At 70.3% G+C, this 56,780-nt stretch carries 55 protein-coding genes (2 of these 55 running past the window's edge); 19 read left to right on the top strand and 36 right to left on the bottom strand.

Annotation, left to right across the window (positions count from 1 at the left end; genetic code table 11):
- The 4 genes from IEX47_RS12675 to IEX47_RS12660 form a co-directional block, all read left to right on the top strand.
- Positions 1-94: the 3' portion of an ABC transporter ATP-binding protein gene (locus IEX47_RS12675; RefSeq protein WP_229662846.1), read on the top strand. It extends 761 nt beyond the left edge of the window; the window shows 94 of its 855 coding nt (coding positions 762-855); its start codon lies beyond the left edge, outside the window; the stop codon is at positions 92-94.
- Positions 91-876, top strand: a complete 786-nt coding sequence (locus tag IEX47_RS12670; protein WP_188784367.1) for an ABC transporter permease — start codon at positions 91-93, stop codon at positions 874-876. The genes IEX47_RS12675 and IEX47_RS12670 overlap by 4 nt, the downstream gene beginning before the upstream one ends.
- Before the next feature lie 2 nt (positions 877-878).
- Complete coding sequence (locus IEX47_RS12665) at positions 879-1,742, top strand: COX15/CtaA family protein (RefSeq protein ID WP_229662845.1); 864 nt, start codon at positions 879-881, stop codon at positions 1,740-1,742.
- Between the two features lie 87 nt (positions 1,743-1,829).
- Positions 1,830-3,140, top strand: a complete 1,311-nt coding sequence (locus IEX47_RS12660; RefSeq protein WP_188784366.1) for an adenylate/guanylate cyclase domain-containing protein — start codon at positions 1,830-1,832, stop codon at positions 3,138-3,140.
- A gap of 68 nt (positions 3,141-3,208) precedes the next feature.
- Here the strand turns inward: IEX47_RS12660 and IEX47_RS12655 are convergent, their stop codons facing one another.
- Positions 3,209-4,171 (bottom strand): heme o synthase, encoded by a 963-nt coding sequence (locus IEX47_RS12655; RefSeq protein ID WP_373289221.1) that lies wholly within the window; start codon positions 4,169-4,171, stop codon positions 3,209-3,211.
- Between the two features lie 195 nt (positions 4,172-4,366).
- Here IEX47_RS12655 and tkt point away from each other — a divergent pair, with 195 nt between their 5' ends.
- The 5 genes from tkt (at position 4,367) to IEX47_RS12630 (ending at position 10,641) form a co-directional block, all read left to right on the top strand.
- The gene (tkt, locus tag IEX47_RS12650) at positions 4,367-6,412 is read left to right on the top strand and encodes a transketolase (RefSeq protein WP_229662859.1); all 2,046 of its coding nucleotides are present in this window, start codon (positions 4,367-4,369) and stop codon (positions 6,410-6,412) included.
- Between the two features lie 50 nt (positions 6,413-6,462).
- Positions 6,463-7,563, top strand: a complete 1,101-nt coding sequence (tal, locus tag IEX47_RS12645; protein WP_188784364.1) for a transaldolase — start codon at positions 6,463-6,465, stop codon at positions 7,561-7,563.
- Positions 7,560-9,230 carry a glucose-6-phosphate isomerase gene (gene pgi, locus IEX47_RS12640; RefSeq protein ID WP_188784363.1) on the top strand — a complete coding sequence of 557 codons (1,671 nt, stop codon included), beginning with the start codon at positions 7,560-7,562 and terminating at the stop codon, positions 9,228-9,230. The genes tal and pgi overlap by 4 nt, the downstream gene beginning before the upstream one ends.
- Complete coding sequence (gene pgl, locus IEX47_RS12635; protein ID WP_188784362.1) at positions 9,230-9,949, top strand: 6-phosphogluconolactonase; 720 nt, start codon at positions 9,230-9,232, stop codon at positions 9,947-9,949. The genes pgi and pgl overlap by 1 nt, the downstream gene beginning before the upstream one ends.
- A 167-nt stretch (positions 9,950-10,116) precedes the next feature.
- Entirely contained in the window at positions 10,117-10,641 is a 525-nt protein-coding gene (locus tag IEX47_RS12630) for a P-loop nucleotide/nucleoside kinase family protein (RefSeq protein WP_188784361.1), read from the top strand.
- Between the two features lie 253 nt (positions 10,642-10,894).
- Here IEX47_RS12630 and IEX47_RS12625 read toward each other — a convergent pair whose 3' ends face one another.
- From IEX47_RS12625 to uvrA, 13 genes are all read right to left on the bottom strand, one after another.
- On the bottom strand, positions 10,895-11,254 hold the full coding sequence (locus IEX47_RS12625; RefSeq protein ID WP_107699812.1) for an RNA polymerase-binding protein RbpA: 360 nt from the start codon (positions 11,252-11,254) through the stop codon (positions 10,895-10,897).
- A gap of 29 nt (positions 11,255-11,283) precedes the next feature.
- Entirely contained in the window at positions 11,284-11,520 is a 237-nt protein-coding gene (gene secG / locus IEX47_RS12620) for a preprotein translocase subunit SecG (RefSeq protein WP_188784360.1), read from the bottom strand.
- Positions 11,521-11,565: 45 nt separating this feature from the next.
- Entirely contained in the window at positions 11,566-12,363 is a 798-nt protein-coding gene (gene tpiA, locus IEX47_RS12615; protein WP_188784359.1) for a triose-phosphate isomerase, read from the bottom strand.
- 3 nt (positions 12,364-12,366) lie between these two features.
- A complete protein-coding gene (locus tag IEX47_RS12610) occupies positions 12,367-13,566 on the bottom strand; it encodes a phosphoglycerate kinase (RefSeq protein WP_188784358.1) in 1,200 nt (399 codons plus the stop codon).
- A 3-nt stretch (positions 13,567-13,569) separates the two neighbouring features.
- Positions 13,570-14,589, bottom strand: a complete 1,020-nt coding sequence (gene gap / locus IEX47_RS12605; protein WP_188784357.1) for a type I glyceraldehyde-3-phosphate dehydrogenase — start codon at positions 14,587-14,589, stop codon at positions 13,570-13,572.
- A 141-nt stretch (positions 14,590-14,730) separates the two neighbouring features.
- A complete protein-coding gene (gene whiA / locus IEX47_RS12600; RefSeq protein WP_188784356.1) occupies positions 14,731-15,717 on the bottom strand; it encodes a DNA-binding protein WhiA in 987 nt (328 codons plus the stop codon).
- On the bottom strand, positions 15,708-16,700 hold the full coding sequence (locus IEX47_RS12595) for a gluconeogenesis factor YvcK family protein (RefSeq protein ID WP_188784355.1): 993 nt from the start codon (positions 16,698-16,700) through the stop codon (positions 15,708-15,710). Before IEX47_RS12595 ends, whiA begins: the two co-directional genes overlap by 10 nt.
- Positions 16,697-17,581: an RNase adapter RapZ gene (gene rapZ / locus IEX47_RS12590; protein ID WP_188784354.1), complete on the bottom strand. Its 885-nt coding sequence runs from the start codon at positions 17,579-17,581 to the stop codon at positions 16,697-16,699. Before rapZ ends, IEX47_RS12595 begins: the two co-directional genes overlap by 4 nt.
- A 28-nt stretch (positions 17,582-17,609) precedes the next feature.
- Positions 17,610-18,020, bottom strand: a complete 411-nt coding sequence (locus tag IEX47_RS12585; RefSeq protein ID WP_188784353.1) for a hypothetical protein — start codon at positions 18,018-18,020, stop codon at positions 17,610-17,612.
- 1 nt (position 18,021) lies between these two features.
- Positions 18,022-19,986 (bottom strand): excinuclease ABC subunit UvrC, encoded by a 1,965-nt coding sequence (gene uvrC / locus IEX47_RS12580; RefSeq protein WP_188784352.1) that lies wholly within the window; start codon positions 19,984-19,986, stop codon positions 18,022-18,024.
- A gap of 243 nt (positions 19,987-20,229) precedes the next feature.
- The gene (locus tag IEX47_RS12575; RefSeq protein ID WP_188784351.1) at positions 20,230-20,589 is read right to left on the bottom strand and encodes a cupin domain-containing protein; all 360 of its coding nucleotides are present in this window, start codon (positions 20,587-20,589) and stop codon (positions 20,230-20,232) included.
- A gap of 87 nt (positions 20,590-20,676) precedes the next feature.
- Positions 20,677-21,111 carry a Rieske (2Fe-2S) protein gene (locus IEX47_RS12570; protein ID WP_188784350.1) on the bottom strand — a complete coding sequence of 145 codons (435 nt, stop codon included), beginning with the start codon at positions 21,109-21,111 and terminating at the stop codon, positions 20,677-20,679.
- 70 nt (positions 21,112-21,181) lie between these two features.
- On the bottom strand, positions 21,182-24,022 hold the full coding sequence (gene uvrA / locus IEX47_RS12565; RefSeq protein WP_188784349.1) for an excinuclease ABC subunit UvrA: 2,841 nt from the start codon (positions 24,020-24,022) through the stop codon (positions 21,182-21,184).
- Positions 24,023-24,097: 75 nt separating this feature from the next.
- Between uvrA and IEX47_RS12560 the strand changes: the two genes are divergently transcribed.
- The 3 genes from IEX47_RS12560 (at position 24,098) to IEX47_RS12550 (ending at position 26,542) form a co-directional block, all read left to right on the top strand.
- Positions 24,098-24,808, top strand: a complete 711-nt coding sequence (locus tag IEX47_RS12560) for a maleylpyruvate isomerase family mycothiol-dependent enzyme (RefSeq protein ID WP_188784348.1) — start codon at positions 24,098-24,100, stop codon at positions 24,806-24,808.
- Positions 24,799-25,473 (top strand): MBL fold metallo-hydrolase, encoded by a 675-nt coding sequence (locus IEX47_RS12555; protein ID WP_229662844.1) that lies wholly within the window; start codon positions 24,799-24,801, stop codon positions 25,471-25,473. Before IEX47_RS12560 ends, IEX47_RS12555 begins: the two co-directional genes overlap by 10 nt.
- A 70-nt stretch (positions 25,474-25,543) precedes the next feature.
- The gene (locus IEX47_RS12550; RefSeq protein WP_229662843.1) at positions 25,544-26,542 is read left to right on the top strand and encodes an AurF N-oxygenase family protein; all 999 of its coding nucleotides are present in this window, start codon (positions 25,544-25,546) and stop codon (positions 26,540-26,542) included.
- A gap of 16 nt (positions 26,543-26,558) precedes the next feature.
- On the opposite strand, the gene IEX47_RS12545 is transcribed toward IEX47_RS12550, so the two are convergent.
- From IEX47_RS12545 to IEX47_RS12520, 6 genes are all read right to left on the bottom strand, one after another.
- Entirely contained in the window at positions 26,559-27,131 is a 573-nt protein-coding gene (locus IEX47_RS12545) for a TMEM165/GDT1 family protein (RefSeq protein ID WP_188784347.1), read from the bottom strand.
- Positions 27,132-27,363: 232 nt separating this feature from the next.
- Positions 27,364-28,350, bottom strand: a complete 987-nt coding sequence (locus tag IEX47_RS12540; RefSeq protein WP_188784346.1) for an AurF N-oxygenase family protein — start codon at positions 28,348-28,350, stop codon at positions 27,364-27,366.
- Between the two features lie 97 nt (positions 28,351-28,447).
- A complete protein-coding gene (locus tag IEX47_RS12535) occupies positions 28,448-29,695 on the bottom strand; it encodes an NADH:flavin oxidoreductase/NADH oxidase family protein (protein ID WP_229662842.1) in 1,248 nt (415 codons plus the stop codon).
- 79 nt (positions 29,696-29,774) lie between these two features.
- On the bottom strand, positions 29,775-30,575 hold the full coding sequence (locus IEX47_RS12530; protein WP_188784345.1) for an FAD-binding oxidoreductase: 801 nt from the start codon (positions 30,573-30,575) through the stop codon (positions 29,775-29,777).
- Positions 30,576-30,623: 48 nt separating this feature from the next.
- Positions 30,624-32,093, bottom strand: a complete 1,470-nt coding sequence (locus tag IEX47_RS12525) for an LVIVD repeat-containing protein (protein WP_188784344.1) — start codon at positions 32,091-32,093, stop codon at positions 30,624-30,626.
- A 30-nt stretch (positions 32,094-32,123) separates the two neighbouring features.
- Positions 32,124-34,463 carry an ATP-binding cassette domain-containing protein gene (locus IEX47_RS12520; protein ID WP_188784343.1) on the bottom strand — a complete coding sequence of 780 codons (2,340 nt, stop codon included), beginning with the start codon at positions 34,461-34,463 and terminating at the stop codon, positions 32,124-32,126.
- Between the two features lie 42 nt (positions 34,464-34,505).
- Between IEX47_RS12520 and IEX47_RS12515 the strand changes: the two genes are divergently transcribed.
- Positions 34,506-35,582: an HpcH/HpaI aldolase/citrate lyase family protein gene (locus IEX47_RS12515; RefSeq protein WP_107699831.1), complete on the top strand. Its 1,077-nt coding sequence runs from the start codon at positions 34,506-34,508 to the stop codon at positions 35,580-35,582.
- Positions 35,582-36,448 carry an HpcH/HpaI aldolase/citrate lyase family protein gene (locus IEX47_RS12510; protein WP_188784342.1) on the top strand — a complete coding sequence of 289 codons (867 nt, stop codon included), beginning with the start codon at positions 35,582-35,584 and terminating at the stop codon, positions 36,446-36,448. The genes IEX47_RS12515 and IEX47_RS12510 overlap by 1 nt, the downstream gene beginning before the upstream one ends.
- 51 nt (positions 36,449-36,499) lie before the next feature.
- Here IEX47_RS12510 and IEX47_RS12505 read toward each other — a convergent pair whose 3' ends face one another.
- Positions 36,500-36,946 (bottom strand): TetR/AcrR family transcriptional regulator, encoded by a 447-nt coding sequence (locus IEX47_RS12505; protein ID WP_229662857.1) that lies wholly within the window; start codon positions 36,944-36,946, stop codon positions 36,500-36,502.
- Positions 36,947-36,948: 2 nt separating this feature from the next.
- Entirely contained in the window at positions 36,949-37,479 is a 531-nt protein-coding gene (locus IEX47_RS12500) for a flavin reductase family protein (RefSeq protein ID WP_188784340.1), read from the bottom strand.
- A 34-nt stretch (positions 37,480-37,513) separates the two neighbouring features.
- Between IEX47_RS12500 and IEX47_RS12495 the strand changes: the two genes are divergently transcribed.
- From IEX47_RS12495 to IEX47_RS12485, 3 genes are all read left to right on the top strand, one after another.
- Entirely contained in the window at positions 37,514-38,155 is a 642-nt protein-coding gene (locus tag IEX47_RS12495; protein WP_229662841.1) for a class I SAM-dependent methyltransferase, read from the top strand.
- A 92-nt stretch (positions 38,156-38,247) separates the two neighbouring features.
- Positions 38,248-38,991, top strand: coding sequence for a hypothetical protein (locus IEX47_RS12490; RefSeq protein WP_188784339.1), 744 nt, complete (start codon positions 38,248-38,250; stop codon positions 38,989-38,991).
- Positions 38,988-39,797, top strand: coding sequence for a hypothetical protein (locus tag IEX47_RS12485; RefSeq protein WP_188784338.1), 810 nt, complete (start codon positions 38,988-38,990; stop codon positions 39,795-39,797). Before IEX47_RS12490 ends, IEX47_RS12485 begins: the two co-directional genes overlap by 4 nt.
- Here the strand turns inward: IEX47_RS12485 and IEX47_RS12480 are convergent.
- The 5 genes from IEX47_RS12480 to uvrB form a co-directional block, all read right to left on the bottom strand.
- The gene (locus tag IEX47_RS12480) at positions 39,781-40,881 is read right to left on the bottom strand and encodes a prenyltransferase/squalene oxidase repeat-containing protein (protein WP_188784337.1); all 1,101 of its coding nucleotides are present in this window, start codon (positions 40,879-40,881) and stop codon (positions 39,781-39,783) included. The two genes, IEX47_RS12485 and IEX47_RS12480, sit on opposite strands and share 17 nt — an antisense overlap.
- Positions 40,878-41,639 carry a class I SAM-dependent methyltransferase gene (locus IEX47_RS12475; protein WP_188784336.1) on the bottom strand — a complete coding sequence of 254 codons (762 nt, stop codon included), beginning with the start codon at positions 41,637-41,639 and terminating at the stop codon, positions 40,878-40,880. Before IEX47_RS12475 ends, IEX47_RS12480 begins: the two co-directional genes overlap by 4 nt.
- A complete protein-coding gene (locus IEX47_RS12470; RefSeq protein ID WP_188784335.1) occupies positions 41,633-42,880 on the bottom strand; it encodes a glycosyltransferase family 4 protein in 1,248 nt (415 codons plus the stop codon). Before IEX47_RS12470 ends, IEX47_RS12475 begins: the two co-directional genes overlap by 7 nt.
- Before the next feature lie 121 nt (positions 42,881-43,001).
- On the bottom strand, positions 43,002-43,988 hold the full coding sequence (locus IEX47_RS12465; protein ID WP_188784334.1) for an NAD(P)/FAD-dependent oxidoreductase: 987 nt from the start codon (positions 43,986-43,988) through the stop codon (positions 43,002-43,004).
- Positions 43,985-46,081 (bottom strand): excinuclease ABC subunit UvrB, encoded by a 2,097-nt coding sequence (uvrB, locus tag IEX47_RS12460; RefSeq protein ID WP_229662840.1) that lies wholly within the window; start codon positions 46,079-46,081, stop codon positions 43,985-43,987. The genes IEX47_RS12465 and uvrB overlap by 4 nt, the downstream gene beginning before the upstream one ends.
- A gap of 43 nt (positions 46,082-46,124) precedes the next feature.
- Between uvrB and IEX47_RS12455 the strand changes: the two genes are divergently transcribed.
- Positions 46,125-47,381, top strand: a complete 1,257-nt coding sequence (locus IEX47_RS12455; RefSeq protein WP_188784333.1) for a phospholipase D-like domain-containing protein — start codon at positions 46,125-46,127, stop codon at positions 47,379-47,381.
- A gap of 215 nt (positions 47,382-47,596) precedes the next feature.
- Here the strand turns inward: IEX47_RS12455 and IEX47_RS12450 are convergent, their stop codons facing one another.
- The 9 genes from IEX47_RS12450 to IEX47_RS12410 all read right to left on the bottom strand — a co-directional run bounded on the left by IEX47_RS12450 (position 47,597) and on the right by IEX47_RS12410 (position 56,681).
- Positions 47,597-48,682, bottom strand: a complete 1,086-nt coding sequence (locus IEX47_RS12450; protein ID WP_188784332.1) for an MlaD family protein — start codon at positions 48,680-48,682, stop codon at positions 47,597-47,599.
- 7 nt (positions 48,683-48,689) lie between these two features.
- Positions 48,690-49,775 (bottom strand): MCE family protein, encoded by a 1,086-nt coding sequence (locus tag IEX47_RS12445; RefSeq protein ID WP_188784331.1) that lies wholly within the window; start codon positions 49,773-49,775, stop codon positions 48,690-48,692.
- Entirely contained in the window at positions 49,772-50,848 is a 1,077-nt protein-coding gene (locus IEX47_RS12440; RefSeq protein WP_188784330.1) for an MCE family protein, read from the bottom strand. Before IEX47_RS12440 ends, IEX47_RS12445 begins: the two co-directional genes overlap by 4 nt.
- On the bottom strand, positions 50,842-51,816 hold the full coding sequence (locus tag IEX47_RS12435; RefSeq protein ID WP_188784329.1) for an MCE family protein: 975 nt from the start codon (positions 51,814-51,816) through the stop codon (positions 50,842-50,844). The genes IEX47_RS12440 and IEX47_RS12435 overlap by 7 nt, the downstream gene beginning before the upstream one ends.
- On the bottom strand, positions 51,813-52,835 hold the full coding sequence (locus IEX47_RS12430) for an MCE family protein (protein ID WP_188784328.1): 1,023 nt from the start codon (positions 52,833-52,835) through the stop codon (positions 51,813-51,815). The genes IEX47_RS12435 and IEX47_RS12430 overlap by 4 nt, the downstream gene beginning before the upstream one ends.
- A gap of 1 nt (position 52,836) precedes the next feature.
- On the bottom strand, positions 52,837-53,904 hold the full coding sequence (locus IEX47_RS12425; protein ID WP_188784327.1) for an MCE family protein: 1,068 nt from the start codon (positions 53,902-53,904) through the stop codon (positions 52,837-52,839).
- Positions 53,905-53,916: 12 nt separating this feature from the next.
- Positions 53,917-54,738, bottom strand: a complete 822-nt coding sequence (locus IEX47_RS12420) for an ABC transporter permease (protein ID WP_229662839.1) — start codon at positions 54,736-54,738, stop codon at positions 53,917-53,919.
- Positions 54,739-54,746: 8 nt separating this feature from the next.
- A complete protein-coding gene (locus IEX47_RS12415) occupies positions 54,747-55,562 on the bottom strand; it encodes an MlaE family ABC transporter permease (RefSeq protein ID WP_188784326.1) in 816 nt (271 codons plus the stop codon).
- A gap of 180 nt (positions 55,563-55,742) precedes the next feature.
- Positions 55,743-56,681 (bottom strand): DNA-3-methyladenine glycosylase family protein, encoded by a 939-nt coding sequence (locus IEX47_RS12410; protein WP_188784325.1) that lies wholly within the window; start codon positions 56,679-56,681, stop codon positions 55,743-55,745.
- A 60-nt stretch (positions 56,682-56,741) separates the two neighbouring features.
- On the opposite strand from IEX47_RS12410, the gene IEX47_RS12405 reads away from it, so the two are divergent.
- On the top strand, positions 56,742-56,780 hold the beginning of the coding sequence (locus tag IEX47_RS12405; protein WP_188784324.1) for a TetR/AcrR family transcriptional regulator. Its footprint extends 639 nt past the window's final position; only the first 39 of its 678 coding nucleotides appear in the window; it begins with the start codon at positions 56,742-56,744; the stop codon falls past the right edge of the window.

The following is a 56,780-nucleotide window of genomic DNA, read 5'->3' as shown; positions in this document are numbered from 1 at the left end:
CGCCCACGGAGTCGACGTCCAGTCGATCAGCTTCGGCTCGCGCACGCTCGAGGACGTCTTCCTCCACCTGACCGGACGGGAGCTGGAGTCATGAGCACGGTCACCCCGGGGACCTTCACCCCAGCACCCGGCGCCGCGCCGCTCGCGCAGCAGGTCCGCGCGCAGGCCGCCATGGAGACGAAGCTGCTGCTCCGCAACGGCGAGCAGCTGCTCATCGCCCTGGTCATCCCCGTGCTGGCGCTCGTCGGCGGAGTCGTCGGCGCCGAGCGGCTCGGCCTGACGTTCGACCACCGCGTCGTCGACGTCCTCACCCCCGGCGTGCTCGCGCTGGGCGTGCTGTCGACGTCGTTCACGTCGCTGGCCATCGCGACCGGCTTCGAGCGCCGCTACGGGCTGATCAAGCGCCTCGGTGCCTCACCGCTCCCCCGCTTCGGCCTCCTGCTCGGCAAGGTGATCGCGCTCTTCGGCGTGATGGCCCTGCAGGCCATCGTCATCTCGGCGGTCGGCTTCGCGCTCGGCTGGCGCCCCCACGGCGGCCTCGTGGGCGTGGTCGTCGCCGTGGCCGGCGCCTTCCTCGGCACGCTCGCCTTCGCCTCCCTCGGCCTCTTCATGGCCGGCACCCTGCGCGCCGAGGCAACGCTCGCTGCCGCCAACCTGATCTACCTGCTGCTGATGATGGGAGGCGGCGTCGTCCTCCCCCACAGCTCGTACGGCGGGGGCGGCGGCGTCCTGCGCCTGCTGCCGTCCGGTGCGCTCGGCGACGTCATGCGCTCCGGCCTGATCGACGGCCAGTGCGATGCGCTGGGCATGTTCGTGCTCGTGTTCTGGGCGATCGCGGGCTCCCTGCTCGCGGGCCGATTCTTCAAGTGGGAGTGACCGTGTCCGCCCTCCTCGCCTGGTGCCGCGCGCACCTCACGGCGCTCGCGATCGCCAACCTGGTCGCCAACATCGTGATCGTCGTGACCGGTGGCGCCGTGCGCCTGACCGCGTCCGGCCTCGGCTGCCCGACCTGGCCCAACTGCACCAAGGGCCGCCTCGTCTATCACGAGGACCTCGGCCTCCACGGGGCGATCGAGTTCGGCAACCGGATGCTCACCTACGTGCTCGTGGCGATCGCGGTCGCCTGCGTGGTGGCCGCGTGGCGCCGGCCCGGCGTCGTACGCCGGCTGGCGCTGGCGATCGCGATCGGGATCCCCATGCAGGGTGTCGTCGGTGGCATCACCGTCCTCACCGACCTGAACCCCTGGATCGTCGCGATCCACCTGCTGCTCTCGATGGGCATGATCGGCCTCTGCGTCTGGCTCGTCGACGAGGTGGCCGGCCCCACGCGACCCGCTGCCGGTGCGCCGACGCGCGCCCTCGCCTGGGCGGTCCTCGCCGTCGGAGCGGTCGTGCTCTGGCTCGGCACCGTCGTGACCGGCTCCGGCCCCCACGCCGGAGACGAGAAGGCGCCGCGCAACGGCCTGGACCCCGCGACCGCGTCGCACGTCCACGGCTTCGCCGTCTGGGCGCTCGTGCTGCTCACCCTGGCACTGATGGTCCTCGCGGCCCGCCGCAACGAGCGGACCCTGGCCTTCTTCGCCTCCGTGCTGCTCGGCATCGAGCTCGCCCAGGGCGTGCTCGGCTACGTCCAGTACTACACGGACCTGCCGGGGCTCCTGGTCGGCCTCCACATGCTCGGCGCAGCCCTCGTCGCCGCGGGCCTGGCCCGCGTCGTGCTCACCACGCGCGCCCGCGCCTGACGCCCCCGGCGAGAGGCGCTTCCTGAATGTCCGTTTTCGCACGACACTGAGGTGACGGCCACGCCGGCCGCAGTCAGGGGTCGTGCCATGACGATCGAGCAGTTCCAGTACGCCGCCATCGCGCTCGCCGCGGTCGCCGCCGGAATGGCGGTCATGATGTCCATCGGCATCGAGCGGACCCGTTCCAACGTGCTCGCCGGTCTCTTCGCGGGCTTGGTGGGCCTGGCCGTCGGCACCATGCCGACGTACACGGACAAGGTCGACCCGACGCACCCGCAGCTGCTGGCACGGCTGCAGGGGCTGACCGAGTCCGCCGCGGTGGCCCTGGCGGGCTGCTACATGCTGAGCCTGCTCGCGTCGTCCGAGCTCCGGGGACGCCGGGCCTCCATCGTGCGCGCCAGCGCGTGGGCGGCGGTGGCGCTGGGAGGCGTGCACGCCGCCATGTCACTCGCCTGGCCCGCGCAGCGGCTCAACGACTACGAGCTCTCCCTGGCGGAGCCGGGCGCCCTGTCCACGCCGGGCTTCTGGCTCTTCGCCGGCTTCTGGCTGGTCGCCCTCGTCCCGTACGCCGCCGGCTGGGGCGGCCTGGCGCTCGGCGGCCTCGATGCCGCCGAGGAGCGGCGGGCGTTCGCCTTCATGGTCGCCTCGATCTTCGTGATCACGGCAACGGTCGCGCCCCCGCTCGTGGCGGGCATCTGCGTCGCCTGCTGGATCACCCTCTGCGTCTACGGCCAGCTCGAGTACGCGACCGCCCGCGCACAGCGCAGCGTCTTCCTGAGCCGCTTCCTCTCGCCCCAGGTGAGCCAGCTCGTCGCGTCGCGCGGCATGGCGGAGGCGATGAAGCCGCACCAGGCCGACCTCACCGTCGTCTGCGCCGACCTGCGCGGCTTCACGGCGTACTCCGAGGGAGTGCCGTCGCAGGCCGTCGTCGACCTGCTCGCCGACTACTACGACGCGGCCGGCGCGGTCGTCGCCAGGTACGGCGGGACGATCACCAACTACGCCGGCGACGGCATCCTGATCCTCGTCGGCGCCCCGATCGCAGATCCCGACCACGCCGCGACGGGACTGCGCCTCGCGCGGGAGCTGCTCACCGCGGTCGAGCCGGTCGTCAGCCGCTGGGAGACGAGGCACCACACCCTCGGCCTGGGCGTGGGCGTGGCCAGCGGCCGCGTGACGGTGGGTGCCATCTCCGCCGAGACCCGCATGGAGTACACCGCGATCGGGATGCCGGTGAACCTCGCCGCCCGGCTCTGCTCGCACGCGCTGTCCGGCGAGGTCCTGCTCGACGTCGGCGCCGCAGCGGAGTGCGGCGACCGGGACCTGCAGCCCCGCGGCGAGCTCCAGGTCAAGGGCTTCGCCGACCTCCAGCTCGTCTACGCCGTCGGCAAGGCCTGACGAACGCCGGACCGCGGCCTGGGCTCAGCGGCGCGGGCTCAGCGGCGCGGGCTCAGCGGCGCGGGTGATCAGCGCGAGATCAGCGGATCGATCGCGACGGCGACGAAGAGCAGCGAGAGGTACAGGTTGGAGTGGTGGAAGAGCCGCATCGGCTTGATCACCGACAGCTCCTCGGTGCCCTTGGCGCGCGCCGCCATCCGGTGCGCCTCGACCAGGAAGACGACGCCGAGGACCAGCGCGGCGGACGGGTAGAACCAGCCCAGGTGGCCGATCGGCCACAGCGCCAGGGAGGTCGCGACCATCACCCAGGAGTAGAGGACGATCTGGCGGCCCACCTCGGCGGCGGGCTTCACCACCGGGAGCATCGGCACGTCGACGTTCGCGTAGTCCTCGCGGTAGCGCAGCGCGAGCGCCCAGGTGTGCGGCGGCGTCCAGAAGAAGACGACGAGGAAGAGCACGATCGGCGTCCAGGCCAGCTCACCGGTGACCGCGGTCCAGCCGATGAGGGCCGGGAAGCAGCCCGCGATGCCACCCCACACGATGTTCTGCGTGGTGCGGCGCTTGAGCAGCATCGTGTAGACGAAGACGTAGAACGCGTTGGCACCGATCGACAGCTCGGCCGAGAGCGGGTTGACGCCGAACCACAGGATCACCGTCGAGAGCACCGCGAGCACGGTCGCGAAGAACAGCGCACCGCGAGCGCCGACGATGTGGCGCGGCAGGGCCCGGCGCCGCGTGCGGCGCATCTGCTCGTCGATGTCGCGGTCGTAGACGCAGTTGTACGCCGAGGCGGAGCCGGCGCTCAGCGTGCCGCCGATGACCGTCCACACGACGAGCGCGAGATCCGGGATCCCGCGCGCCGCGAAGAACATCACCGGCACGGTCGTGAGCAGCAGCAGCTCGATGACGCGGGGCTTGGTCAGCCCGACGTACGCGCCGACCACGTCCTTCCACGTGGAGGGTCCGTCGACCGTCGTCACAGCCGGAAGGGGCTGGTCCACGCCCGGGGTGGGCTGGTCGACGTGGGTCACGGATACCTCTGGTGAGCGGGGTGGGATGCGGGTCGAGTCTAACGGCACGACCGACTAGGCTCGGACGTGATGCCCCGACCGGGCAACGTGCCGAACGTCACCCCTCAGGAGAGGACCCTCGTGAGCTCCGCTGCCACCCCGCTGGACTGGACCGATCTCGACCGGCAGGCGGTGGACACCGCACGCGTGCTCGCGATGGACGCCGTGCAGAAGGTGGGCAACGGCCACCCGGGCACGGCGATGAGCCTCGCCCCCGTGGCGTACCTGCTCTATCAGAAGGTCATGCGGCACAACCCGGCCGACCCGGCGTGGATCGGCCGCGACCGGTTCGTGCTCTCCTGCGGCCACTCCTCGCTCACGCAGTACGTCCAGCTCTACCTGGGCGGCTTCGGCCTCGAGCTCGAGGACCTCAAGGCGTTCCGCACGTGGGGCTCCAAGACCCCCGGCCACCCGGAGTACGGCCACACCGCCGGCGTCGAGACGACCACCGGCCCCCTCGGCCAGGGCATCGCGACCGCGGTCGGCATGGCGATGGCCGCGCGCCGCGAGAAGGGCCTCTTCCACCCCGACGCCGTCGACGGCCCCTCGCCGTTCGACCACGACGTCTTCGTCATCGCTTCCGACGGTGACCTGCAGGAGGGCGTCTCGTCCGAGGCCTCCTCGATCGCCGGTCACCAGCAGCTCGGCAACCTCACCGTCATCTACGACGCCAACCGCATCTCCATCGAGGGTGACACCGACGTGTCCTTCTCCGAGGACGTCGCGGCCCGCTATGCGGCGTACGGCTGGCACGTGCAGCACATCGACTGGACCAAGGGCGGCAACCACGCCGACGGCGCCGGCTACCACGAGGACGTCGAGGGGCTCTACGCCGCGATCCAGGCCGCGAAGGCCGAGACCGAGAAGCCGTCGATCATCGTCCTCAACACGATCATCGCCTGGCCCGCCCCCAACGCGCAGAACACCGAGGCCTCGCACGGCTCCGCGCTCGGCGACGCCGAGGTCGCGGCCACCAAGGAGCTCCTCGGCTTCGACCCGGAGCTGACGTTCGAGGTCCGCCCGGAGGTGCTCGAGCACACCCGCAGCCTCGTCGCCCGCGGCAAGGAGGCCGAGCAGGCCTGGATGACCGAGTACGACGCGTGGGCCGCCGCCCACCCGGCCGAGCTCGCGATCCTCGAGCGCACGAAGACCCGGGCCCTGCCCGAGGGCCTGGCCGAGGCGCTGCCGACCTTCCCCGCCGACGCCAAGGGCGTCGCCACGCGCGCCGCGTCCGGCAAGGTCATCAACGCCATCGCGCCGCTGATGCCGGAGCTGTGGGGCGGCTCGGCCGACCTCGCCGGCTCCAACAACACGACCATCGAGGGCGTGCCGTCGTTCCTGCCGGCCGCCCACGCCACGCACGACTGGAAGGCCGACCCGTACGCCGGCCGCGTGCTGCACTTCGGCATTCGCGAGCACGCGATGGGCGCCATCCAGAACGGCATCACGCTCCACGGCGGCACCCGCGTCTTCGCCGGCACGTTCCTGCAGTTCGCCGACTACATGCGCCCCGCGGTCCGCCTCGCGGCGCTGATGAAGGCCCCGACGATCTACGTGTGGACCCACGACTCCGTGGGCCTCGGCGAGGACGGCCCGACCCACCAGCCGATCGAGCACGCCGCGGCGCTGCGCGCGATCCCGCACCTCGACGTCGTCCGCCCGGCCGATGCCAACGAGACCGCCGCCGCGTGGCTGACGATCCTGCGCAACACCGACCGCCCGGCCGGCCTCCTGCTCTCGCGGCAGAACCTCCCGACGTTCCCGCGCGGCGAGGACGGCTTCAACACCACCGACAACGTCGCCAAGGGCGGCTACGTCCTCATCGACGCCGACGGCGGCGAGCCCGACGTGGTCCTGATGGGCACCGGCTCCGAGGTGCAGCTGGCCGTCGCAGCCCGCTCGCTGCTGAAGGAGAAGGGCATCAACGCCCGCGTCGTGTCGCTCCCCTGCATCGAGTGGTTCAACGCCCAGGAGCAGGCGTACCGCGACGCGGTCATCCCGCCCACGGTCAAGGCCCGCGTCTCCGTCGAGGCGGGCATCGCGCAGGGCTGGCGCGAGCTGGTCGGCGACGCCGGCCGGATCGTCTCGATCGAGACCTTCGGCGCCTCGGCCGACGCCACCCGGATGTTCACGGAGTACGGCATCACCGCCGACGCCGTCGCCGCGGCGGCGCAGGACAGCATCGCCGCCGCCAACGCCTGACAAGCCACCCGCGGGCCCTCACGCCCGCCCACAGAGGAGAAGGATCACCCATGTCCGAACGACTCGAAGCACTCGCCGCCGCCGGAGTATCCATCTGGCTCGACGACCTCTCCCGGGAGCGCCTGGAGACCGGCAACCTCGCCGACCTCGTCAAGAACTCCTCCGTCGTCGGCGTCACCACCAACCCGACGATCTTCGCCGGCGCCCTCTCCGACGGTGAGCGCTACGACGCCCAACTGCGCGAGGAGGCCGCCCGCGGCCTCGGCGCGGCCGAGGCGATCTTCGAGCTCACCACGCAGGACGTCCGCAACGCCTGCGACGTGCTCGCCCCCGTCTACGCCGCCGACCCGCACGACGGCCGCGTCTCCATCGAGGTCGAGCCCGGCCTCGCGATGGACACCGAGGCGACCATCGCCCAGGCCAAGCAGCTCTGGGCCGCGGTCGACCGCCCCAACGTGATGGTCAAGATCCCCGCGACCGAGCCGGGCCTGCCCGCGATCACCGCGGCGATCGCCGAGGGCATCAGCGTCAACGTGACCCTGATCTTCTCCCTCGAGCGCTACCGCGCCGTCATGGACGCCTACCTCACCGGCCTCGAGCAGGCCGCCGCCAAGGGCATCGACCTGTCGACCATCCACTCGGTTGCCTCCTTCTTCGTCTCCCGCGTCGACTCCGAGGTCGACAAGCGCCTCGACGCGATCGGCACCGACGAGGCCAAGGCCCTCAAGGGCAAGGCCGCACTCGCCAACGCCTGGGCCGCGTACGCCGCGTACCAGGGGGTCTTCGCCGGTGAGCGGTTCGCCGCCCTCGAGGGCGCCAACCACCAGCGGCCGCTGTGGGCCTCCACCGGCGTCAAGGACCCGGCGTACCCGGACACGCTGTACGTCTCCGAGCTCGTCGTCAGCGGTGTCGTCAACACGATGCCGGAGAAGACCATGCAGGCCTTCGCCGACCACGGCGAGGTCACGGGTGACACCGTCACCGGCCGCACCGACGAGGCCACCGAGGTCTTCGAGAAGCTCGCCGCCGTGGGCGTCGACTTCGACGACGTGCTGGTCGTGCTCGAGCGCGAGGGCGTCGAGAAGTTCGTGAAGTCGTGGGACGAGCTCGTCGAGACCGTCACCACGCAGCTGGCGGCGGTCGCGTCGTGAGCCAGTCCCCGGTCGACGCCAGCAAGACGGCGGCCTGGGCGAAGCTCCGGGCTCACGCGGACGGGTTCAAGCCCGACCTCCGCGGGTGGTTCGCCGAGGACGACAAGCGGGTCCGCCGGATGACCTTCGAGGCGGCCGACCTCCACGTCGACCTGTCGAAGGCGCTGATCACCCCGGAGATCTCGACGACGCTCCTCGAGCTCGCGGACGAGGTCGGCCTGGCCGAGCGCCGCGACGCGATGTTCTGCGGCGAGCGGATCAACGTCACCGAGAACCGCGCGGTGCTCCACACCGCCCTGCGGGCCCCGGCTGACGCCACGGTGATGGTCGACGGCAAGAACATCGTCACCGATGTCCACGCGGCGCTGCAGCACATGTACTCCTTCGCCACCGAGGTCCGCTCCGGCGAGTGGAAGGGCGTCACCGGACGCCGCGTCCGCACCGTCGTCAACATCGGCATCGGCGGCTCCGACCTCGGCCCGCTGATGGCGTACGAGGCGCTCGCGCCGTACCGCCACGGTGACCTCGAGGTCCGGTTCATCAGCAACATCGACCCGACCGACGCTGCGCTCAAGCTCGCCGACCTCGACCCGGCGACGACGCTCTTCATCGTCTCGAGCAAGACCTTCACGACCCTCGAGACGCTGACCAACGCCCGACTCTGCCGTGCCTGGCTGCTCGACAACCTGCGGGCCCGGCGCACGTTCCACGGCACGGACGAGGAGGCGGTCGCCCGTCACTTCGTCGCCGTCTCCACGGCCCTCGACAAGGTCAAGGAGTTCGGCATCGACCCCGCCAACGCCTTCGGCTTCTGGGACTGGGTGGGCGGTCGCTACTCCGTCGACTCCACGATCGGCACCTCGCTGGCGATCGCGATCGGTCACGACCGGTTCGCGGAGTTCCTCGGCGGCATGCACCTGATGGACGAGCACTTCCGCACGACGCCGATCGAGCGCAACGTCCCGGCGCTGATGGGCCTGCTCAACGTCTGGTACCGCAACTTCCTCGACGCCGGCACGCACGCCGTGCTCCCCTACGCGCAGCTGCTGCACCGCTTCCCGGCGTACCTCCAGCAGCTGACGATGGAGTCCAACGGCAAGTCGGTCCGCTGGGACGGCTCCCCCGTCAGCTCGGCGACCGGTGAGGTCTTCTGGGGCGAGCCCGGCACCAATGGCCAGCACGCCTTCTACCAGCTGCTCCACCAGGGCACCTCGATCGTGCCGGCGGACTTCATCGGCTTCGCCAACCCGGCGTACCCGCTGACCGACGGCGACACCGACGTGCACGAGCTCTTCCTGGCGAACTTCCTCGCGCAGACCCAGGCGCTCGCCTTCGGCAAGACCAAGGCGGAGGTACGCGCGGAGGGCACGCCCGAGCCGATCGTCACCGCCCGCGTCTTCCCGGGCAACCGCCCGACGACGTCGATCATGGCGCCGGCGCTCACGCCGTCGGTGCTCGGCCAGCTGATCGCGCTCTACGAGCACATCACGTTCACGCAGGGCACCATCTGGGGCATCGACAGCTTCGACCAGTGGGGCGTCGAGCTCGGCAAGCAGCTCGCCCAGCAGATCGTCCCCGCCCTCGGCGACGACGAGGAGGCGCTGGACGAGCAGGACGCCTCGACGCAGGCGCTCATCGACTACTACCACCAGCACCGGGTGCAGTGATGGGCATCGAGGTCGAGCGCTCGGCCGACGCCGCGGCGCTCGTGGCTCGGGTCGCCGCAGCACTCACCGGGCGCCTGGCCTCCGTGCAGGCCGAGGGCCGGGTGCCCCGCGTCGTCCTCGCGGGCGGCAGCATCATCGAAGAGCTGCACCGCACGCTGGCTGCCTCCCCCGGTGCCGTCGACTGGTCGCGGGTCGAGTTCTGGTGGGGCGACGAGCGGTACGTCGAGTCGTGGAGCTCCGAGCGCAACTCGCTCGCCGCCGTGCGCGACCTCCTGAAGCCCCTCGGGGCCGACGAGGAGCTCGTCCACCTCCCGCCTGCCACCGACTCGGGGCAGCCGGTCCAGGACGCCGCGGCGACCTACGCCCAGGACTTCCCGGCCGGGGACTTCGACGTGGTGCTGCTCGGCATGGGGCCCGACGGACACACCTGCTCGCTCTTCCCGGGCCGTGAGGACGACGTCCTCTCCACGCTCGACGCGGTGGCTGTCGTCGACTCCCCCAAGCCCCCGCCGCTGCGGCTCTCGATGACGCCCGCGCGCCTGTCGCGCTCGGCGTACGTCTGGCTGGTCGCATCCGGCAGCGGCAAGGCCGAGGCGGTCCGCAGCGCCCTCGCGCCAGCCGGCGGCACCGTCGACCCCGTCGAGGTGCCCGCCGCCGCTCCACGCGGCCGTGAGGCCACCGTCTGGTGGCTCGACGAGGACGCGGCCGCGCTGCTCTGAGCAGAGCGCCCGGGCGCGGGAGCTTTGGTGCACGTGCACCAGAGTCGACCTGAAGCTGTCCTGGCCGAGGTCGACTTACGGGCACGTGCACCTGTCTTGCCGACGCCAGGCGCGCGGATCGCAGCGGGAGTGCGGTGGACCATCCGCACGCGAGTAGCGTCTGGTCCGTGATCGTATGGCTGAACGGCGCTCATGGGGCCGGCAAGACGACCACCAGCACCCTCCTGCAGCAACTGATTCCAGACTCTCGCGTTTTCGACGCCGAGAAGGTGGGCGGCGCCCTGATCGACATCGCACCGGGCCTACCTGCAACCGACAACTTTCAGCACTGGCCGCCCTGGCGGCTCCTGGTCGTCGACGCCGCACGTCGCATTCTCGACTACACCGGTGGCACGTTGATCATGCCAATGACCGTCCTTGTCGAGCAGTACTGGCGTGAGATCAGCTCGGGTCTTGCCCAGTACGGGATCCCGCTCCGGCACTTTGTTCTCCATGCCGACCAGGAGACCCTCCGCATGAGAATCGCTGGTGACACCGCGCTCGGCTCCAATTCCCCATTCCGGCTTCACTACCTTGAGCCGTACGCCGAGGCAGCTAGCGCCTGGTTGCAGGATGAGGGCGAGGTCGTCGACACCACCCACCTCATCCCCATTCGGGTAGCCCAGCAGATCGCGGAGGCCGTCATGGCGTGAAGACAGCCGGACCGCCCCTCCGATGGCGAAGGATCATCGGCAAGAGCGAGCGCATGCACCGGTCACCGTCTCGCACGTGCGAGGACGTGGTCTGTCACGGACTCACACACGGTTCAACCCTTTCGCACCTGCGAAGCCATGCCTGCGTACTCCTCCGGCACAGGCGACTGCGGGGATCTTCTCCTCACGCAGAAGCGCGAAGGCCGCCCTGCTCAGCAGCAGGACGGCCTTCGGCGTACGACGGACGGGTCCGTCAGAAGATGATGTCGCCCGACTTGCGGCGCGAGCGGAGGAGCTGCAGCGCCTCCTCGAGGATGTCCTTCGCCTCGTCCTCGGAGCGGCGCTCCTTCACGTAGGCCAGGTGGGTCTTGTAGGGCTCGATCTTGAGCGCCGGCGGGGCGTTCTCGGCGTCGAGACCGGCCGGGAGGCCGCAACGGGGGCAGTCCCACGACTCCGGGGCGACCGCCTCGGCCGCGAACGTCACGACCGACCGGTGCTCCTTGGAGCAGAAGTAGGTGACACTCTGCCGCGGGGCGGCCTCGCCGCGCTCCGCCTCGCCCATCGGACCGGCACCGACCCGGCTACCCCGGATGGCGTTTCCTGCTCCAGCCAACTTCGTACTTCTCCTTCTAGAGCTTTGTCTCAGGCGCCGTAGGCGTAGAGAAGGCCCAGCGCGACGATGCACGCGGACCAGATGAGACCCAGTCCGACCGTCAGGCGGTCGAGGTTGCGCTCGGCGACCGAGGAGCCACCGAGGGTGCTCGACACTCCGCCACCGAACATGTCGGAGAGACCGCCACCCCGGCCCTTGTGCAGGAGCACGAGGACGACGAGCAGGAAGCTGGTGGCGACGAGCAGGATCGTCAGGAGCGTGGTCACGATGCGGAACTCTACTTCACGGTTGGTGGGGTTTTGCGCGGTGGCTCAGAGCACCGGCATGTCGTAGAAGCGGCAGATGCCGCCGAACTCGTCGGCCTGGAGGCTGGCGCCCCCGACGAGGGCACCGTCGACGTCGGGCTTGGCCATGATGCCGCCGATGTTGCCGGCCTTGACGGAGCCGCCGTAGAGCACGCGCACGGCGTCGGCCGAGGCGTCGCCGTGGACCTCACGGACCCGCTCGCGGATCGCGTGGCAGACCTCCTGGGCGTCCTCCGGGGTGGCGACCTCGCCCGTGCCGATGGCCCAGACGGGCTCGTAGGCGATGACCAGCGCGGCGACCTGCTCCGCGGTGAGGCCCGCGAGCGATCCGTCGACCTGCGCGAGGCAGTGCGTCACCTGCTCCCCCGCCTTGCGGACGTCCAGGCCCTCGCCGACGCAGACGATCGGGGTCATGCCGCCCTTGATCGTCGCCTTCGCCTTGGCATTGACGACCTCGTCGGTCTCGGCGTGGTACTCACGGCGCTCCGAGTGGCCGACGACGACGTAGGAGCAGCCCAGCTTGGCGAGCATGCCGGCGGAGATCTCGCCGGTGTAGGCGCCCGACTCGTGGACGGAGACGTCCTGGGCGCCGTACTTGATGCCGAGGCGGTCACCGGAGACGACCGACTGCACCGAGCGCAGGTCCGTGAACGGCGGGATCACCGCGACCTCCGCCTTGGCGAAGTCATGCTTCTTGTCGGAGAGCGTGACCGCGAGCTTCTGCACCAGGACGACGGCCTCCTGGTGGTTCAGGTTCATCTTCCAGTTGCCCGCCATCAGCGGGACGCGGGGCGCGCGCGCCATGGCTCAGCCCTCCAGCACGGTGATGCCGGGGAGGGTCTTGCCCTCGAGGTACTCCAGCGAGGCACCGCCACCAGTCGAGATGTGGCCGAACGCCGCCTCGTCGAAGCCCAGGGTGCGGACCGCGGCGGCGGAGTCGCCACCACCGACGACGGAGAGCCCGTCGGTCTTGGTCAGGGCCTCGGCGACGGCACGCGTGCCCTCGGCGAAGGCGGCCTGCTCGAAGACGCCCATCGGGCCGTTCCAGAAGACGGTCTTCGCGTCGGCCAGGGCCTCGGCGAACGCCTTGCCGGACTCCGGGCCGATGTCGAGGCCCAGCGCGTCGGCCGGGATCTGGTCGGCAGCGACGACGCGGGCCGACGCCTCGTCACCGAACGCGTCGGCAACGACGATGTCGGTGGGCAGGATGATCTCGACGCCGGTCTCCTGCGCGCGCTTGAGGTAGTCGAGGCAGACCGGGATCTGGTCCTCCTCGAGCAGCGACTTGCCGACCTCGTGGCCCTGGGCCTTCAGGAACGTGAAGACCATGCCGCCACCGATCAGCAGCTTGTCGGCCTTGCCGAGCAGGTTGTCGATCACGCCGAGCTTGTCGGAGACCTTCGAGCCGCCGAGCACGACGGCGTAGGGGCGCTCCGGCGTCTCGGTGAGGCGCTTGAGGACGTCGATCTCTGCGGCGACCAGGTTGCCCATGGCGTGCGGCAGGCGCTGCGCCACGTCGTACACCGAGGCCTGCTTGCGGTGGACCACGCCGAAGCCGTCGGAGACGAAGGCGTCGGCGAGGGCCGCGAGCTGGTCGGCGAAGGCGCCGCGCTCGGCGTCGTCCTTGCTGGTCTCGCCCGCGTTGAAGCGGACGTTCTCGAGCAGCGCGACCTGGCCGTCGGCGAGGCGCGCGACGACCGCCTGGGCGCTCGCGCCCACGGTGTCGGTCGCGAACGCCACGTCGTGCCCGAGCAGCTCGCCGAGGCGGGCCGCGACGGGAGCCAGGGAGTACTTCGCCTCGGGCTCGCCCTTCGGACGGCCCAGGTGCGCCGTCACGACGACGCGGGCACCAGCCCCCGCCAGCGCCTGGATCGTCGGCACGCTCGCCCGGATACGACCGTCATCGGTGATGGTCGAACCGTCGAGCGGGACGTTGAGATCGGAGCGGACGAGGACGCGCTTGCCGCGGACGTCCCCCAGGGCGGAGAGGGTCTGGTTGCCAGTCACGCGTCAGAGAGTAGCGCCGATGTAGGTCACCAGGTCGGCCAGGCGGTTGGAGTAGCCCCACTCGTTGTCGTACCAGCCGACGACCTTCACCTGGCGGCCGATGACCTTGGTCAGCGGCGCGTCGAAGATGCACGAGGCCGGGTCCGTGACGATGTCGCTGGAGACGAGCGGCGCCTCCGAGTAGACGAGGTACGGCGCGAGCGGGCCGTTGCTGGCCGCCTCACGGACGATCGCGTTGACCTCCTCGACGGTGGTGTCGCGCTCCGCCTCGAAGGTGAGGTCGGTGAGCGAACCGGTCGGTGTGGGCACGCGGACGGCGAAGCCGTCGAGGCGGCCATTGAGCTCCGGGAGGACCTTGCCGATCGCCTTGGCGGCACCCGTGCTGGTCGGGACCAGGTTGAGGGCGGCGGCACGGGCACGACGCAGGTCGCTGTGGATGTTGTCCTGGAGGTTCTGGTCGGCGGTGTAGGAGTGGACCGTCGTCATGAGGCCCTGCTTGATGCCGACGCCCTCGTGGAGCGCCTTCGCCATCGGGGCGAGGCAGTTGGTGGTGCAGGACGCGTTGGAGATGACGTCGTGCGCAGCCGGGTCGTAGTCGGCGTGGTTGACACCCATGACGACGGTGACGTCGTCGTTGGAGGCGGGCGCGGAGATGATGACCTTCTTCGCACCGCCGCCGGTGATGTGGGCGCGCGCCTTGGTGGCGTCGGTGAAGAAGCCGGTCGACTCGATGACCACGTCGACGTCGAAGTCGGACCAGCGCAGCGCAGCCGGGTCGCGCTCGGCGAACGCGTGGATCTCCTGGTCTCCGACGACGATCGTGTCGGCGGTGGCCTTGACGTCGACGTCGAGGCGGCCGAGGACCGTGTCGTACTGCAGGAGGTGGGCGAGGACCGCGTTGTCGCTGAGGTCGTTGACCGCGACGATGCGGATCTTCTCCCCCGAGGGATCCAGGGCGCGAACCGCCCGGAAGAAGTTGCGGCCGATCCGGCCGAATCCGTTGATGCCTACGCGAACGGTCACTGTCTCTGCTCCTTGTGGGGCCGATGCCTGTCAGGGGCGTGATGTGGTGTGGATCACGCCTGACGTCCACAGTAGCGCCAGCGTCCTACTTACGCACGAGTAGTCTCATCCTTTGGTTTTTTAAAACGCAAAAGGAGGAACTCAGGCCTCGTCGGCGAGCATCTCGGGAGTCAGCGACGCCTCGGTGTCGGGGATGCCGAGGTCCTTGGCCTGCTTGTCGGCCATCGCCAGGAGGCGACGGATCCGGCCCGCGATCGCGTCCTTGGTGAGGACCGGGTCGTGGAGCTGGCCGAGTTCCTCGAGCGAGGCCTGCTTGTGCTCGAGGCGCAGGTGGCCGGCGAGCTTGAGGTGGTCGGGCACGTCCTCGCCGAGGATCTCGAGCGCGCGCTCGACGCGGGCTCCGGCCGCCACGGCGGCACGCGCTGAACGACGGAGGTTGGCGTCGTCGAAGTTGGCCAGGCGGTTGGCGGTGGCGCGCACCTCGCGGCGCATGCGGCGCTCCTCCCAGGCCATCAGCGTCTCGTGGGCTCCGAGGCGCGTCAGGAGCTCGCCGATGGCGTCGCCGTCACGGATCACGACACGGTCGACGCCGCGGACCTCGCGGGCCTTGGCCTGGATGCCGAGGCGGCGGGCCACGCCGACGAGGGCGAGAGCGGCCTCGGGGCCGGGGCAGGTGACCTCGAGCGAGGAGGAGCGACCGGGCTCGGTCAGGGAGCCGTGGGCCAGGAAGGCACCACGCCACGCAGCGACAGCGTCGCAGGCACCGCCGGAGACGACCTGGGGCGGCAGGCCACGAACGGGCCGGCCGCGCTGGTCGAGGAGGCCGGTCTGACGGGCCAGCTGCTCACCGTCGCGCACGACGCGCAGGACGTAGCGGCTGCCACGACGGATGCCGGCGCCCTGGACGACGGCGACCTCGGCGTTGTGGCCGAACATCTCCGCGATGTCGCGGCGGAGGCGACGCGCCGCGCCGCCGGTGTCGAGCTCGGCCTCGACGACGATCCGGCCCGAGACGATGTGGATGCCGCCGGCGAAACGGAGCATCGTGGAGACCTCGGCCTTGCGGCAGCACGTCTTCGTCACCACGCTGCTGGCCAGCTCGGACTTCACCTGTGCCGTCATCGCCATGGCGCGAATGATTCCACACCGCCGAAGATCCGGGCATACGCATCCGCGAGCCTGCCCGGGTCGTGCTGCGAGGTGCTGCCAGGGGCCGCGACCTCGGCGAGGACGAGCTCCGCGCCGAGGCTCCGGACGATCCCCTCCAGGGCCTCGGGATCCGGCACGCTTCCGACGTCCGCGAGCACGGTGTGGATCCGCAGGCCCGGCGCGTGGTCGAGGAGTGCGGCGAGGTGGTCCTCGGGCGCGTAGCCGGAGGTCTCGCCCTTCTGCTCACCGAGGTTGAGGGTCACGACGACCTTCGCGTCGGTGCTGATCAGCGCCTCGCGGAGCTCCCCCACACGCAGGTGCGGGATCACCGAGGAGTACCAGCTGCCGGGACCGAGCACGACCCAGTCGGCCGCCTTGACCGCCTCGACGGCCTCGGGGCACGCGGGCGCGTCGGGTGGGTCGAGCTCGAGGCTGATGATCCGCCCAGGCGTGGTCGCCACGGCGACCTGGCCGCGGACCGTCGTGACCTCGTCGGGGTGCGCGGGGTCGTGGCCGAGCACCTCGGCGTGGATGTCCATCGGGGTGACCGCCATCGGCAGCACCCGGCCGCGGGCGTCGAGCAGCTTGCCGACCCAGTCGAGTCCGTCGACGTGCTCCCCCAGCTGCTCCCAGAGCGCCACGATCAGCAGGTTGCCGAGGCTGTGGCCACGCATCGCCCCCTCGCCGGCGAAGCGGTGCTGCAACACCCGGGCCCAGGTCTGCCCCCACTCGTCGTCGCCGCAGAGCGCCGCGAGCGCCATGCGGAGGTCGCCGGGTGGCAGGACGCCGAACTCGTCGCGCAGGCGGCCCGAGGAGCCGCCGTTGTCCGCGACCGTCACGACGGCGGTGACCTGCTCGATGACGTGGCGCAGCGCCGAGAGCGAGGCGTGCAGGCCGTGCCCGCCACCCAGCGCGACCACCGCGCCGGGGAGCAGCGAGCGGTCGGTGTGCGCGCCGGTCACTCGCGCCCCAGGTCCCGGTGGGTCGCCGTCGCGTCGAAGCCCAGCGCGCGCAGGCGGCTGGCCAGCTCCTCGGTCATCGCGACGCTGCGGTGCTTGCCGCCGGTGCAGCCGATCGCGATGGTGGCGAACCGCTTGCCCTCGCGCAGGTAGCCGTCGGCCACCGTCTGCACGACCGGGACGTACTGCGCGAGGAACTCCTGCGCGCCAGGTCGCTCCGTGACGTACGCCGCGACCGCCTCGTCGCGGCCCGTCATCGGACGCAGCTCCGGCACCCAGTGGGGGTTGGGCAGGAAGCGCATGTCGGCGACGAGGTCGGCGTCGACGGGGATGCCGTACTTGAAGCCGAAGCTCGTGCAGGTGATCTTGAGCCGCATCGCATCGGGGGCGCCGAACGCCTCCGCGACCCGCGCGGTCAGCTGGTGCACGTTGAGGTTGCTCGTGTCGACGACCAGGTCGGCGTCGCTGCGCAGGTCGGCGAGGACCTGGCGCTCACGGTGCAGCCCGTCGAGGAGGCGACCTCCGGCCTGGAGCGGGTGCGGACGCCGGGCAGCCTCCTGGCGGCGTACGAGCACGTCGTCGGTCGCCTCGAGGAAGAGCAGCGTCGTACGCCGGCCGGTGGCGCCCTGCGCGAGGTTGGCGCGGAGCGTGTCGAAGAACGAGCCCGACCGGACGTCGACGACGACGGCGATCGGCTGCTCGAAGCCCCGCGTCTCGTCGACGAGGCGCACCACGTCGCGCAACAGGGTCGGCGGCAGGTTGTCGACGACGTAGAAGCCGAGGTCCTCGAGCTCCTTCGCCGCGGTGCTGCGGCCGGCGCCCGTCATGCCCGTGACGACCACGAGCTCGCCGCGGTGCGCGGCGCCCTCCTCGGGTGGGTGCATGGTTCCTCCTCGGTCCAGGCGGGAGAGGTTACCGGTGTGCCTCGAGCGCCGCCTGCATGTCCGCGACGGTCAGGGTGCGGGCGTTGCCGTTGGCAGCGTTGAGGACCAGCGGGATGCCCTCGGCGACCAGGTGCTCGAGGAGCGCACGACCCGGCGCCGCGTGGGCGACGAGCGTGCCCTCGGGCCGGTCGCCCGCGGCCGTCGTCGCGCCGAGCCACCGGTCGAGCCGGCTCGGGTGCGTGAAGGCGAGCACCGACGGACCGTCGCCGAAGTCGCGCACCTCCGGCGAGAAGGCACCGGCGGCGTCCTCCCGGCCCGGCATGCCCAGGTGGGCCTCGAGCAGGACCGGCGCGACCTCCTCCAGCGGGGCCTCGTCGTGGAGCAGCTGCTCGAGGTCGCTCTGCGGCGGGGCCTCGGGTGCCAGCGGGTCGAAGGTCATGTCACTCCTCGGTGATCTCGCCGGTGGTCATGTTGACCGTCGGCGCGGTGGGCTTCGCCGCAGCGACGGCGGTAGCGATGGCCTCGGCGGTGCGCGGGCCGATGCCGGGAAGGACGGCGATCTCCTCGACGGTCGCGGCGCGCAGCTTCTTGAGGGAGCCGAAGTGCTTCATCAGCACCTTGCGGCGCACCTCGCCGAGGCCGGGAACGTCGTCGAGGACGCTCTCGACCATCGACTTGCTGCGCCGGTTGCGATGGTGCGTGATCGCGAAGCGGTGGGCCTCGTCGCGGATCCGCTGGAGCAGGTAGAGGCCCTCCGAGCTGCGCGCGAAGATGACCGGGTCCTCGTCGTCGGGGAGCCAGACCTCCTCGAGCCGCTTGGCCAGCCCCACCACGGGGATCTCGTCGGCGAGCCCGAGGCCGGTCAGGGCGTCGAGGGCGGCCGCGACCTGGGGCGGGCCGCCGTCGACCACGACCAGGCCCGGCGTGTAGGCGAACTTCCGCGGGCGGCCGGTCTCGGGGTCGACCAGCAGCGGTCCGGTCTCGTCGGAGCGCTCCACCGCGTCGCCGCGCTCGTCGAGCAGGCGCCGGAAGCGCCGGGTGATCACCTCGTGCATCGAGGCGACGTCGTTCTGCCCCTCGACGCCCTTGATCACGAAGCGGCGGTAGTCGGACTTGCGGGCCAGGCCGTCCTCGAAGACGACCATGCTGGCCACGACCTCGGTGCCCTGGAGGTTGGAGACGTCGTAGCACTCGATGCGCAGCGGGACCTCGGCCAGCCCGAGATGCTCCTGGATCTCGGCGAGCGCCCGGTTGCGGGTGGTCAGGTCGCTGGCGCGCTTGGTCTTGTGGAGCGCGAGCGACTGCGCGGCGTTGCGCGCGACCGTCTCCTGCAGCGTCTTCTTGTCGCCGCGCTGCGGGACGCGGATCTGCACACGGCTCCCCCGGCGTTCGCTGAGCAGGTCCTCGAGCACGGCCGACTCCGGCGGCAGGGCCGGCACCAGCACCTCCCGGGGTACGCCGTCGCCCTCCTCGCCGCCGTACAGCTGCACGAGGAAGTGCTCCACGAGCTCTGCGGTCTCGCCCTCCTCGACGCGGTCGGCCACCCAGCCGCGCTGGCCGCGGATCCGGCCGCCGCGCACGTGGAAGACCTGCACCGCGACCTCGAGTGGATCCTCGGCGAGCGCGATCACGTCGGCGTCGGTGCCGTCGCCGAGCACGACCGCCTGCTTCTCCAGCGCGGTGCGGAGCGCCCCGACATCGTCGCGCAGCCGGGCGGCGCGCTCGAACTCCATGGCCTCGCTCGCGGCGTACATCTCCCGCTCGAGGCGCTTGACGAACGCCGTAGTGTTGCCGGCCATGAAGTCGCAGAAGTCCTGCGCGATCGCGCGGTGCTCCTCCGGGGTGACCCGGCCGACGCAGGGCGCGGAGCACTTGTCGATGTAGCCCAGCAGGCACGGCCGGCCAGTCTGCGCCGCACGGTTGAAGACGCCCTTGCTGCAGCTGCGCATCGGGAAGACCCGCAGCAGGAGGTCGACGGTCTCGCGGATCGCCCACGCATGGCTGTAGGGGCCGAAGTAGCGGGTGCCCTTCTTCTTCGCGCCGCGCATCACCTGCACGCGCGGGAACTCCTCGTCGAGGGTCACCGCGAGCCACGGGTAGGACTTGTCGTCGCGGTACTTCACGTTGAACCGCGGGTCGAACTCCTTGATCCAGGAGTACTCCAGCTGCAGTGCTTCGACCTCGGTGCCGACCGTCGTCCACTCCACGCTCGCCGCGGTCGTCACCATGGTCGCGGTGCGCGGGTGGAGGCTCGGCAGCGGCTGGAAGTAGTTCTGCAGGCGGGCGCGGAGGTTCTTCGCCTTGCCGACGTAGATCACCCGCCGGTTGCTGTCGCGGAACCGGTAGACCCCCGGCTGCGTCGGGATCTCCCCCGGCTTGGGGCGATAGCTCAGCGGGTCAGGCACACGGCAACACTAGTGGCGGGGTCTGACAGCCTCGGCCGACGCCTTCCGCCGATCACGCGCGCGCAGCCACTGCTCCGTGAGGACAAGGCCCGATATCAAGCCACCAACGCCCACCCCGGTCCATCGCACTTCGAGGCGATGCCCTCACGCCACGGTCGCATGTTGCTCATGGCCGCAGTCTGGCGCAGGCGTTCCCCGTCGCCTCCTCAATGAACGCTCATGAGGCGAGACATGTGGGCGCGGCTACTCCGCCGGCTTCGCGTACGCCGCGACTCCGGTGTCGAGCATGACGCACGGCTCGTCGCCGTCCACCCACGCGTCGTGGCCGGGGTCGATGGTGACCACGTCACCGGGACCCATCCGGGCCTCGGTGCCGTCGTCCATCCGCACCGTCATGTGCCCCGAGACGCAGAAGCCACGGTGCGCGGTCTGGCAGGACGCGGTGCCGGCGATCGGGCCGACGTCGTCCGACCACTTCCAGCCGGGCTCGAAGACCGCGCGACCGAGGGTGAAGTCGCCGAGGGTGACCACGTCGAGGTGGCCGTGTGCCTGGAACTGCCGCGTCTCGTGGGGCGCGTCGATGCTCTGCGTCTGCATGGTCATCCTTCGACGCTATGCCTGCCCCGCGCGGGCCACGACCCCAGTCGGCAGACCCTCGGGGTGGGCCAACCCACCCGCAGGCCCATGACCTCAGGCAGCGACGATCGAGTCGCCGTCGACCTTGATCTTCACGGCCGGCAGCTTGCCACCGGACGGCGCCGGCGGACCGGTGACGGCACCCGTCGCCGCGTCGTACGTCGAGCCGTGGACCGTGCAGGTGATCGTGCCGTCCTTGACCTCACTGACGTCGAACCCCTGGTGGAGGCACTTCGAGCTGAAGGCCTTGAAGTCGCCCTTCGTGGGCTGCGTGATGACGACGTGCCTGTCGGTCAGCACGATGCCGCCGCCGACGGGGATCTCCGCGGTGGAGGCGAGCTTCTCGCCGGCCTTGCCAGCCGTGGCCGTCGATCCGGCGTTGCTGGACCCGCCCGAGCCTCCGCCGCATGCCGCGAGGGCGGCGGCGACGCCGAGGGCACCGAGGCCCTGGAAGACGATCCGACGGTCGGGGCGCAGGTCTTCGCTCATGGCGGCGAGCGTAGACCTGCTCCCTGAACGTCAGCCCAGAAGATCCGGACTGGCGAGAACCAGTCCGTCGTCAGCCCAGCAGCGGCTTGAGGAAGCGCCCGGTGTGGCTGTCGCCGTTGGCCGCGATCTCCTCCGGGGTGCCCGTCGCGACGACGGTGCCACCGCGGGAGCCGCCCTCGGGGCCCATGTCGATCAGCCAGTCGGCGGTCTTGATGACGTCGAGGTTGTGCTCGATCGTCAGCACCGTGTTGCCCTTGTCGACAAGGCTCTGGAGCACGCCGAGGAGCTTGCGGATGTCCTCGAAGTGGAGGCCCGTCGTCGGCTCGTCGAGCACGTAGACCGTGCGGCCGGTCGAGCGCTTCTGCAGCTCGGAGGCGAGCTTCACGCGCTGCGCCTCGCCGCCCGAGAGCGTCGTCGCCGGCTGGCCGAGACGGACGTAGCCCAGGCCGACCTCGCAGAGCGTCTTCATGTGGCGCGAGATCGCCGGCACCGCAGCGAAGAAGTCAGCGGCCTCCTCGATCGGCATGTCGAGGACGTCGGAGATCGTCTTGCCCTTGTAGTGCACCTCGAGCGTCTCGCGGTTGTAGCGCGCGCCGTGGCAGACCTCGCACGGGACGTAGACGTCGGGCAGGAAGTTCATCTCGATCTTGATCGTGCCGTCGCCGGAGCACGCCTCGCACCGGCCGCCCTTGACGTTGAACGAGAAGCGCCCCTGCTGGTAGCCCCGCATCTTCGCCTCCGGCGTCTGCGCGAAGAGCTTGCGCACGTGGTCGAAGACACCGGTGTACGTCGCGGGGTTGGAGCGCGGCGTGCGGCCGATCGGCGACTGGTCGACGTGGATCACCTTGTCGACGTGCTCGACGCCGGTGATCTTGCGGTGCCGGCCGGGGACGGTGCGCGCGTTGTAGATCGTCTTGGCGAGCGAGGTGTAGAGGATGTCGTTGACCAGCGTCGACTTGCCCGAGCCGGAGACGCCGGTGATCGAGACGAAGCAGCCGAGCGGGAACTCGACCGTGACGTCCTTGAGGTTGTGCTCCTTGGCTCCGTGGACGACGAGCGAGCGGCCCTTGGTCGGCGGGCGCCGGGTCAGCGGCACCTCGATCGAGCGGCGGCCGGACAGGTAGGCACCGGTCGTCGACTCCTTGTTCTTCAGGAGCTCCTTGACGGTGCCGGAGTGGACGACGTGGCCGCCGTGCTCACCGGCGCCGGGGCCGATGTCGACGACCCAGTCAGCGGTCTTGATGGTGTCCTCGTCGTGCTCGACGACGATGAGGGTGTTGCCGAGGTTCTTGAGGCGGAGCAGCGTCTCGATCAGCCGCTCGTTGTCGCGCTGGTGCAGGCCGATCGACGGCTCGTCGAGCACGTAGAGCACGCCGACGAGACCCGCGCCGATCTGCGTGGCGAGGCGGATGCGCTGGGCCTCGCCGCCGGACAGCGAGCCCGAGGCCCGGTCGAGCGAGAGGTAGTCGAGGCCGACGTCGAGGAGGAAGCGGAGCCGCTCCTGGATCTCCTTGAGCACCCGCTCGGCGATCTGCAGCTCGCGCTGGCTCAGCTGCAGGTTGTTGAGGTACTCCGCGGCGTCGCTGATCGGCAGGGCGCAGACCTCGGCGATGTTCTTGCCGCCGGCCTCCTTGGCGCCGAGCGTGACCGCCATCGAGACCGGCTTCAGGCGCGAGCCGTGGCAGGTCTGGCACGGCACCTCGCGCATGAAGCCCTCGAACCGCTCGCGCGCGGTGTCGGACTCCGACTCGCGGTGGCGGCGCTCGACGTACGGCTTCACGCCTTCGTACGCGGCGAAGTAGCTGCGCTCGCGGCCGTAGCGGTTCTTGGTGACGACGTGGACCTTGCCCGGGTGGCCCTCCATGATCACGCGCTGGTGGCGGGTGGAGAGCTTCTCCCACGGGGTGTCGAGGTCGAAGCCGAGCTCCTCGCCGAGCGCGCCGAGGAGGCGCTGGAAATACTCCGCGACGTGGGCGCCGGTCCACACCTGGATCGCGCCCTCGCCGAGGGTGGCCGCCGGGTCGCTGATGATCAGCTCGGGGTCGACCTCCATGCGCGTGCCGAGGCCGTGGCACTCGGGGCAGGCGCCGAAGGGCGAGTTGAACGAGAAGGAGCGCGGCTCGAGGTCGTCGGTCTCGATCGGGTGCTCGTTGGGGCACGCCATGCGCTCGGAGAACTTGAGCTCCTCCCCCGTGTCGACCATGTCGAAGACGATCAGGCCACCGGCCAGGCCGAGCGCCGTCTCGACCGAGTCGGTCAGGCGGCGCTTGGCGCTCTCCTTGACCGCGAGACGGTCGATGACGACCTCGATGGAGTGCTTCAGCTTCTTGTCGAGCTCGGGCGGGTTGTCGAGCGTGTGGGTCTCGTTGTCGACGCGGACCCTGGAGTAGCCCTGCGACTGCAGCGAACGGAAGAGCTCGGCGTACTCCCCCTTGCGGCCGCGGACGACGGGCGCGAGCACCTGGAACCGGGTGCCCTCCTCGAGCTGCATCATCCGGTCGACGATCTGTTGCGGCGTCTGCCGCTCGATCGGCTCGCCACAGGTCGGGCAGTGGGCGCGGCCGGCGCGGGCGTAGAGCAGGCGGAGGTAGTCGTAGACCTCGGTGATCGTGCCGACCGTCGAACGGGGGTTCTTCGACGTGGACTTCTGGTCGATCGAGACCGCAGGCGAGAGGCCCTCGATGAAGTCGACGTCGGGCTTGTCCATCTGCCCGAGGAACTGACGCGCGTAGGCGCTCAGCGACTCGACGTAGCGGCGCTGGCCCTCGGCGAAGATCGTGTCGAACGCGAGGCTCGACTTGCCGGAGCCGGAGAGGCCGGTGAAGACGATGAGGGAGTCGCGCGGAAGGTCGAGCGAGACGTCCTTGAGGTTGTGCTCGCGGGCGCCACGGATGACGAGCTGGTCGGCCAACGCTGGTCCTTCAACTTCGGGATCGAGTCTGTCGAGATCATTCGAACAAGTGTTCGCCATCCTACACTGGCGGCCATGAGCGAGCAGGCCCCGCCGGTACCCACGGCCGAGAACCCCATCACCGCCGTCCTGGAGGCCACCCACCGCTACCTCGAGCGCGTCACGACGCTCACCGACGAGCAGCTCCGCGAGCCGTCGCTGCTGCCCGGCTGGACGCGCGGCCACGTCGTCGCCCACGTCGCCCTCAACGCCCACGGCCTGGCCCGCGCCCTGCGCGGCCTGCGCACCGGCGAGCCGGTGCCGGTCTACGACAGCCAGGAGCAGCGCGATGCCGACATCGAGACGTACGCCGGCGGCTCGGCCGCCGACCTCGCCTCGCTGTCGCAGATGGCCTGCCTCCGCATCGCCGGCGAGCTGCGCCTGATCAAGGCGGTCGGCACGGTCGAGCGCACGCCGGGCGGCAAGGTGATGACCGTGGTCGACGTGGTCGAGGCCCGCTGGCGCGAGGTCGAGATCCACCACGCGGACCTCAACGTGGGCTACTCCCCCAGCGACTGGCCGATCGACTTCGCGGCGTACCTGCTCGAGCGGGTGGCCGAGCAGCGCGGCGACCAGCTCGACGCGACGCTGCACGCGCAGGACATCGGCAAGACCGTGCGGGTCGGCAAGGGCGGCCACGGCATCGCCGGCACCGCCGCCGCGCTGGCGTGGTGGCTGACCGGTCGCGGCGACGACAGCGACCTCGTCGCCATCAGGGGCCTGCCTACGCTGGGCCCATGGGCCTGAACTACACCGGAGACGTCACCCCGGGCGGCCCCGCCGCCGTACGCGAGCTGGTGGGGCTGACCGTGACCAAGCTGGCGGTCGATCCGAAGATGGCCAACAACTGCTACCTGCTGCGCTGCACGAAGACGGGTGCGCAGCTGCTGATCGACGCCGCAGACGACGCACCCGCCCTGCTCGAGCTGACCGGCGGCGAGATCGACACGGTCGTCACCACGCACCAGCACTGGGACCACCACCGCGCGCTCGCCGAGATCGCGGCGGTGACCCGGCCGATGGTCGTCGCGGGCAGGCCCGACGCCGAGGCGATCACCGAGCAGACCGGCGTCGCGGTGTCACGCCGGGTCGGCGACGGTGACACGGTCAAGGTCGGCGCGATCGAGCTCGAGGTGATCGCGATCGCCGGCCACACGCCCGGCTCGATCTGCCTGCTGCACCGCACGCCCGACGGCGGGACGCACCTCTGGACGGGCGACTCGCTCTTCCCGGGCGGCGTGGGGGCGACGTTCGGTGACCGCGACGCCTTCGCGACCCTGATCGACCAGGTCGAGACGAAGATCTTCGGCGCCCTCCCCGACGACACCTGGTTCTACCCGGGCCACGGCGGCGACTCGACGCTCGGCGCCGAGCGGCCCCACCTCGCCGAATGGCGCGCCCGGGGCTGGTGACGGATCCCCCTGCCCCGGGGCGGCCGACGTATTGTGTGTGACATACCGTCACATACAGATCCGAGGTCACATGTCTGTCCAGCAGGAGCCGACGTACGGCGCCCCCGGTGTCCTCCCCCGTGCCGACTACGAGCGCATGCTGCGCGAGCTCTCCCAGGCCTCGGTCGACAGCCACTTCCTGCCGTTCCGCGACATCGCCTGGGACGACCCGGCGTTCGCGGTCCAGCCCGAGCATGACGGCTGGGTGCTCGGGCCGGAGGACAACATCGGCGCCTCGGCCTGGTACCGGTCACTGCCCGCCGACCGGCAGCGGGCGATCGGACGCTACCGCCTGGCGCAGATCTGCAACGTAGGCCGGCAGTTCGAGCAGATGCTCGTCGCCGGCATGATGACCAACCACCTCTGGATGGACACGGCGAACCCCGAGTTCCGCTACGCGACCCACGAGGCCACCGAAGAGACGCACCACATGCAGATGTTCGGCGAGGCGATCCGGCGCATGCAGCCCGACGTCGCCGGCATGCCGCGGTGGCTCAAGGCGCTCACTCCCCTGATCTGCCTCGTCGCGGCCGTCGCACCGACGGCGTTCTGGATCATGGTCCTGGCGGGCGAGGAGCCGATCGACCACCTGCAGAAGTCCGCCCTGCGCGCCGACCACGTGCAGCACCCGCTTCCGCGGCGGGTCATGCAGATCCACGTCGCGGAGGAGGCGCGCCACATCGGGTTCGCGCACCAGTACCTCACCCAGCGCGGCCCGGCACTGGGCCCCGTCAGCCGCGTGGTGCTGGCGGTGGCCACGCCGATCGTCATGCGCATCGCCTGCGACGCCATCATGCGGCCCACCCGGGCCGCACGACGCGCGATGGGGATGCCGCGCTCCGTGGCACGGCAGATCTGGTGGCGCTCCCCCGAGACGCGCACCCACCTCGCCGACTACTTCGCCGAGGTGCGGATGCTTGCCGACAACGTCGGGCTCCGCCCACGCTGGGTGCGGCCGCTGTGGCGCCTGCTGCGGATCGAAGGGCGCCCCGCCCGCTTCCGCGGCGAGGCGCCCACCGACCTGGCCTGACGGCGTACGCCGAGGGTCAGCGCAGCCCCTCGACCAGCAGCAGGACGCCGAAGGCGGCGAAGAGCGCGGCGGCGCCGTACTTGACGGGGCGCTCGGGGAGGTTGCGCCCGACCAGGACACCGACGGCGATCGCCAGGGCGTCGGCGGCGACCATGCCCAGCGTGGAGCCGAGCCACGTGCCGAACCAGCCCTCGTTCGTCGCCAGCGTGATGGTGGCGAGCATCGTCTTGTCGCCGAGCTCGGCGAGGAAGAAGGCCACGCCGACGGCGACGACGGCCATGCCGGCCGAACGCGACGCCTTGGCCGCCTCCTCGTCCGTCAGCTCGTCGCCCCGCAGGGTCCAGAGCGCGAAGGCCAGGAAGGCGACGCCGGCGGCGATGTTGATGGCGCCCTGGTGGTCGGCGAACGCGTCACCGAGGAGGGCGCCGATGCCGACCGACGCGAGGTGGACGATCGCGGTGGCGGCGGTGATGCCGAGGATGACGTCGCGGGCCCGATAGCGCGTCGCGAAGGTCATCGCCATCAGCTGGCTCTTGTCACCGAGCTCGGCGACGAAGATGACGGCAGTGCTGAGAAGGAAGGCGTACATGGGGTGTCTCCTTGCGCCGCGAGGCCGAAGGACACCAGGGACGCCGCCTTCGACCAGGCGACGACGTCCGTAGTGGGTCGTCAATCTGGTCGAAAGTCTCGTCCGCCACCGAGGTGGCCTGCCGCACCGGACCCGGGGGTCAGTGTGTCGATGCGACTGTTGGGGACTACTCCCTTTCAGGTGCGAGGCTACCGAGCCGATGCCTGCAGGCACCAATCGAGCACGGGCCGCGTCAGGCGGCGAGCTCCCGCTCGTGCGTCTCGCCGCGGTAGCGCGACGGGCGCCCGTCGATCCGCAGCAGCCTCCACAGCCATCGGGCCACACCGCGACGGATGCCCAGCCGGTCGGCGAGCAGGCGCACGTCGCCGAACATCTCGCGCCGGTGCTCGTCGGAGGCGGGTGAGCGCCACCACATCTCGCGGGCCACGTCGCGCGGGATACCCATCGCCCTCAGGTCACGCCGGGTCGGCTTCATGATCACGGTGCAGAGCCACCACATCGCGAGCGGGTAGGCCAGCGAGAGCAGGAACTTGCGGATCCGGCCGGCCTGGCCGAAGTTCTTCGCCAGCCACTCGTGCGCGAAGCTGATGTGCCGCGCCTCCTCGGCGATGTGGATCTGCATGATCCGGGAGATCAACGGCTGCCGGCCTCCGTCGCGCACCATCGACTTCTGCAGGTGGTCGATCGGCTCCTCGCCCGCGAGGATGCCGATGAAGAAGATCGTCGGCAGGTAGATGCCCGCCTGCGTCATCAGCGGCGACAGCTTCTGGAAGTACGCCGGCGCACCCTGCGGGTCGATGCCGTACTGCTCTTTGGCACGGTTCACCGCCTCCTGGAACATCTGGATGTGGTGCGTCTCCTCGGTCACCTCGTGCATGAGGTAGCGGAACTCCGGGTTGCCGCTCTCCATCGCGATGAGATGGTGCATGATCCCGCCGATCAGCACCTGCTCGAACTGCCGCCCCACCTTCGCGATCTGGGCGAACCGGAACATCCCGATCTCGATCTGCCGCTCGAGCGGCAGCGCCTGGTACCACGGGTGCGCGCCGATGACATCGGCGTCGGAGAGCACGAACTGCGGGTCGTTGCGGCGCCACTCGTACGCCGGGTCGTCCCACGGGATGTCCTTGAAGGCGTTGAACGAGAGTCGCACCGACGCCTCGGAGAGGCTGCGCAGGTGCGCTTCGTACGCGTCGTTGTCGAAGGCGTGGTGGCTCATGCAATCGACGGTACCCGCGACAACCTGTCTCAGACACTTGTTCTTCGATGTGGGGAGCGTCACACCGCGGCTGCCACGGCCGGGGGCGCCGCCGGCGTCAGCGCCAGCGTGCGCCGAGCACCGGCAGCTGCCCCGCCATGCCGCGCAGGACGGCCGGGACCTGCGACTTCACGACGTACTCCCCCACGCCGACGAGCGACGACTTGGTGACCGCAGGCTCGAGCCCACGGCCCATGCGCCACAGCTGGGTGGTGTACCAGACCACCTCGGCCATCGCGTCGAGCTTGCGGATGCCGACGGAGCGCGGCGCGATGTTCGCGACCTCGGAGCTCTTGCCGGCCAGGAGCAGGCGCGGGAAGTCGGGGTCGACCGCGAGCGGGCGGCCGAGGCCGATCACGTCGACGGCGCCGGACTCGATCGCGGCCGACATCGCCGCAGCCGTGCGGAAGCCGCCGGTGACCATGAGCGGGAGTGACACCTGCCCACGCAGGCGCTCGGCGAACTCGAGGAAGTAGGCCTCACGCTGCCGGGTCGACTCGCGCTGGGTCACGCCCATCATCGCGCCGACCTCGTAGGTGCCGCCGGAGATCTCGAGCAGGTCGACGCCGGCCTCCTCGAGCGCCTTCGCGACGAGGATCGACTCGTCCTCGGTGAAGCCGCCGCGCTGGAAGTCGGCGCTGTTGAGCTTGACCGAGAGCACCTTGTCCTCGCCGATCGCGGCGCGCGTGGCGGCGACGAGCTCCATCAGGAAGCGACGACGGTTCTCGGCGGAGCCGCCGTACCGGTCCGTGCGCTGGTTGGCGAGCGGCGAGAGGAACTGGCTGATCAGGTAGCCGTGCGCGCCGTGGAGCTGGACGCCGTCGAAGCCGGCCGCGACGCAGACGCGCGCCGTCTCGGCGTAGCGGCGGACGAGGTCCGCGATCTCCTCGACGGTCAGCTCGCGCGGGACGGCGAAGGCGCCGCCCATCCCCTTGAGGCCGATGGCCGACGGCGCGACCGGGCGGGGCGACAGCGTGCGCGGCGACTGGCGGCCGGGGTGGTTGACCTGCACGATCGCGACCGCACCCTCGGACTTCGCCGCGGCGGCCCACGCCGCGAGGGCCTCGAGGTCGCGGTCGTCCTCCACGACGACGTTGGCCGGCTCCCCGAGCGCTCGCCGGTCGACCATCACGTTGCCGGTGACCAGGAGGCCGGAGCCGCCCTGCGCCCAGCGCCGGTAGAGGCGGACGAGACGCTCGTCAGGGGCGTGCGAGCCGATCGTGCCCAGCTGCTCGGAGAGCGCGCTCTTCGCGAGGCGGTTGGGCAGCTTGACGCCGCAGGGCAGGGCCAGGAAGGTCTCGATCACGAGCGCAATCTATCCGCGGGCGGACACCGGTGGATTCCTCCCGTGGGCGGAACCTCGGTGTCCTCCCGAAGTCGGAGGGTCAGGCGCCGTCGCCGTCGCCCGCGCCGACCTCGTACTCCGCGGTGTCGACCGAGAACCCGTCGCCGAAGGGGTTGCCCGCGAGCGACACGAACTTCTCCTGGTGGCGTCGCTCGCGCGGGAAGTCCAGCTCGCGCAGCGCGAGGGAGACCGCCTTCATGAACGGCGCGGGCCCGCAGCAGAACGCGTCGTACGTCGTGTACGGCGCTGCGAAGGCCTTCAGCTGGTCCTGCGTCGGCAGGCCCTGCACCGACTCGAGCCAGTGCACGACGAGGAGCCGGTCGGGGTGCGCCGCGGCGAGCTCGGCGAACTCCTTCGCGAAGATCACCGAGCGCTCGTCGCGGTTGGCGTAGAAGACCACGATCCGCCCCGTTCCCTCGGCGAGAGCGGTGCGCGTGATCGACATCATCGGCGTGACGCCGGAGCCGCCCGCGAAGAGCAGCAGGTCGGCGTCGAGGTCCTTCGGCGAGAAGATGCCCGCCGGCGGGAGGACGCGCAGCGCGTGACCGGGGCGGAGGTTGTCGGCGATCCAGTTCGAGGCGTAGCCCTCCGCGGTGCGCTTGACCGTCACCCGGAGCGGGCCGCCGTCGTGCGGCGAGGACGAGAGCGAGTAGCACCGGGCCGCGAGCTCGTGGCTGTCGCTCGGCACGGCGATCGTGAGGAACTGACCGGGCCGGTAGGCGAACGCCTCCTCGAGCCCGGCCGGCACCTCGAGCGCCACCGTCAGGGCGTCATGGGTCTCCTCCACGACCTCGACGACGGGGAGCAGGTACGAGTCGATTTCGACATTCTGGGCCGACATGTAAAGCAGCCTACGGCGTGCGTACGGCGCGCGTCGCCGTGACCACCCTCACTTCAGCAGGGCGGCGGTGCCGTTGGTGAGCTGCACGACGTAGAAGCCCGAGTTGCCGTCGGTGTACCAGACCTGGCCGCGCGCCGCGTCGTACGCCGGGGCGCTCATCGCCCAGGAGCCGACCGCCGGCGGGAGGAAGACGGGCGTCTTCGACGCGACCACCGGGCGGTTGAAGTACGCCGCCTCCTTCGGGTGCCGCAGGTCGCTGATGTCGAAGAGGCGGAGGCCCGACAGGATCATCGAGCAGCCGACGAGCTTCGGGGCGTCGGTGCGCGGCAGGGAGCAGTAGTGCGCCGCATAGCCCTGCGCCGGGAACGAGGCGCCCGGGTCGCCCCACTCGGCGTCGCGGCGCCACGGCTGGTGCGCCTCGAGCCGGAGGTTCGAGACGATCGTCGGGTGCACCGGGTCGGTGACGTCGATGATCCGCGCGGCACCGACCGGCGAGGTCTTCATGCTGGTGAGCGCCTGGAGGGAGAAGAGGTCGATGAACTCGTCGACCTCGAGCACGTAGCGACGGCCGTCCTTGGTGAACGGCTCGGCGACCTGCGGGATCGACAGCTCCTTCCAGCTGACGTCGGAGAGCACCTTGATCTGCGGGTTGGGCACGCGGTCCTGGACCTGGCTCACGTCGAGGATCCGGAGGCCACCGCCGGTGAGGCCGGAGAGCGAGGGGTTGCCGATGTTGGCGACGTACATGGTCCGGCCGTCGGGCGAGAGGCGGACGCCGTGGTAGACCACGCCGGTCTGCAGCTTGACCAGCTTCGGCAGGCGGGGGTCGGTGAGGTCGATCGCCGCGAGCGTGCCCGCGACGCCGGCGCTCCAGAGCGTGCGGCCGTCCGGGGCGAAGCCCGACTCGTGGCCGAGGATGCCCATCGGGCTCGTGGAGAGCAGCTTCGGGTGGCGGCAGTCGGACTTCACGTCGTAGACGTCGAGCACACCCGGAAGCGTCGCGAGCGTGCCCATGACCGCTGCCAGCAGGCCGCGCTTGCGGTTGAGCACCAGCGTCTCGTGCGGGCTCAGCATCGCGGGCGTGATCAGCCCGGCCGTCTTCCGCGGGGTGGCCGGGTTCGTCATGTCCAGCACCTGTACGCCGAGGCCGCTGCCGTTGAGCGTGTTGCTCAGGACGTCGCGGCCGGCGACAAGCGTGGAGTCGTAGAACGCGCAGGTGTGGCCCGCCGGGTCGGTGTAGCGCTGCACCTTGAAGCCACCCGACGCACCCTGGTGAGCCACCTGCCGGGTGTTGCAGAAGTAGCCCTTCGCTGCCCGCCCGCTGTCGTAGTCGACCTTGGGCACCCGGCCCTGCCAGGAGGTCTCGGGCAGTGAGCCCGGGCCACACGTCGCCTTGGGAGCGGCGGCCGGCCAGGAGGTCTCAGCCCCCGCGGAGCCGCTCGCGACCGCGGCAGTGCTGAGCCCGCCCACCACGAGGAGTGCGGCGAGTAGGCGGCGGAAGGCAGGGGTGGGGACCATGTACACAGCAACGACCGGCGGTGGCGTCGGTCACGCTCCGACGTAGTCCGCGAGGTGCTGACCGGTGAGCGTGGAGCGGTCGGCGACCAGCGCGGCAGGCGTCCCCTCGAAGACCACGCGACCACCGTCGTGGCCCGCTCCGGGGCCGAGGTCCACGACCCAGTCGGCGTGCGCCATGACCGCCTGGTGGTGCTCGATCACGATCACCGTCTTGCCCGCGTCGACGATCCGGTCGAGGAGGCGGAGTAGGTTGTCGACGTCCTTGAGGTGGAGGCCGGTGGTGGGCTCGTCGAGCACGAACACTCCCCCGCCGTCCTTCATGTTCATCGCCAGCTTTACCCGCTGCCGCTCGCCGCCCGACAGCGTGTTGAGCGGCTGGCCGAGCCGGAGGTAGCCGAGCCCGACGTCCTCGAGACGGGCCAGGATCGCGGCCGCGGCGGGGGTCTTCGTCTCGCCGTCACTGAAGAAGGCCAGTGCCTCGGTCACCGGCAGGTCGAGCACCTCCGCGATGTTGAGCCCGCCCCACCGCAGCTCGAGCACGGAGGCCTGGAAGCGCTTGCCCCCGCAGTCCTCGCACGGCGTCGAGACGGTGTCCATGAAGCCGAGCTCGGTGATGATCACGCCCGCGCCGTTGCAGGTCGGGCAGGCCCCTTCGGAGTTCGCCGAGAAGAGCGCAGGCTTCACCCCGCACGCCTTCGCGAACGCCTTGCGGATCGGCTCCAGCAGTCCCGTGTACGTCGCGGGGTTGCTCCGGCGGGAGCCCTTGATCGGCGCCTGGTCCACGACCACCACGCCCTCGCGCCCCGCGACCGAGCCGTGGATCAGCGAGCTCTTGCCCGAGCCGGCCACACCCGTCACGACCGTGAGCACGCCGGTCGGCAGGTCGACGTCGACGTCCTGCAGGTTGTGCTCGCTCGCCCCTCGCACCTCGATCGCGCCCGTGCGCTCACGGACGCTCTCCTTCAGCCTCGCGCGGTAGGCCAGCGCGCGTCCGGTGTGCGTGTCCGCCTCGCGGAGCGCGTCGTACGTGCCCTGGAAGACGACCTCGCCGCCGCCGGTGCCGGCCTCGGGGCCCATGTCGACGACGTGGTCGGCGATCGCGATCGTCTCGGGCTTGTGCTCGACGACGAGCACGGTGTTGCCCTTGTCGCGGAGCTCGGTGAGGACCTTGTTCATCCGCTCGATGTCGTGCGGGTGCAGGCCGATCGTGGGCTCGTCGAAGACGTAGGTGACGTCGGTGAGCGCCGAGCCCAGGTGGCGGACCATCTTGGTCCGCTGCGCCTCGCCGCCGCTGAGCGTGCCGGACGGGCGGTCGAGCGAGAGGTAACCCAGGCCGATCTCGGTGAGCGCGTCGAGCAGGTGGAGCAGGCTCGCGACCAGCGGGGCGACGCCGGGGTCGTCGATCGTGCGAACCCAGTCGGCGAGGTCGGTGACCTGCATCCGGCAGACGTCGCCGATGTCGAGGCCCTTGATCTTCGACGTACGTGCGGAGTCGTTGAGCCGCGTGCCGTCGCACGTCGGGCACGCGCCGAAGACCGCGGCGCGCTCGACGAACGCCTTGATGTGCGGCTGCAGGCTGTCGGGGTCCTTGGAGAACATCGACTTGCGGATCTTCGGGATCAGGCCCTCGTAGGTCATGTTGATCTTGTCGACCTTGACCTTGCGCGGCTCGGCGTAGAGCAGGTCCTGCTTCTGCGCGTCGGTCAGCGAGCCGACCGGCACGTCCGAGGGAACGACCGCCTTGAACGCCGCGACCATCCAGCCGTCGGCGGTGTAGCCGGGCACGAGGATCGCGCCCTCCTCCAGCGACTTCGACTCGTCGACGATCGCCGTGAGGTCGAGGTCGGAGACCGTGCCGCGGCCCTCGCACGCCGGGCACATGCCGCCGAGGTAGACCTGCTGCTTGATGACGTTCTTCTTGCCGCTCTCGGTGACGGAGACTCCGCCGACTTTGGTCGTCGGGATGTTGAAGGAGAACGCCGTCGGCCCGCCGATGTAGGGCTGCCCGAGGCGGCTGAAGAGCGAGCGGAGCATCGCGTTGGCGTCCGTCACGGTGCCGAGCGTGGAGCGCGGGTTGGCCCCGATCCGCTCCTGGTCGACGAGGATCGCGGTCGTCAGCCCGGAGAGCGCGTCCACGTCGGGTCGCGGCAGGTTCGGCATGAACCCCTGGACGAACGTCGAGTACGTCTCGTCGATCAGCCGCCGGCTCTCGGCGGCGATGGTGCCGAAGACGAGCGAGCTCTTGCCGGAGCCCGAGACACCCGTGAAGACGGTCAGCCTCCGCTTCGGGATCTCGACGCTGACGTCCTTGAGATTGTTCTCCCGGGCGCCCTGCACTGTGATGAGGTCGTGGTTGTCCGCAGCGTGCACGGCCCCATCATGTCCGGTCCATGCACGGCTAGCATCGCGTCCATGCGTTCAGCCAAGGATTTCTTCTCCCCGCTCGCCGTGGGCGCTCCGGCCCCCGTCCGTGAGATCCCGGCCAAGCCGAGCCGCGCGATCCACTTCTTCGACCCCGGCAACCCCAAGATGGCCGCCAAGGTCCCGGACATGGTCGGCTCCGTCGACGTCCTCCTCGGCAACCTCGAGGACGCCGTCAAGGCCGAGAACAAGGAGATCGCCCGCGAGGGCCTCGTGAAGATCGGCCAGGAGGTCGACTTCGGTCCGACCCAGTTCTGGACCCGCATCAACTCGCTCGACTCGCCGTGGGTGCTCGACGACCTCACCACGCTCGTGCCCGCCATCGGCGAGAAGCTCGACGTGATCATGGTTCCCAAGGTGCAGGGCGCCGAGGACATCCACTACATGGACCGGATCCTCGCCCAGCTCGAGGCGAAGGCCGGCATCACCAAGCCGATCCTGATCCACGCGATCCTCGAGACCGCTCGTGGCGTCGCCAACATCGAGGAGATCTGCGCCGCGTCGCCGCGCATGCAGGGCCTCTCCCTCGGCCCGGCCGACCTCGCCGCCGACCGCCGCATGAAGACCACCCGCGTCGGTGGCGGCCACCCGGGCTACCTGGTCCGCGCCGACGCCCCGCGCAACGACGCCGGCGAGCTGCAGTACGACGCCGACCGCACGACGTACCAGCAGGACCTGTGGCACTACACGATCGCCCGCATGGTCGACGCGTGCGCGATGCACGGCCTGTTCCCGTACTACGGCCCGTTCGGCGACATCAAGGACACCGTCGCGTGCGAGGACCAGTTCCGCAACGCGTTCCTGCTCGGCTGCGTCGGCGCCTGGTCGCTGCACCCGGTCCAGATCAAGATCGCCAACAAGGTCTTCTCGCCGTCCGTCGAGGACATCAAGCACGCCCGCCGCGTGATCGCCGCCATGGGTGACGGCACCGGCGCCGTCATGCTCGACGGCAAGATGGAGGACGACGCCTCCGTCAAGCAGTGCAAGGTCATGGTCGAGCTCGCCGAGCGTCTCGCCGCGACCGACCCCGACCTGAAGGCCATGTACGACGCGATCGAGGTTGACTGATGACTGAAGGCTTCCGCCCCCGCCGCACCGTCCTCTACATGCCCAGCTCCAACGAGCGGGCCCTGGAGAAGGCCAAGACCCTCGCCGTCGACGCCCTGATCCTCGACCTCGAGGACGCCGTCGCCCCCGACGCCAAGCCGCAGGCGCGCCTCAACGCCGCCGCCGCGGTGAAGTCGGGCGAGTACGGCGCCAAGGAGCTCACGATCCGCATCAACGGTGCGGACACCGAGTGGCACGCCGACGACCTCAAGGCCGCGGCCGAGGCCGGGCCCGACGCGATCGTCGTTCCCAAGGTCAACTCGGCCCAGCAGGTCCTCGACCTCGTCGCCTCCTTCGAGGCCGCGGGCGTCCCGGAGCACACGAAGCTCTGGGCGATGATCGAGTCGCCGCAGGCGATCCTCGATGCGCGCGAGATCCTCGGCGCCTCGGACCGCCTGACCGTCGCGGTGCTCGGCACCAACGACCTGGTCAAGGAGCTCTTCGTCGACCACGTGCCGGCGCGCACCAACCTGGTCACCTCGCTGCAGCTCGCCGTCCTCGCGGCGCGCGCCACCGGCACGGTCATCCTCGACGGCGTCTACAACGACGTGAAGAACGAAGAGGGCTTCCTGGCCGAGGTCGAGCAGGGCCGCCAGTTCGGCTTCGACGGCAAGACGATCATCCACCCGGGCCAGATCGCGCCGGCCAACGAGGGCTTCGCGCCGTCCGAGGCTGCGATCGAGAACGCGAAGGGCCTGATCGAGGCCTTCGAGTCCTCCGACGGCGGCGTCGTCACCTACAACGGCAAGATGGTGGAGAACCTCCACGTCGAGTCCGCCAAGCGCACGCTCTCCATCGCTGCCGCGATCGAGGCCCTGCAGGCCTGAGCCACGCGTCGAGCGCCCGTCGCCCTCCGGGGTGGCGGGCGCTCGTGCATTTCAGGTGAGGCGGCCGGTCAGCTTCCAGTTGCGCCGCGCGTCGAGCCGGTGCGGCTCCGCCCTCGGGTACGGCGCGACCTCGGCGTCCCAGGCCTCGATCTCGCCGCTGGGCTCGGCCTGGAGGGCGCCCCGCACCGCCGGCGTGAGCGTGCGGACCAGGTCCTCCAGCTCCATCGACGCAAGGGGCTCGAGCTTCATGACGTAGCGCATCATCGCGGCCGCCGACAGGGTGCCGAGCGCGAGCTGCACCCGCGTCGTGGAGACGTGGAGTCCAGCGGGACCGGCCAGGGGCAGGAAGACCAGCCGGTTGAGGCGGCGGAACACCTTCTGGCTGCCGGTCTCGCCGTCCATGGCCAGCCTGATCGTGGCGATGACAGCCGCCTGGGTGCGCTGGTTCTCGCAGAAGCCCAGGAACCGGCGGGTGAGCGACTCCGCGAAGTCGTCCATCGTCACCGGAAGCCGCCCCGGTGGTAGAGCAGCGGGTCGGCCTCGGAGCAGGACGAGAGTGCGTGCACCCGCCCGATGACGATGTCGTGGTCGCCGGCCGGGTGGACCGCCTCGATCGTGCAGTCGATGTAGGCGAGCGCACCGGCGAGGATCGGCGCCCCGCTCTCGGCCCCCCGCCACTCGACGCCGGCGAACTTGTCCGCACCCTTCGACGCGAAGACCTGCGCGAGCTCCTCCTGGCCGGCGGCGAGGACGTTGACGCAGAAGTGCCCCGCCTCGCGCATCAGCGGCCAGGAGCGCGACGTGCGCGCCGGGATGAAGCTGACCAGCGGCGGGTCGAGCGAGACGCTGGAGAAGGTCTGGCAGGTCATGCCGACCGGCCCTTCGGAGGCCTGCGCGGTGACGATGACGACGCCGGTGGCGAACTCCCCCATCACCTCGCGGAAGTAGCGGGCACGCACGCGCGCGGCGACGGAGTCGGCGACGTCGACGGGCTCCCCGGGCCGGAGCTCGAAGTCGGGGTGGCCGTGCATGGGACCGATTGTCCCAGACACTAGGGTCGGGGCCGTGACCAGCACGCCGCAGATGGACCCCGCGCTCCTCGACCTGATCCGCGTCACCAAGGGCTTCATGCCCGAGGACGAGGGGCTCCTCCTCCACCGCTGGGCCCTCGCGCAGCTCCCGTCGGGCCCCGCGCTCGAGGTGGGCAGCTATTGCGGCAAGTCGGCCGTCTACCTCGGCTCCGCCGCCCGCGAGGTGGGGTCCGTCGTCTTCGCGCTCGACCACCACCACGGCTCCGAGGAGAACCAGGCCGGCTGGGAGCACCACGACACCGACGTCGTCGACGCCGAGACGGGTCGCATGGACACGCTTCCCTTCTTCCGGCGCACGATCGAGCGCGCCGGTCTGGAGGACCACGTGGTCGCGGTCGTCGGGCAGTCCGGCACGGTGGGCCGCTTCTGGACGACCCCGCTGGCGCTGCTCTTCATCGACGGCGGCCACGGTGTCGAGCCGGCCCGCACCGACTTCGAGACCTGGGTCCCCCACGTGGCGGTCGGCGGCGTCTTGGTGATCCACGACGTCTTCCCGGACCCCGCCGACGGCGGCCGCCCGCCGTACGAGCAGATCTACCTGCCGACCCTGGCCCGCGGGGACTTCGAGGAGGTCGACGCGCTCGGCTCGATGCGGGTGCTGCGCCGCACGCACTGACCGGCGCAGGCCGATCGGTCGGTCTCTCGGGTTTCCGCCCCCTCCGGGGGCTTCGCGCGGTTACCGTGGCTGCCGGGAAGGGAGGGACGCCCATGACAGCCGTACGCCGGACGGTCGCCGCCGCGACCGTGCTCACCGCGCTCGTGGGCGCGCCCGTGCTCACGGGTGCCGCCGACGGCACGACCGTCACCGGGGGCACCCTCGCGGTCAGCCGCACCGCCGGCATACCGGGCGAGGAGCTCGTCGTGACCGTGGCCGGCCTTCCCGGTCCGGCTGCCCGCCGCGCGACGCTGGAGCGCTGCGTCGCCTACGCCTCGGGCACCACCACCTGCACCTACTGGGTGGCCGTGGAGGGGTCGACCGGCGTGACGACCACCGACCACGGCTACACGTTCCACACCCGCGTCCACGCGATGGACCGCAACGCCTACCGCGTCAACGCGCCTGCCTCCGGCACCAGCCCCGCGGTGCTGAGCCCCGAGCTCCCGGTCCGCGGGGTCCAGCAGGAGGCCACCATCAAGGTCCCGGCTACCGCCACCGTCGGCACGCCGTTCGACGTGACCCTGGCCTGGGCGGTCTACGTCAACCGCACCAACCAGCCGCCGGACCGGCCCGGCCGGCAGCTCGCGCTGCAGCAGCGCAACGCCGACGGGTCGTGGACCCGCGTCGGCGCTGTGGTCACCGCACCGTCCTCGGGCGCCGTGACCGTGCGCGTCACCCCGACGGTGGCGGGCGCCGTCACCTACCGGACGGCCGTCTACGCCTGGGCACCGGCCGGGCAGGACACCCGCGTGGGCTGGTTCCCGTCGTACCCGTCCGTGGTGGTGGTCCGGTGACCCGCCTGCGCACCGCCGTCGCCACCGCCGTCGCCGTGGCGGCCGCCGCCCTCGTGGGGCCGCACGTCGTACCGGTCGGCGAGGCGGCAGCCGCCACCGCCGCGAGCAAGACGTGGGACTGGGGTCCGATCGCCGAGGTCGGCGACTGGGAGCAGGGCCAGTCCACGGCCGGGTGGCAGACCTGGGCCGACGGCACGGGCCGGGTCGACATCTACTACGGCCAGCTCGCCGTCGACAGCGGCCCCGCGGCGTTCAACCAGACCGCGACCGGTGACGTCGTGACGACGAAGACCGGGGCCGGCCATGTGCGCGGACGCTGGGAGCTCAGGGTCAAGGCGCAGCAGTGGGCGGCGGCCCGGGCCTACCCGATGCGTCTCGAGCTGGTGCCCGCCGGCACGGGGCCGACGGCGTGCGGCGCCACCACCGTGACACTGGCCAAGTGGACCGGCTTCGGGTCCACGACGAGGTTCGGCATCCGCCAGGGCGCGTCGCGCTGGCTGTCGAGCGTGAGCCTGAACAACAACAACACGTTCCACCTGTTCGGCTTCGAGCTCACCGACACCACGATGACGTGGTTCGTCGACGGCCAGCCCCGTGCGCGGCTCACCGCGGCCGAGGCGCCCGAGGCCTTCCCGACCGCGGGCCTCGTGCCCCGGATGGTGCTCAACGGCGCATCGGGCACCGCCATGACGCACACGCGGCTCGCGGCGGACTGGATCCGCTACTTCACCCTCGACCGGGCAGGGCGCACGGTCCCCGCCACGGCCCCGCCGACGCGCAGCGACGCCGTCAGCGGGGTGTGCTGACCTCGGTGCAGCCGCACTCGAGCGCGATCTCCGGGAAGTCGGCCGCGAGGGTCTCGCCGCGCATGATCCCCGACCCGGGCGTGCTCGCCCCGAACCGCTCCCCCAGCGCGTCGACCGCCAGCAGCACCGCCGCGGCGGTGTATGTGGTGTGCTCGACGGGCCAGTAGACGTTCGGGTTCTCGTTGGCGTAGCCGTCGAGCTCGTAGACCCAGCCGGTCCAGTAGGAGCCGTCCTCGGCGCGCAGGTGCTGCATGTCCTGCAGCAGGGTGAGCGCGCGCTCGTGGTCGCCGGTGGCGTCCAGCGCCATCACCAGCTCGCAGGTCTCCGCACCCGTGACCCAGGGGTTGGTGTCGACACAGCGGCAGCCCAGGCCGGGCACGACGAAGTCGTCCCAGCGGGTCGCCAGGAGGTCGTGCGCCGCCGGGCCCCGCACCGCGCCGCCGAGCACCGGGTAGTACCAGTCCATGGAGTACTTCGACTTGTCGGCGAAGCGGTCGGGGTGCTGCCGGATCGCGTGGCCGAGGCGGCCACCGGCGAGCTCCCACTCGGGCTGCGGCTCGTCGAGGAGGTCGGCGAGCGCCACACCGGCGCGCAGCGACTGGTAGATCGAGGAGCAGCCGGTCAGCAGGCAGAAGTCGTCCTGCGGCGTCCACTGGATGCCGCCCCAGTCCTGCTGGAGCGAGACGACGAAGTCCAGGCCCGCGCGCACGCTCGGCCACAGCTCCTCGACGAAGCGCCGGTCGCGACGGACCAGCCAGTGGTGCCACACCCCCACCGCGAGGTACGCCGACATGTTGACCTCGCCGCGGTCGTCCTCGACCTCACCGGCGACGATCTTCATCGGCCACGAGCCGTCGGCGCGCTGAAGGGTCGGGACCCACCGCAGAGCCTTCTCGGCCGCCTCGACCTGGCCACCGACGAGGAGCGCCATCGCGGCCTCGACGTGGTTCCAGATGTCGGTGTGCTCGCCCGTCGTCCACGGGATGCCGCCGTCGGGCTCCTGCATGCGCGCGATCGACGCGGCCGTCGCGGCCACGTCGTCGGCGGAGAGCACGCCCTCGACGTACGGGATCTGGCTGGTCACGCGGTGGCTTCCGGCTTGCGGAAGTAGAGCACCATCGACTTGCCGATGACCGGGTTGAGCACCTTCTCGGCGCCCCGGGTCAGGGTGCTCCAGCCCTTCGTCTTCATGATGTCCCAGACGAGGACCTGGTGGTACGCCTTGACGAGCGGGTGGTCGTTGTTCTCCACGCCGACCGCGCACTTGAGCCACCAGTACGGCGAGTGGAGGCCGTGGGCGTAGTCCTTGCCCTCGAAGACCATCGCGTCGCCGTCGGTGCCGTCGTTCATCCGGCCACCCTTGGTGACCTTGTCGACCAGCTCGTGGTCGGTGTAGATCCGGATGTGGCCGCCCTCGGCGTTGTGGTAGTCGGCCGAGAGCCGCCAGTTGATGACCTCGGGCAGCCAGCGGGGCACCGTGATCGCCATCGTGCCGCCCGGGCGGAGCACGCGGATCAGCTCCTTGATCGCGTCGACGTCGCGGTGGATGTGCTCGAGAACCTCGGCGCAGACCACGCGGTCGAACTCGCCGTCGGCGAAGGGCAGCGACAGCGCGTCGCCCTCCTTGACGTCCGCCTCGGCCTCGGCCGGCGCCTCGCCGACCTCCTTCATCGCAGCGAAGAGGTTGCGGACCTCGTCGAGCTCCTCGGCGTTCTGGTCGAAGGCGATGACGTTGCCGCCGCGGCGGTAGATCTCGAAGGAGTGGCGGCCGGCGCCGGCACCCATGTCGAGGACGCGGTCGCCGGGCTTCAGGCCCAGGCGGTCGAAGTCGACGGTCAGCATCCGTGGTTCTCCTGCTTCTTCTGCTCGATCGCCCCGGCGAGGGCCTCGGCGGTGTGCGTGGCGGCGGCCCGCCAGCTGAAGGTCTCGTCGACGCGCTTGCGGCCGGCGGCACCGTAGCGCGCTCGGCGCTCGGGGTCGTCGAGCAGTGCGGCGATCGCGTCGCGCAGCGCCTCGACGTCGCCCGGGGGGACGAGGTCGGCGCAGAGGCCGTCGGGGCCGACGACCTCGGGGATCGAGCCGGCGCGGCTGACGACGAGCGGGGTCTCGCAGGCCATCAGCTCGACGGTCGGCAGCGAGAAGCCCTCGTAGCGCGAGGGCACGCAGGCCAGCTCTGCCGAGCCCATCAGCTCGACGAGCTCGGTCTGGGCCAGGCCGCTGCGGAACTCCACGTGGTCACCGATGCCGAGCTCGGCGATCAGCTTCTCCGTCGGGCCACCGGCCTGCGGCTTCGAGACGAGGATGAGGTGGAGGTCGCGCTCGGTGCGCAGCTTGGCGAAGGCCTCGAGCAGCACGTCGATGCCCTTGAGCGGCGAGTCGGCGCTGGCCATGGCGAGGAGCCGGCCGGGCACCCGGGCGACCTTGGGCGGCTGGAACTCCTGGTCCGCACCGAGGTGGATGACCTCGATCTTCGCGGGGTCCACGCCGAAGTCCTTGACGATGTCGGCGTACGACGACTCCGACACCGTGATCACCTTGCGGGCGGCGCGCGCGGCCTTGCCCTGCATGCCGAGGAAGCCGTACCACCGGCGGAGACTGAGCTTGCGCCGGATCCCCTTGGCGGCGGCGAGGTCGATCCGGCGGTCGAACGTGATCGGGTGGTGGATCGCGGTGACCATCGGCAGGCCGAGCTCCTCCACCTCGATCAGGGCATCGCTGAGCACCTGGTTGTCGAGGACGACGTCGAAGTCGTCGCGGCGCTCGCGGAGCAGCTTCATGACGCGCTTGCCGAACGTGCGCGGCTCGGGGAAGCCGGCCGTGCACATGATCGCGAACTCCTGCACGTCGACCAGGTCGCGGAACTCCCGCAGCTTCGGGATCCGGAAGGGGTCGGGCTCCCGGTAGAGGTCCAGGCTCGGGACCTTGGTCAGCGTCACGCCCTCGTCGAGCTCGGGGTAGGGCTGCCCCGAGAAGACCTCGACCTCGTGGCCGAGTGCGACGAGCTCACGGCTCAGGTGCCGGACGTAGATGCCCTGCCCACCACAGTGGGGCTTGCTGCGATACGACAGCAGTGCGATGCGCATGCCGCACCTTCCTCTCCGACACTCACGCCGTGACGGCGCGAGGGGTCAGCCTAGTCGGGAAAGGAAACGACGGGTACACCATGTACCGTCCCCTGACCCGACGTGACGCCCCGCACATGCCTCAGCTCGCGTCGGTCGAGTGCCCCGGGAAGAGGTGCGCGGCAGGGTCGATCGCGACCGCCGCGTTGTTGACCGCGGTCGCCGCCTCGCCGAACCCGACCGCGATCAGCCGCACCTTCCCGGCGTACGACGTGATGTCGCCCGCCGCGAAGACACGCGGCAGGTTGGTGCGCATCGCGCTGTCGACGACGACGTGGTGCTGGTCGAGCGCGAGGCCCCACCGCTCCAGCGGACCGGGATCGGCCACGAAGCCCAGCGCTGCCACGATCCGCTGCACCGCGAGCGTGCGCGTCTCGCCCGCGACGTCGAGGTCGACCTCCTCGACGTGCCCGTTGCCGCGCACCGCGGCGACCTGGGCCTGCGTGAGGATCTCGACACCGGCGGCCCGTGCCTCCGCCACCAGCCCCGCGTGCGCCCGGAAGGCGTCGCGCCGGTGGGCCAGCGTCACTGAGCGCGCCACGGGCGCCAGGTGGAGCGACCAGTCGAGTGCGCTGTCACCGCCGCCGACGACGAGCACGTCGACCCCGGCGTACGGCGTGGCCTCGGTGATGAAGTGGTCGACGCCGCGGCCGGTCCACTCCTCCCCCGCGGCCGGCAACGGGCGCGGGCGGAACCGGCCGATGCCGGTCGTCAGCAGCAGCGCACCCGCCGACACCGTGGTGCCGTCGTCGAAGGACACGTCGACGCCGTCGTCGCGCGCCTCGAGGGTCGTCGCCACCCGCCCCAGCAGGTACGCCGGATGGGCGGTCGCGGCCTGCCGCACCAGGCCCGCGACGAGGTCGGTGCCGCTGATGTCGGGGAAGCCGGCGACGTCGCGGATCGGCTTGTGGGGGTACATCGCGGTGATCTGCCCGCCGAGCTCGGGCAGCGCGTCGGCCAGCGCGACCGAGAGCCCGCGGAACCCGGCGTAGTAGGTCGCGAAGAGGCCGGCCGGGCCCGCACCGACCACGAGCAGGTCGACGTCGTGGTGGTGCGGGCGGGAGGTCACTTGGTGGCTTCCATCATCTGCCGCAGCTCCTTCTTCAGGTCGCCGATCTCGTCGCGAAGGCGCGCAGCGAGCTCGAACTGCAGCTCGGCGGCCGCGGCCTTCATCTGGTCGGTCAGCTCCTGCACCAGCTGCGCCAGGTCACTCGTCGGCAGGCCGGCGGTGTCGGGCGCGACCGCGTGGAGCTTCGAGAGCTTCGGGGTCGGCGACTTCTTGTGGTCCGCCTTCTGCCAGTCGGCGAGGAGCTCGTCGGTCGACTCCGCCTCGCGGGCCAGCATCTCGGTGATGTCGGCGATCTTCTTCCGCAGGGGCTGCGGGTCGATGCCGCGCTCCTCGTTGTAGGCGACCTGGATCGCCCGGCGACGGTTGGTCTCCTCGATCGCCTTCTCCATGGACGGCGTGACCTTGTCGGCGTACATGTGGACCTGGCCCGACACGTTGCGCGCCGCACGGCCGATCGTCTGGATCAGCGACTTGTCGGAGCGGAGGAAGCCCTCCTTGTCGGCGTCGAGGATCGCCACCAGCGACACCTCGGGAAGGTCCAGGCCCTCGCGGAGCAGGTTGATGCCGACGAGCACGTCGTACTCCCCCAGCCGGAGGTCGCGCAGCAGCTCGATGCGCTTGAGGGTGTCGACCTCGGAGTGCAGCCAGCGCGTGCGGATGCCGGCGTCGAGGAGGTAGTCGGTGAGGTCCTCCGACATCTTCTTGGTGAGGGTCGTGACCAGGACCCGCTCGTTCTTCGCCGTGCGCTCACGGATCTCGTGGATCAGGTCGTCGATCTGGCCCTTCGTGGGCTTCACGATGACCTCGGGGTCGACCAGGCCCGTCGGGCGGATGATCTGCTCGACGACGTCGCCCTGGACCTTGTCGAGCTCGTAGTTGCCCGGCGTCGCCGAGAGGTAGACGGTCTGGCCGATGCGCTCGACGAACTCCTCCCACCTGAGCGGACGGTTGTCCATCGCGCTGGGAAGCCGGAAGCCGTGGTCGACGAGGTTGCGCTTGCGCGACATGTCGCCTTCGTACATGCCGCCGACCTGCGGGACCGCGACGTGCGACTCGTCGATGACGAGCACGAAGTCCTCGGGGAAGTAGTCGAGCAACGTGTTGGGCGCACTGCCGGGCAGGCGGCCATCCATGTGCATCGAGTAGTTCTCGATGCCGGAGCACGAGCCGACCTGCCGCATCATCTCGATGTCGTACGTCGTGCGCATCTGCAGGCGCTGCGCCTCGAGCAGCTTGCCCTGGCGCTTGAACGTCTCGAGCTGGTCCTCCAGCTCGTGCTCGATGCCGCTGATCGCGCGCTCCATGCGCTCGGGTCCGGCGACGTAGTGGGTCGCCGGGAAGATGTGGAGCTCCTCGTCCTCGGTGACCACCTCGCCGGTCACCGGGTGGAGCGTCATCAGCCGCTCGATCTCGTCGCCGAAGAACTCGATGCGGATCGCGAGCTCCTCGTAGACCGGGACGACCTCGAGCGTGTCGCCGCGGACCCGGAACGTGCCGCGGGTGAAGGCCATGTCGTTGCGCGTGTACTGGTTGTCGACCAGACGGCGCAGCAGCAGGTCGCGGTCGTGCTCCTGGCCGACCTTCAGCCGGAGCATGCGGTCGACGTACTCCTGCGGGGTGCCGAGGCCGTAGATGCAGGACACCGTCGACACCACGATGACGTCGCGCCGGGTCAGCAGCGAGTTGGTCGCCGAGTGGCGCAGCCGCTCGACCTCCTCGTTGATCGAGGAGTCCTTCTCGATGTAGGTGTCCGTCTGCGGCACGTAGGCCTCGGGCTGGTAGTAGTCGTAGTAGCTGACGAAGTACTCCACCGCGTTGTCGGGGAAGAGGTGGCGCAGCTCGTTGGCGAACTGCGCGGCCAGCGTCTTGTTGGGCTGGAGCACCAGCATCGGCCGCTGCACCTGCTCCGCGACCCACGCGACCGTCGCCGTCTTGCCCGTGCCGGTGGCACCGAGGAGAACGACGTCCTGCACGCCGGCGTCGAGGCGCTTGCTGATCTCGGCGATCGCCGCGGGCTGGTCGCCGGACGGCTCGTAGTCGGAGATCACGCGGAACGGCGCGACGCGCCGCTCCAGATCAGTCACTGGTCGCATGCCGCCAGCGTAGTTGCGACCACTGACAGCTAGATTGGCCCACGTGAGCCGAGCCACTGCTGTCGAACGCACGACACGCTTCGTACGCAGGGCGTTGCTGACGATCCTGGGCGTCCAGCTCGTCGTCGCGTTCTCGCTGACCCTGGTCGACTCCTACCGCCGTCGCAACAAGAAGCCGAAGCCGTTCCCGGTCACCGCGCCGATGGAGGTCACGGTCGGCGAGGGCACGGTCACGACGTACACCTACGGCCAGGACCTGTACGACGACATGCTGGCCGCGATCGAGTCCGCCGAGCGGCAGGTCCTCTTCGAGACCTACATCTGGAAGGACGACGAGATCGGCCAGCAGTTCAAGCAGGCCCTCGTCCGTGCCGCCCGTCGCGGCGTCGCCGTCCACGTCATCTACGACGGATTCGCGAACCTCGTCGTGCCCCCGACGTTCAAGCGGTTCCCGCCCGACATCAAGGTGCTCCGCTTCCCGGTCTACAACGCCGGCATCCGCTTCTTCGACCTGCGCCACTACGGCCGCGACCACCGCAAGATCCTCGTCGTCGACGACGAGGTCGGCTTCGTGGGCGGCTACAACATCGGCTCGGCGTACGCCACCGAGTGGCGCGACACCCACTGCCGGATCACCGGCCCCGGCGTGTGGGACCTGCAGCGCGCCTTCGCCGACTTCTGGAACCTCCACCGCAAGCGCCGCTTCCGCGCCAACGAGCGTCCGCTCCTGCTCGAGACCACCTCGGTGTGGGACTCCCGCGTCCGCTTCCACCGCAACATCCCGACCCTGTGGAGCTTCCCCATCCGGTCGATGTACCTCGAGGCGATCAACCGCGCCGCGACCCGCGTGTGGCTCACCCACGCCTACTTCATCCCGGACGCCAACTTCGTCGACACCCTGCGCGAGGCTGCGCAGCGCGGCGTCGACGTCCGCGTGCTGCTCCCCCGCAAGTCCAACCACATCGTCGCCGACTGGATCTCCCGCGGCTACTTCGCCTCGATGCTCGAGTCGGGCATCCGGATCTTCCGCTTCCGCGACGCGATGGTCCACGCCAAGACCGCCACCATCGACGGCAGCTGGTCCACGATCGGCACCGCGAACGTCGACCGGCTCAGCATGCAGGGCAACTACGAGATCAACGTCGAGTTCATCGACCGCGACCAGGCCCAGGTCATGGAGCAGATCTTCGAGAACGACCTCACCAACTGCGCCGAGCTGACGATGGACGAGTGGGAGTCGCGCGACATCTACCGCCGCTTCACCGAGGCGATCCTCGGCCCCCTCCGTCCGCTGCTCTGACGCCGCCGACCTGCTCTGACGCTGTCGGCCTGCAGCGCGAGTCCGCCGGCCGCCTCTGACGCGGCCGGCAGCGGACCGGCGCCGGTGCACAGGCCTTCCTGGTTCCCGCCGCTCGCCGACGCTCGCTCTGGTCAACGACCGGGCCTGCCCGCCTGCAGATGACGGAAGCCCGGCCCCCTGACGGGGACCGGGCTTCCGGTGTGCTCAGCTGCCGATCACTTGTCGATCGGCGGCAGGGCGTGGTTGGCGCCGCGCCAGCGGGCCGGGCTCGACCCGCAGTGACCGTTGCGGTTGACCGGGTTCGGGTCGATGACCGACGGGTTGGCCTTGGGGCCGCCGTAGTCGCAGATCGCCTCGCCGTCGAGGAACGCCCGGAGGTACCACCAGCCACCGTGCAGCGACGCGGTCACCTTGCCGAGCGCGCCCGGCGTGACCTGGGCGAGCGCACGCACGCTGGCGTCACGGTCGGCCAGGATGTTGGTGGTCGCGTTGAGGTTCTTCAGCAGCGCCGGCAGAAGCGGGCCGAGGTCGTCGATCAGCTGGCCGACCGTCCGGAGGTCCGAGGGAGCGTTCTTGAGGATCCGCTGGAAGGTCGGGTCGAACTTCACCAGCCACGCGGTGAGCTCCTTGGCGGACGCCGAGAAGCTCACGAGGTCCTGCTGGTGGCGGGCCAGGATCTGGTTGACCGTGAGGCCGTTGTGGAGGAGCGCGTCGGTGCGCGGCCAGGCATCGTCCAGCGTCGAGACCAGCTCGTTGCTCGAGGTCAGCAGGTGGTCGAGGTCGTCGCTGCTGTCGCTCACGGCTGCGTTGAGCTCGTGCAGCAGGATCTTGACGTCCTTGTCGTTGATCTCGTCGAGGAACTTGTCGAGGTTGTCAGCCGCCGAGGCGACCGTGATCGGCAGGCTCACGGCCGCGGCGTTGATCTGCGCGCCGTCCTTCAGGAACGGCCCCTGTGTCGAGGTCGGGATCAGGTTCAGGAACTGCTCACCGATCGGCGAGAGGCTGACGACCTCGGCCTTGGCCGACGTGGGGACCTTGGCGCCGTTCTTGAAGGTCACGGTGGCGTCGGGACCGGTCTTGCCGACCCGGATGTCGGTGATGGTGCCCACGCGGACGCCGCGGTAGTTGACCGCCGAGCCCTCGAAGAGGCCACCGGTCTGCGCCATGTGGACCGTGATCCGGTCGGGGCTGCCGGTGAGGGGGAGCTTCAGCACCGCGGTGACCATGTAGATCATCAGCAGGACGAACACCGCGATCAGCGCGATGAAGCTGAGCACCAGCTTGTCGAACTTCTTCAGCATGATTGCCTCACAGCCCCAGGACGGACAGCGGATTGGTGATGGTCGACAGCGGGTTCGTGACGCCGGTGAGCGGCGACGTCGTGCCGCTCGACGTACCGCCGCTGGTCGCGCCCGTGAGGCTGCCGCCGCCGAGCCCGCCGAGCAGCGCGCCAGCACCGATGTGGATGTGGGCGTAGAGGTTGGCGTAGCTCGGGCGCGCCACGTTGCGGATGATCGGGGCAGCCGAGCGGATCTGGTCGAGCGCTCCGAGGATCGCGTCGCTGTTCGCGTTGACCTCCTGCAGCACCGGGCCGAGCTCCTTGACGATCACCGCGATGTCGTCGCGGTTGGCGTCGACGATCTGCTTGGCCGTCGCACCCAGCTTGTTGGCCTCCTTGAGGAGTGCCACGAGGCCGGGGGTGTTCTCGGTCAGCGTCTTGGCCGCCGGACGGATGTCGGTCAGCGCGTGGTTGATCGTCTCCTGGCGGGCGTTGAGCGTCTTCGACGTCGACGCAAGGGCGGACAGGATCCGGTCGATCTGGCGCTGGCTGCCGGTCACCGTCTGCATGAAGGTGTCGAGCTTGGCGATCAGGGCGTGGGTCGTCGGCACGCGGCCGTCGACCGCCTTGTTGAGCTCGTGGACGATCGTCTGGATCGACCCGAGGCCACCGCCGTTGATGAGGAGCGACGCCGAGGCGAGCGCGTCCTCGACCGACGGCGCGGTCTCGGACTGGCTGCGCGGCAGCATCTCGCCACCGTGCAGCGGGTTGCCCGAGGCCGAGGGCTCGACCTGCACGTACATCTCGCCGAGGGCGGTGGTGTAGCGCAGCCGGACCTTCGCCTGGTCGGTCAGCTTGGTGTCGTTGTCGATCTTCAGCGTCACGATGGCCTCGTAGTTCTTGGCCTTGACGGTGTCGACCTTGCCGACCGGGACGCCACCGATGCGGACCGGCGAGCCATCCGGGAGGTTGAGCGCGTCGGGGACGGCCAGCGAGACGAGGTAACCGTCACCGCGGCTGTTGTTCGCACGGGCCAGGTCGCCGGCGGTGAAGCCACAGCCGGAGACGAGGAGGCCGACGCCCGCAAGCGCAGCAGTTGCGAGTCGCCCGTTCACAGGCCACCTCCCAGGATCTTGAGCAGGTCGTTGATCGTCGTGGTCGGATCGAGGCTCAGCGCGTTGCAGAGGTTGTTGCCGAGTGCGGAGCAGATCGCGTTGGTGAGGTCCGGCAGCGGCGAGAGGTCCTGGAGCGGGATCCGCACGTTGACCGTGCCCCGCACCGTGACCGCGCGCCCGAGGTTGTCGAACGCGAGCGGCAGGGTCTCGACGGTCTCGCCCAGCTGGGAGCTGTGCTTCAGCAGGTTGCCCGTCACCTCCGTGAGCCCGGAGACCGAGGTCTTCAGGGCCTTGCGGTTGTCGCGAACGAAGGCGGCCAGGCCGTTGAGCGCGGCGCTCAGCGACTTGAGGGCCGCGCCGAACTCCTCCTTCTCGCTGTTGAAGAGCGCCGCCGCAGCCGTGACGCTCGCGGAGAACTCGTCGATCGTCTGACCGTTGGAGGCGAGCACCTGCGTGAGCGACGCGAGGTTGTCGATCGAGGTCGAGATGTCGCCACGGTGGTCGGCCAGGGCCGTCGCCGCCTTCGCGACGTCCGTCAGCGTCTGGTTGGCCAGCTGGCCCGTCCCCTGCAGCGACCGGGCGCCGACGGAGATCAGGTTGCTGAGCGCGCCGGCCTTGCCGTCGTGTCCCGCCAGACCCTTGGTGAACCGGTCGAGCGCGGCGATGATCTCGTCCCACTCGACGGGGGTCTTCGTCCGGTCGAGCGGGATGGAGACGTCGTCCGAGGCCTCCTTGTCGCCCGTGTGGAAGACAGGCGCCAGCTCGACGTACCGGTCCGTCGCGACCGAGCGGGCCACGACCAGCGCGCCCACGTTGTCCGGGATCTTCAGGTCGCCGTCGGTGATGTCCATCGTCACCTTGACCTGGTTGCCGTCCGCGACGATGTCGGTGACCTGCCCGACCGGAACGCCGAGCACGCCGACCTGGTTGCCCACGAAGAGGCCCGCCGTGTCGTCGAAGTACGCCGTGACGGTGCGGCCGCCGCCGCCCAGCGGGAAGCAGGCAGTGGTGGTGGCGCCGGTGAGCGCCAGGGCGGCGATCGCCCCGACGATGCGCTTGCGCTTGGTCAGCACAGGATTCCCCTTCCGCACGCAGCGGCGTCAGGCAGCACGCCGCCCTTGGCGTACAGGTTGACGAACGGACCGCCGCCTGTGGCGTTGGCGATGTAGCGGCCGGCGATTGCGAGGTTGTCCACAGCCTTGCCGACGACCTTGTCGTTCTTCTTCAGCGTGGCGATCACGACGTTGAGGTTCTTCAGCACCGGGCCGAGGTCAGCACGGTTGTCCTGGACGATCCCGTTGAGCTGGGTGCCGAGCGTGCTGAGGTCGACGAGGAGCTTGTGGATCGCGTCCCGACGGGAGTTGAGCGTGTCGAGGATCAGGTCCGAGGCCTTCATCAGCGCGATGATGTCGTCGCTGCTGTCGGTGAGCTGCTTGGAGACCTGCGAGGTCGCCTGGAGGAGCTCTCCGAGGTCGTCGCTGTGCGAGGCGATCAGCGACGAGAGCTTGCCCACCTGGACGAGCGCGGGCTTCACGTCGTCGCCGGCGACGCTGAGGATCTTGCCCATCTCCTTGAAGGAGCGCTCGATCGCGTCGACGTCGAACTCGTTGACCTCGGGCGTGCCCTGCTCGATGACGTCCTGCAGGTTGAACGGGACGTGCGTCTGCGCGACAGGGATCGGGTTGTCGCCGATGTCGCCGGCACCGGCGGGAGTGACCGCCAGGAAGTGGGTGCCGAGCAGCGTCGCCACCTTGACGTCGAGCCGGGTCTGGTCGCCGAGGCGGATGTCCTTGTCGACCGTGAAGTTGATGTCGACCTTGTCGCCGGCGAGCTTGATGCCCGTCACCTTGCCGACGTCGACACCCGCGACCTGCACCGGCTCGGAGACCCGGAGGCCGCCGGTGTTCTCGAGCGACGCGGCGTAGCCACGGGCGCCGATGTTGAGCCGGCTGGCACCGACGACGAGGGCGACGAGGAGCGCGAGCGCCCCGAACGCCACGAGCCCGGTCCGGTACTTGTCGTACTGGTAGATCGGCTTCACTTGCACACCTCCGAGTACGGGCCGCCGTCTCCACCGATCCAGATCGTCCCGGTGGGGAGTCCCTCGGCCTCGATGCCGAGGTTGCAGAAGTAGATGTTGAGGGCCGAGTAGTAGGACCCGACCTGGGCGAGGTTGCCCGTCACGCTGCCGAGCGCGACGACACCCTTGACCACGCGGTCACGGTTCTGGGCGAGGATCCCGCTCGTCGTCCGCAGCGCCTGGACGTCGGACCGGACCGAGGGCCGGATCTCCTTGACCAGCTGCGACGTGGTGCCGAAGAGGCCACCGAGCGTGTCGATCGAGGTGCCGAACGTCTGGCGCTCCTTGGCCAGCCCCGACATCAGCGCCGTGAGCTGCTTGACCGTGGCGTCCAGGTCGTCGGAGTGGGCCGCGAGGTTCTGCAGCACCGGCGTGAGGTTGTTGAGCACCTCGGTGAACGCCTTGTCCCGCTCGGAGAGGAACTTCGCCGTCGACGTCGTCGACTTCAGCAGCGAGTCGACCGCAGGACCCTGGCCCTGCAGCACCGCGATGATGTTGTTGGCGAACTTGTTGACCTCGGTCGGGTCGATCGTGTCGAACAGCGGCTTGAAGCCGTTGAGCAGCGCCGTCAGGTCGAAGCCCGGGTCCGTCATGCCGGCACCGATGACCTTCGAGGGCGACAGCTCCGCACCACGGTTCGCGCCCGCGGTCAGCGAGAGGTACCGCTGGCCGAGGAGGTTCTGGTACCGCAGCTTGAGCCGGGTCGAGTCGTAGATCTTCTGGTCGTTGACCAGGTCGAAGGTGACCCGCGCCTGGTTGTCCGGCGTGACCTCGACGGACTCGACACGGCCGACCTTGACGCCCGCCACGCGGACGTCGTCACCCGAGCGCAGACCGCTGGCGGAGGTGAAGTTGGCGCGCCAGGTGCGGTGGTCCTGCTCCACGACGTTGCTCATCGTGTTGTAGAGCATCACGAAGAAGATGATGCAGATGATCGCGAAGACGACCACCTTGATCATCGTCGAGCGGAAGCCGGTCATGTCAGCACCCCCGTCCGCGCACGCCGTTGTACGACGGGCACTGCGCTCGTGAGTAGTCGGGCAGCGTCGGCGAGACCACTGTCACGTCGACGCGGACCATCGCGTTGTCCTTGGTCACCGAGGAGAGCTTCCTTGCCAGATTGCCGATCGCGATGACGCCACGGACCAGGTCGGTCCGCTCGTCGTAGAGGGCGTCCACGACGATCGCCGTGTGCGCGAGGGTGTCCACCAGCGCCTGCTTGTTGGCCGCGAGCAGCTTGTCGGTCTTGGCCATGAACGGGGTGGCACTCGACACCAGCCGGGTGAAGTTGGCCTGGTTCTTCGTCAGCGTGCGGGCGGTGACCAGCAGGTCGTCCGTCGCCTGGAAGAGGTCGGGGGCCGCCTTCTGCAGCGCCTCGAGGTTGCCCGCGAGCAGGTCGAGGTTCTGCGTGACCAGCGGCAGCTTCGGGTTCAGCTTGCCGAGGTAGGTGTCGAGGTTGGTCAGCGTCTGGCCGAGCGTCGTGCCCTTGCCGTCGAGGGCGCTCGACAGGCTGCCGAGCATCTCGGAGAGGTCGGCCGGGCCGAGCGCCGCGACGACACGGTCGAGGCCGTCGAGGATCGTCTGGAGCTCGAGCGTCTGGCGCGAGGTGTCCTGGGGGATCCGCGCGCCTTCCTTGAGGCCCCCGGCCGGGGCTGCCGGACGGACGAGGTCGACGAACGACGTGCCGAAGATCGACTGCGGCATCACGCGTGCAGTGACGTTCGCCGGGATGTCGCTGGCGAACTTGTCGTCGATGTAGAGGTTGAGCTCGATGCCGCCGACAGCGGCGCCGCCCTTGCCCTCCTGCAGGCTGTAGAGCTTGCCGACGTTGACGCCCTGGTACTTGACGTCGGCGCCGTTGATGAGGGAGCCGCCCGCGTTGCGGAAGACCGCGGTCGCGGAGATGCGGTTGGCGAGCGCGCCCTTGCTGACGGAGACCAGCCCGGCAAGGACCAGGCAGATCACGCCGATGAAGATCAGGCCGCGGAAGAGCAGGACCTGCGAGGTGGGCGGGCGACCGTTGCCCGCGAGGACATCACGGATGTTCATGTTCTGCCTTCCTCAGCCCTGGATCCGGAATCCGGGGTCGTTGCCCCAGAACGCGAGGGTCAGGAGCATGTCGGCGATGACGATGGTGACGATGGAGGCACGGATCGCGCGACCCGTGGCCTCACCGACGCCGGCGGGGCCGCCGGAGGCGTTGTAGCCGAACCAGGCGTGGATCAGCGCGACGATGAGCGCGAAGACCAGCATCTTGATCACCGACAGGATCACGTCCTTCGGCTGAAGGAACGCGTAGAAGTAGTGGTCGTACTGACCGCCGGACTGGCCGAAGATCACGACGACCGCGAACTTCGAGGCGAGCCACGAGCCGAGCAGGCCGATGAAGTAGAGCGGGATGATCGCGACCATCGCGCCGATCACGCGGGTCGTGATCAGGAAGTGGATCGGGTTGACCGCCATGACCTCGAGGGCGTCGATCTCCTCGTGGAGCTTCATCGAGCCGATCTGCGCGGTGAAGCGACAGCCGACCTGGCCGCCGAGCGCGAGCGCAGCGACGAGCGGCGCGAGCTCACGCGTGTTGACCGAGGCGGAGACGAAACCCGTGATCGGCGCCAGACCGATCAGCTCGAGGCCGTTGAAGCCCTCGATGCCGAGCGAGGTGCCGGACGAGAGGCCCAGCAGGATCATGATGCCGATCGTGCCGCCGCCGACGAGGATCGCGCCGGAGCCCCAGGCGATGTCCATGATCTGGCGGAGCACTTCGCGGTGGTAGTTCTTGAGGACCACCGGCACGGACACGAGGACCCGCACCATGAAGGAGGCGAGGTCACCGCCCCGGACGAGGCCACCCTTGAGGGCGGAGACTTGCTTCGTGAACACAGGCACTCCTAGGCCACCGACTGGGGAACGAGCATGACGTAGGCCTGCGTCACCGCGACGTTGACGACGGCGAGCGCGACGACGCTGATGACGACCGACTGGTTGACCGCGTCAGCAACGCCCTTCGCGCCACCGGAGGCGGCGAGGCCCTTGTAGCAGGAGACGATGACGGCGATGAAGCCGAAGAGGAACGCCTTGAACTCCGCCAGGACGAGGTCGGTCGGCTGGGCGAAGGCGACGAAACCGCTCAGGTAGGTGCCGGAGCTGACGTTGCCGCTCTGCACGTTGAGGAGGAAGCCAGTCGCGATGGCGGCGACGGCGACGACGATGTCGAGCAGGAGCGCGACGACGATCGCGGCGGCCAGGCGCGGGGCGATGATCCGGTTGACCGGGTTGATGCCCATGACCTTGAGCGCGTCGACCTCCTCACGGATGGTCCGGGCGCCGACGTCGGCACAGATCGCGGAGCCGACGGCACCCGCGATGATCAGCGAGGTCACCAGCGGCGCGCCCTGGCGCAGAACGCCGATGCCGTTGACCGCACCGGCGAACGAGCCGGCACCGATCTGGTTGGCGACCGCGCCGACCTGGACCGAGACGATGATGCCGAACGGGATCGCGACCATGATCGCGGGCGCGAGGCCGACGCGGATCATGAACCAGCACTGGAAGAAGAACTCGCTCCAGGAGAAGTTGCGCTTGGTGATGTCACCACAGATCGCAATCACGGACTCCACGGAGAGCAGCGCCATGCCGCCCAGCGTGGTCAAGCCCTTCTTCGTCCGGCCCGTCATGTCGCTGACGAGTGCAGTCACTGCGCTCATACCGCGTGCCCCTCACAGTTGGGGGCCCCAGCCCTGGTCCGTGTCACCTGCGCACTCCTTGATCCACACAACCTCGACGTCAGCGCAGCGTAACGGCAATCACATATCTGGTCATTGGAGTGACCAAAGTGACGGAAAACCGGTCCCTGCTGGACTGCTAACGTCCGAGTGTGCCGTGAGTCACGGCTTGTCGACATCCTGTCCGGGTAAATGTCTTCGAGGTCCCATTCGTGCCCCCCGCCGCGGCTTTCCCAGCCCAGAAACGGCGACCAGGACCTGCACGCGAAGGCGGTGCGGACGCCACGGCTCGAGGAGTGTGGCAAGCGCCACGTCGTCGATCGCGGCGCCGGTCAGGGCCCAGCCGACGTCCTTGGCGACGTGGTAGTCGCCGAAGCTGACCGCGTCCGCGTCGCCCAGCGCACGCGCCCGGACCTCGGCACTGGTCCAGACCCCGACGCCCGGCAGCGACTGCAGCTTCCGGTCGGCGAGATCGACGTCGTCGTCCGCGATCCGCTCGAGCGCAGCAGCCCGTCCGGCCGCCGCGACGATCGTCCGTGACCGGGCCGGGTCGACGTGCAGGTCGAGCCACTCCCAGCTCGGGATCGCAGCCACGACCGCGGGCTCCGGCTGCAGGAAGAGGGGCGGCCCGTCCCCCGGCGCCGGCTCACCGTGGCGCCGCACGAGGCGGCGGAACCCGGCGAACGCCTCCTGGCCGGTCACCTTCTGCTCGAGGACCGCAGGCAGGAGTGCCTCGAAGACCAGGCCCGTCCGGCCGATGCGCAGGTGCAGGTGCCGGCGGTGCGCCTCGACGAGCACCGGATGGCGCGGCTCGAAGCCGCTCGGGTCGTCGAGCGCGCCGAGCATCGCCGGGACGGAGTCGAGCGCCCAGGCGGCACCCGGTCCCCACGCGCGCGCCTCCACGACGCCCAGCCCGGGGCGAGGTGTCACCTGCAGGCGGGCGGGGCCGTCCGGCGTACGGAAGGCGCGCCAGTGGCTCACTCCCCCGGGCCCGCGCTCGACGACGTACGTCGGGTCGCCGGCACCGCGCCGGGCCGAGCCCAGCACCTGCCCCACCGGACACGGCCACGACGGGCGCCAGGTGCGCTCGGTCGCGGTCATGCGCGCAACTTACCGAACACGTATGTAACTCCCTGTTGCAGTTCGCCTTATGCTGCCTGTATGACCACGACCGCCACGGACGGCCGCCGCACCGCCGCA

The sequence above is a fragment of the Nocardioides phosphati genome (assembly GCF_014646375.1).
Classification (GTDB): Bacteria; Actinomycetota; Actinomycetes; order Propionibacteriales; family Nocardioidaceae; genus Nocardioides; species Nocardioides phosphati.
The sequence above is the reverse complement of the archived record's forward strand: the minus strand, read 5'-3'. Positions and strand labels throughout refer to the sequence as shown.

Coding starts and splice junctions, on each gene's coding strand:
- IEX47_RS12670 (WP_188784367.1), top strand. CDS start 91: ATGAGCACGGTCACCCCGGGGACCTTCACCCCAGCACCCGGCGCCGCG.
- IEX47_RS12660 (WP_188784366.1), top strand. CDS start 1,830: ATGACGATCGAGCAGTTCCAGTACGCCGCCATCGCGCTCGCCGCGGTC.
- tkt (WP_229662859.1), top strand. CDS start 4,367: ATGGACGCCGTGCAGAAGGTGGGCAACGGCCACCCGGGCACGGCGATG.
- tal (WP_188784364.1), top strand. CDS start 6,463: ATGTCCGAACGACTCGAAGCACTCGCCGCCGCCGGAGTATCCATCTGG.
- pgl (WP_188784362.1), top strand. CDS start 9,230: ATGGGCATCGAGGTCGAGCGCTCGGCCGACGCCGCGGCGCTCGTGGCT.
- tpiA (WP_188784359.1), bottom strand. CDS start 12,363: ATGGCGCGCGCGCCCCGCGTCCCGCTGATGGCGGGCAACTGGAAGATG.
- whiA (WP_188784356.1), bottom strand. CDS start 15,717: ATGGCGATGACGGCACAGGTGAAGTCCGAGCTGGCCAGCAGCGTGGTG.
- rapZ (WP_188784354.1), bottom strand. CDS start 17,581: ATGCACCCACCCGAGGAGGGCGCCGCGCACCGCGGCGAGCTCGTGGTC.
- IEX47_RS12585 (WP_188784353.1), bottom strand. CDS start 18,020: ATGACCTTCGACCCGCTGGCACCCGAGGCCCCGCCGCAGAGCGACCTC.
- IEX47_RS12575 (WP_188784351.1), bottom strand. CDS start 20,589: ATGACCATGCAGACGCAGAGCATCGACGCGCCCCACGAGACGCGGCAG.
- IEX47_RS12570 (WP_188784350.1), bottom strand. CDS start 21,111: ATGAGCGAAGACCTGCGCCCCGACCGTCGGATCGTCTTCCAGGGCCTC.
- IEX47_RS12560 (WP_188784348.1), top strand. CDS start 24,098: ATGAGCGAGCAGGCCCCGCCGGTACCCACGGCCGAGAACCCCATCACC.
- IEX47_RS12555 (WP_229662844.1), top strand. CDS start 24,799: ATGGGCCTGAACTACACCGGAGACGTCACCCCGGGCGGCCCCGCCGCC.
- IEX47_RS12550 (WP_229662843.1), top strand. CDS start 25,544: ATGTCTGTCCAGCAGGAGCCGACGTACGGCGCCCCCGGTGTCCTCCCC.
- IEX47_RS12545 (WP_188784347.1), bottom strand. CDS start 27,131: ATGTACGCCTTCCTTCTCAGCACTGCCGTCATCTTCGTCGCCGAGCTC.
- IEX47_RS12540 (WP_188784346.1), bottom strand. CDS start 28,350: ATGAGCCACCACGCCTTCGACAACGACGCGTACGAAGCGCACCTGCGC.
- IEX47_RS12530 (WP_188784345.1), bottom strand. CDS start 30,575: ATGTCGGCCCAGAATGTCGAAATCGACTCGTACCTGCTCCCCGTCGTC.
- IEX47_RS12525 (WP_188784344.1), bottom strand. CDS start 32,093: ATGGTCCCCACCCCTGCCTTCCGCCGCCTACTCGCCGCACTCCTCGTG.
- IEX47_RS12515 (WP_107699831.1), top strand. CDS start 34,506: ATGCGTTCAGCCAAGGATTTCTTCTCCCCGCTCGCCGTGGGCGCTCCG.
- IEX47_RS12510 (WP_188784342.1), top strand. CDS start 35,582: ATGACTGAAGGCTTCCGCCCCCGCCGCACCGTCCTCTACATGCCCAGC.
- IEX47_RS12505 (WP_229662857.1), bottom strand. CDS start 36,946: ATGGACGACTTCGCGGAGTCGCTCACCCGCCGGTTCCTGGGCTTCTGC.
- IEX47_RS12500 (WP_188784340.1), bottom strand. CDS start 37,479: ATGCACGGCCACCCCGACTTCGAGCTCCGGCCCGGGGAGCCCGTCGAC.
- IEX47_RS12490 (WP_188784339.1), top strand. CDS start 38,248: ATGACAGCCGTACGCCGGACGGTCGCCGCCGCGACCGTGCTCACCGCG.
- IEX47_RS12475 (WP_188784336.1), bottom strand. CDS start 41,639: ATGCTGACCGTCGACTTCGACCGCCTGGGCCTGAAGCCCGGCGACCGC.
- IEX47_RS12470 (WP_188784335.1), bottom strand. CDS start 42,880: ATGCGCATCGCACTGCTGTCGTATCGCAGCAAGCCCCACTGTGGTGGG.
- uvrB (WP_229662840.1), bottom strand. CDS start 46,081: ATGCGACCAGTGACTGATCTGGAGCGGCGCGTCGCGCCGTTCCGCGTG.
- IEX47_RS12450 (WP_188784332.1), bottom strand. CDS start 48,682: ATGCTGAAGAAGTTCGACAAGCTGGTGCTCAGCTTCATCGCGCTGATC.
- IEX47_RS12430 (WP_188784328.1), bottom strand. CDS start 52,835: ATGACCGGCTTCCGCTCGACGATGATCAAGGTGGTCGTCTTCGCGATC.
- IEX47_RS12425 (WP_188784327.1), bottom strand. CDS start 53,904: ATGAACATCCGTGATGTCCTCGCGGGCAACGGTCGCCCGCCCACCTCG.
- IEX47_RS12415 (WP_188784326.1), bottom strand. CDS start 55,562: ATGAGCGCAGTGACTGCACTCGTCAGCGACATGACGGGCCGGACGAAG.
- IEX47_RS12410 (WP_188784325.1), bottom strand. CDS start 56,681: ATGACCGCGACCGAGCGCACCTGGCGCCCGTCGTGGCCGTGTCCGGTG.